The following is a 57671-nucleotide window of genomic DNA, read 5'->3' as shown; positions in this document are numbered from 1 at the left end:
CGACTATGCCTGCGTGCCGGCCAAAAATGCCTGGCGCATTCCGGAGGCTATCAGCGATCGTCAGGCGACAATGGTTGAGCCTTTTACTATTGCGGCAAATATTACCGCCCAGCTGCAGCCCACGCCGCAGGATATCGCCCTGGTTTACGGCGCTGGCCCGATGGGCCTGACGGTGATCCAGGCGCTGAAGGGGGTGTATGGCGTTAAGCAGGTGATCGTTGTGGACCGCATTGCCGAACGTCTACAGATGGCACGGGACAACGGCGCCGATCTGACGCTCGATAACACCCATCAGCCGCTGGCGGATCAGCTGGCGCAGCGGCAGATAGCCCCCACGCTGGTCATTGATGCCGCCTGCCACCCAGCCATTCTGCAGGAGGCAATCCTCCTCGCCTCCCCTGCCGCCCGCATCGGCATACTCGGTTTCTCCGGCGAGGCGTCCACGCTGACCCAGCAAAGCATCACCAGTAAAGAGATCTCCATTTTCTCCTCGCGGCTGAACAGCGGGCGCTTTCCGCTGGTCATCGACTGGATGGAAAAAGGCCTTATCCATCCTGAGGCGTTAATCACCCACTGTATGCCGCTGGAGCAGGTGAAAGAAGCCATGGAGATTTTCGCCAACGATCGGAAGACCTGTTGCAAAGTGCTGCTGCAATTAGGCTAAGCCGACATTATTTTTAAATAACGGCCGACGGATATCTGTAGATCCGCCGCGCCTGATATAAATCATATAATGAGCATGGTGTTATCATGGGAAAAAATATTCGCTGGATTATCGTCCTGTTATTATTTTTAGTGTATATGATAAATTATCTGGACCGGGTGGCGTTATCCATTACGGTGCCGATGATTGAAAAGGACCTTGCACTTAACGCTGAACAATTTGGTATGATTTTCGGCAGCTTTTTCTTCGGCTACGCGGTCTTTAATTTTATTGGCGGCCTCGCCGTCGATAAATTTGGTGCCACATTGGTGATGGGCCTGGCGGTTGGGTTATGGTCGCTGTTTTGCGGCTTAACCGCGGTTGCCACCGGCTTTTATTCCATGCTGGTGCTCCGCGTGCTCTTCGGGATGGCAGAGGGCCCGATTTGCGCCTCAGCGAACAAGATGATTAACGGCTGGTTTCCTAAAAAGCAAGCAGCAACCGCAGTGGGTTTCCTCAGCGCCGGCTCTCCGCTGGGCGGCGCGGTCGCCGGACCTATCGTCGGTTATCTGGCCCTGGCTTTCGGCTGGCGTCCCGCGTTTATGATTATTTTCGCCATCGGTATTGTGTGGATGGTCGTGTGGTTTTTTATTGCCGCCAACTCGCCTGACAAACATAAGCATGTCAGTCAGGAAGAGCTCATGCTCATTAATAAAATGAAGCAAGAGGAGGACGCCCTGGAAACCGTAGAAAATCAAACGGCCCACTCATTAGGTTATTATCTCAAGCAGCCTATTATTCTGGTGACGGCATTTGCCTTCTTCTGCTACAACTATATTCTGTTTTTCTTTCTCAGCTGGTTTCCGTCCTATCTGGTCCAGCAGCACCATCTGGATATTAAACAGATGAGTCTCACCACTATGATCCCGTGGATCGTCGGTTTTGTCGGTCTGGCGCTGGGGGGTTATATATCCGATAAAATATTTAACCTTACCGGACGGCTGCTGCTGTCGCGCAAAATCGTGCTGGTGGTATGCCTGCTAATGGCCGCGCTCTGCGTGGGGCTCGCCGGTACCGTTAGCAGCGTCGTTCCTGCCGTTCTGCTGATGTCGGTCTCCATCTTTTTCCTCTATGTGACCGGGGCGATCTACTGGGCGATTATTCAGGACGTGGTGCATAAATCCCGCGTCGGCGGCGCCAGCGGCTTTATCCATCTTATCGGCAGCGTCTCCGGCATCGTGGGGCCGATTGTCACGGGCTATATCGTGCAGTCCACCGGCAAATTCGACAGCGCCTTTATTCTCGCCGGCACTATCGCCGCGCTTGGCGCCGTGCTGGTGCTGCTGGTGATTAAAACCCCGCGGATGACGATGAAAGCCAGTCAGGCATAAATGGCTGAAGAGCGATGTCCGGCCTTGGCCCGGACATCGTCTGCTTCTACTTCTCCGCCAGGGGCACAGCCCAGCTGCGGCCTAGCGCCGAGCCCTGAGCGCCCTGCTCATTCAGATAGCGATCCAGTTCAACCATTCCGGTCCAGCGATTTTCGCACCACAGCGGCGCCAGTAGCGTGGGTCGACGGGCGCTGGCCGATATCCGGTGATAGATCACCTCCGGCGGCGTATGGCGAATCATCTCCCCGGCGGTCACGGTATACGCCTCCAGCTCAATGCCATTGAGACGCCCGGCCTGCCACGCTTTGGCCATAATACTGCCTTTGACAATGTGCAGCGGGTGCAGCTTGATGCCGTCCACGCCGGTCGCCACCACCCGCTCCAGCGTCTCCAGGCAATGGCCCTGGGTCTCTCCGGGCAGGCCGACGATCAGATGTGCGCAGACCTTCAGCCCTCGCGCTCGCGCCAGACGCGCAGTACGCTGGTAGCAAGCGAAATCATGCCCACGGTTAATCCGATGCAGGGTTTTATCGTGCGCGGTTTGCAGTCCCAGCTCCAGCCATACCTCATATCCTTGCTCATGATATTCACTCAGCAGATCGAGGACCGCCTCCGGCACGCAGTCCGGGCGGGTGCCGACGCAGAGGCCGACAATATTCGCCTGGCTGATGGCCTGACGATACATCGAGCGGAGCACCTGCACTTCAGCGAAGGTGCTGGTATAGGCCTGGAAATAGGCCAGATAGCGCTTTGCCCGGTTGACGAGCTGCGCCTGATGAGCGAGCTGTTCGGCGATGGAGCGATGCTGCTGCGCCTCATCGGCAAAGGAAGCCACATTACAGAAAGTGCAACCGCCGCGGCCCAGCGTGCCGTCGCGGTTCGGGCAGCTAAAACCGCCGTGGAGCGTCAGCTTATGGACCTTTTCGCCATAGCGGCGCATAAGATCCCCACCAAACATATTGACTAATTTCTGTAACTGCATAATCTGATAGACCGGCCTCAACAAAGGGGGCCAAGCCTGCCACTTTTTGTCACCGACGGCGATGACCTGGATCAATCGTCAGCGCGGCGGCCACCCTCATTGCATAAACAATCATGATTACTGCAATTTCATTCACCTCTGCGGTGATGAGTTTTCCTTATATTTAACCTGCGGATAGCCCTAATCTTCTTCACGGTAAAAAACAGTATTAATATCCATTGAGAAAATATATGGCAGTCAAATATGCTAATGATGACATGCATTTCAGCGCATAACGGTAATGCAAAGCCGCGTGCACAGTGAGACAGATCACACTAGCCTGACCTTCCTGAGGCGTACCCAGAGCACGAAAAATGGCACTATTTATTTTTAAAACAACAAGTTAACACCTGTATAGCACATTTTTGTATTAATAAGATTGCCATTTGACGTAAGTGTGGATTCCCGATAAGTTGGGAATCCGCTGGAAGCTTTCTGGATGAGCACTCTGCTCATCATATTTATGCAGTAATTGAGATTCCCTCTTAACAGCAAGTCCTCAAACTTGTGTACCGATGCGAAAAGGATTTAAAGAGGGCGAATGCGAGGTGCAAACCCCGTCGCCATGCTCTTTCTGTGCCTGTGCGCAATCGGTATCGGAGGGTGTCCGCAGAGCCTGGGGAGGTTCACTGATATGTTGTACGACAAATCCCTTGAGAGGGATAACTGTGGTTTCGGCCTGATCGCCCACATAGAAGGCGAACCTAGCCACAAGGTAGTGCGAACCGCGATACACGCACTGGCCCGCATGCAGCACCGTGGCGCAATCCTTGCCGATGGTAAAACCGGCGACGGTTGCGGTCTGCTGCTGCAAAAACCCGATCGTTTCTTCCGCATCGTTGCTGAAGAGCGCGGCTGGCGTTTAGCCAAAAACTACGCCGTTGGGATGCTGTTCCTGAATAAAGATCCTGAGCTGGCTAAAGCGGCGCGCCGCATCGTTGAAGAAGAACTTCAGCTTGAGACCCTGTCGATTGTCGGCTGGCGCGATGTGCCGACCAACGAAGGCGTCCTCGGTGAAATCGCCCTCTCCTCGCTGCCCCGTATTGAGCAAATCTTTGTGAACGCCCCGGCTGGCTGGCGCCCGCGCGATATGGAGCGCCGTCTGTTTATTGCGCGTCGTCGCATTGAAAAACGCCTGCAGGAAGACAAAGATTTCTACGTTTGTAGCCTGTCCAACCTGGTCAACATCTATAAAGGTCTGTGTATGCCGGCGGATTTGCCGCGCTTCTACCTGGACCTCGCGGACCTGCGCCTGGAGTCGGCTATCTGCCTGTTCCACCAGCGCTTCTCCACCAACACCGTGCCGCGCTGGCCGCTGGCGCAGCCGTTCCGTTACCTGGCGCACAACGGTGAAATCAACACCATCACCGGCAACCGCCAGTGGGCCCGCGCCCGTACCTATAAGTTCCAGACCCCGCTGATCCCGGATCTGCACGACGCCGCGCCGTTCGTTAACGAAACCGGCTCTGACTCCAGTTCAATGGACAACATGCTGGAGCTGCTGCTGGCCGGCGGGATGGATATCGTGCGCGCCATGCGCCTGCTGGTGCCGCCAGCCTGGCAGAACAACCCGGATATGGATCCGGAGCTGCGTTCGTTCTTCGACTTTAACTCCATGCATATGGAGCCGTGGGACGGCCCGGCGGGCATCGTCATGTCCGATGGCCGCTACGCTGCCTGTAACCTCGATCGTAATGGCCTGCGCCCGGCGCGCTACGTCATTACCAAAGATAAGCTCATCACCTGCGCCTCTGAAGTCGGTATCTGGGACTACCAGCCGGACGAAGTGGTCGAGAAAGGCCGCGTGGGCCCAGGCGAGCTGATGGTTATCGATACCCGCGCCGGACGCATTCTGCACTCGGCGGAAACCGATGACGATCTGAAGAGCCGCCACCCGTACAAAGAGTGGATGGAGAAAAACGTTCGTCGCCTGGTGCCGTTCGAAGATCTGCCGGAAGAAGAAGTCGGCAGCCGCCAACTGGATGACGACACGCTCGCCAGCTACCAGAAACAGTTTAACTACAGCGCGGAAGAGCTGGACTCCGTCCTGCGCGTGCTCGGCGAAAATGGCCAGGAAGCAGTCGGTTCGATGGGCGATGACACACCTTTCGCCGTGCTCTCCAGCCAGCCGCGCATTATCTACGATTACTTCCGTCAGCAGTTCGCCCAGGTGACTAACCCGCCTATCGATCCGCTGCGTGAAGCGCACGTCATGTCGCTGGCCACCAGCATCGGTCGCGAAATGAACGTCTTCTGCGAAGCGGAAGGCCAGGCCCATCGCCTGAGCTTCAAATCGCCGATCCTGCTGTACTCCGATTTCAAACAGCTGACGACGATGGAAGAAGAGCACTATCGTGCCGACGTCCTCGACATCACGTTTAACCCGGCAGAGGCCTCGCTCAGCGAGACGGTGAAAGCCCTGTGTGACAAAGCAGAGCAAATGGTGCGCGAGGGTACCGTGCTGCTGGTGCTGTCCGACCGCAACATCGCCAAAGACCGTCTGCCGGTACCGGCGCCGATGGCCGTTGGCGCGATCCAGACCCGTCTGGTCGATAAAAGTCTGCGCTGCGATGCCAACATCATCGTTGAAACCGCCAGCGCCCGCGATCCGCATCACTTTGCGGTCCTGCTCGGCTTCGGCGCGACCGCTATCTATCCGTACCTCGCCTATGAAACGCTGGCGAAGCTGGTCGACAGCAAAGCTATTGATAAAGCCTACCGTGCGGTGATGCTGAACTATCGCAACGGTATCAACAAAGGTCTGTACAAAATCATGTCGAAGATGGGGATCTCCACCATCGCGTCCTACCGCTGCTCGAAGCTGTTCGAAGCCGTCGGTCTGCATCGCGAGGTTTCCGATCTCTGCTTCCAGGGCGTGGTCAGCCGCATCGGCGGCGCCGGCTTCGACGATTTCCAGCAGGATCTGCTGAATCTGTCGAAACGCGCCTGGCTGGCACGTAAGCCACTGGCTCAGGGCGGCCTGCTGAAGTTCGTGCACGGCGGTGAATATCACGCCTACAACCCGGACGTGGTTCAGACCCTGCAGAAGGCCGTGCAGAGCGGCGAATACAGCGACTATCAACAATACGCGAAACTGGTTAACGAACGTCCGGCGGCCACGCTGCGCGATCTGCTGGCGCTCAATCCAGGCGAAGACGCTATCAGTATCGACGACGTAGAACCGGCGAAAGAGCTGTTCAAACGCTTCGATACCGCGGCGATGTCGATCGGCGCGCTGAGCCCTGAAGCACACGAATCGCTGGCGGAAGCGATGAACAGCATCGGCGGTTTCTCTAACTCCGGTGAAGGCGGTGAAGACCCGGCGCGCTACGGCACCAATAAAGTGTCGCGCATCAAGCAGGTCGCGTCCGGCCGCTTCGGCGTCACGCCAGCCTATCTGGTCAATGCCGACGTCATCCAGATCAAAGTCGCCCAGGGGGCGAAACCGGGTGAAGGCGGTCAGTTGCCGGGTGATAAAGTCACCCCGTATATCGCCAAACTGCGCTATTCCGTACCGGGCGTGACGCTGATTTCCCCGCCGCCGCACCACGATATCTACTCTATCGAGGATTTGGCGCAGCTGATTTTCGACCTCAAGCAGGTCAACCCGAAAGCGATGATTTCGGTCAAACTGGTTTCTGAACCGGGCGTTGGCACCATCGCCACCGGCGTGGCCAAAGCCTATGCCGATCTGATCACCATCGCCGGCTACGACGGCGGTACCGGGGCGAGCCCGCTCTCATCGGTGAAATATGCCGGCTGTCCGTGGGAGCTTGGCCTGGTGGAAACCCAGCAGGCGCTGGTCGCTAACGGTCTGCGTCATAAGATCCGTCTGCAGGTGGACGGCGGCCTGAAAACCGGCCTCGATATCATCAAAGCGGCGATCCTCGGCGCAGAGAGCTTCGGTTTCGGTACCGGCCCGATGGTCGCGCTGGGCTGTAAATACCTGCGTATTTGCCACCTGAACAACTGCGCGACCGGCGTGGCGACTCAGGATGACAAACTGCGTAAGAACCACTATCACGGTCTGCCGTTCAAAGTGACCAACTACTTTGAATTTATCGCCCGTGAGACCCGCGAGCTGATGGCCCAGCTGGGCGTCAAGCGTCTGGTGGATCTGATTGGCCGCACCGATCTGCTCAAAGAGCTGGATGGGTTTACTGCCAAACAGCAGAAACTGGATCTGGGTAAACTGCTGGAGACCGCAGAGCCGCATCCGGGCAAAGCGCTGTACTGCACCGAGAACAACCCACCGTTCGATAACGGTGTACTCAACGCGCAGCTGCTGCAGCAGGCGAAACCGTACGTGGATGAAAAGCAGAGCAAAACGTTCTGGTTCGATATCCGCAATACCGACCGCTCCGTGGGGGCCTCGCTGTCCGGTTATATTGCCCAGACCCATGGTGACCAGGGACTGGCCGGGGATCCGATCGTCGCCCACTTTAGCGGCACCGCAGGCCAGAGCTTCGGCGTGTGGAACGCCGGTGGCGTAGAGCTGCATCTGACCGGCGATGCCAACGACTATGTCGGGAAAGGCATGGCGGGCGGTCTGCTGGCCATTCGTCCTCCGGTCGGCTCTGCGTTCCGCAGCCATGAAGCCAGCATTATCGGCAACACCTGCCTGTACGGCGCGACCGGTGGTCGTCTGTACGCCGCAGGCCGCGCAGGCGAGCGTTTCGCCGTGCGTAACTCCGGCGCCATTACCGTGGTGGAAGGCATCGGTGACAACGGCTGTGAATATATGACCGGCGGCATCGTCTGCGTGCTCGGTAAAACCGGCGTCAACTTTGGCGCAGGGATGACCGGCGGCTTTGCTTATGTCCTGGATGAAGATGGCGACTTCCGTAAACGCGTGAACCCGGAACTGGTGGAAGTGCTGGACGTTGATTCTCTGGCTATCCATGAAGAGCACCTGCGCGGTTTAATCACCGAACATGTGCAGCTTACCGGTTCGCAACGTGGCGAAGAGATCCTCGCCAACTGGCCGGCCTTCTCCGCGAAGTTTGCGCTGGTTAAACCGAAGTCCAGCGATGTTAAAGCACTGTTGGGTCACCGTAGTCGTTCCGCAGCTGAGCTGCGGGTGCAGGCGCAGTAAGGGGTTAAGATGAGTCAGAACGTTTATCAATTTATCGACCTGCAGCGCGTTGATCCGCCAAAGAAACCGCTGAAGATCCGTAAAATTGAGTTTGTGGAAATTTACGAGCCGTTTTCAGAAGGCCAGGCCAAGGCGCAGGCAGATCGCTGCCTCTCCTGCGGCAACCCGTACTGTGAATGGAAATGCCCGGTGCATAACTACATCCCGAACTGGCTGAAGCTGGCCAACGAGGGGCGTATTTTTGAGGCGGCTGAGCTGTCGCATCAGACCAACACCCTGCCGGAAGTCTGCGGGCGCGTTTGCCCGCAGGACCGCCTGTGTGAAGGCTCCTGTACGCTGAACGATGAGTTCGGCGCGGTGACCATCGGCAACATCGAACGCTATATCAATGACAAAGCGTTCGAAATGGGCTGGCGTCCGGATCTCTCCGGCGTGAAGCCGACCGGTAAAACCGTCGCGATCATCGGTGCTGGCCCGGCGGGCCTCGCTTGTGCCGACGTGCTGACCCGCAACGGCGTCAAGGCGGTGGTGTTTGACCGCCATCCGGAAATCGGCGGCCTGCTGACCTTCGGTATCCCGGCGTTCAAGCTGGAAAAAGAGGTGATGACCCGCCGCCGTGAAATCTTCACCGGCATGGGCATTGAGTTCAAACTCAATACCGAAGTGGGCCGCGACGTACAGCTCGACGACCTGCTGAAAGAGTACGATGCCGTGTTCCTCGGCGTCGGGACCTATCAGTCGATGCGCGGTGGACTGGACAACGAAGACGCCCCGGGCGTCTACGACGCGCTGCCGTTCCTGATCGCTAACACCAAGCAGATCATGGGCTTTGGCGAAACAGCTGATGAGCCCTACGTCAGCATGGAAGGCAAACGCGTGGTCGTGCTCGGCGGTGGCGACACCGCGATGGACTGCGTGCGAACCTCCATTCGTCAGAATGCGGCGCACGTGATCTGTGCCTATCGTCGTGACGAAGAAAACATGCCCGGTTCAAAACGCGAAGTGAAAAACGCGCGTGAAGAAGGCGTTGAGTTCCAGTTCAACGTCCAGCCGCTGGGCGTGGAAGTGAATGCCAATGGCAAAGTGTGCGGCGTGAAGATGGCGCGCACCGAGATGGGCCAGCCGGACGCGAAAGGCCGCCGTCGCGCGGAGATCGTCGCTGGTTCTGAACACGTGGTGCCGGCTGATGCGGTGGTAATGGCCTTTGGCTTCCGTCCGCACAGCATGGAGTGGCTGGCGAAGCACAGCGTCGAGCTGGACTCTCAGGGCCGCATCATCGCGCCGGAAGGCAGCGATAATGCGTTCCAGACCAGCAACCCGAAAATCTTCGCCGGTGGTGATATCGTTCGCGGTTCCGACCTGGTGGTCACTGCGATTGCCGAAGGCCGTAAAGCGGCGGACGGGATCCTCAACTTCCTTGAAGTCTGATTAGACTCTGAGCCTCAGCGCATAAAAGCCCGATGGTTAACGCCATCGGGCTTTTTTATTGCTCATTCGCCGGACAAACCGCCGCTTTCAGCGCCGAATTATACCAGCCGCAGATATGCTCTAAGCGGGTGATCGCCGATCCGACGGTCACCGCCCACGCGCCGCAGCGCATCGCTTCAGCCGCCTGCGCAGGCGTATTGTAGCGCCCCTCTGCGACCACTCGGCAGCCCGCGGCGCTCAGGCTTTTCACCAGCGCCAGGTCCGGTTCGACCGGTGTCCCCTCTGCGGTATAGCCGGAGAGAGTAGTGCCAACCATATCGAAGCCCAACTGCCAGCATTCCAGGGCATCGTCGAGAGAGGAACAATCTGCCATCGCGTTTTTCCCCTGGCGGTGAATTGCCGCCAACAACGATGCGACAGAGGCCGGACGCTGGCGCCGCGTGCCGTCAACCGCAATGATATCGGCCCCCGCCTGCGCCAGGGCATTCACATCCTCAAGCCACGGCGTAATACGCACCGGGCTATCATGCAGATCGCGCTTAATCAGCGCGATAACAGGCACCGTCACTAACGGACGAACGGCCTGCAGGTTGGCCAGACCTTCTATGCGCAGCGCCACCGCCCCCGCCTGTTCCGCCGCCAGCGCCATCGCCGCGACGATGGCGGGGTTATCCAGCGGGCTGCCCGGCACCGGCTGACAGGAGACAATTAACCCACCGTAATGGCGAATACGCCGATCCAGTTGTGCAAGTAAAGACATGACTGCTCCCTGAAAGATAAGTGTGGCAATAACAGTACCAGCCGCAGGGGCGCGTCGTGTGTGGCGGGGTTAACAAAGCAGGCAGGAAAAAAACAGGCCCCGGAGGGCCTGTCAGGCGTTACTTCACAACGCGGAGCGCCGGGCGACCACCGCGCGGCGGCGGCGTGTCGTCAGGATCGTCGTCGTGATTATCCGGCTTATCGCCATCGATCACCGACATCACCGTTTCGCTTTCACTCTCAGGCGCGACGTCATCATCGTTGAGGCTGCTGACATCTTCGTCATAGGCCGCTTCCGGTTCAAACATCGTGCCGGCGCCGTTCTCACGGGCATAGATGGCGAGTACCGCAGCCAGCGGAACAGACACGTTACGCGGCACGCCGCCAAAGCGCGCGTTAAAACGCACCTCGTCATTCGCCAGCTCCAGATTGCCGACCGCACGCGGGGCAATATTGAGAACGATTTGTCCGTCGCGCGCGTACTCCATCGGTACGAGCACGCCCGGCAGAGTGACATCCACCACCAGGTGCGGCGTCAGCTGGTTATCCAGCAGCCACTCATAAAACGCCCGTAACAGATACGGGCGACGCGGCGTCAGCTGTGATACATCCATTATTTAGCCCCGACCGAGGCGCATTTCACGCTCGGCTTCAGTTAAAGAAGCGAGGAAGGAATCACGCTCAAATACGCGAGTCATGTAGCCTTTGAGCTCTTTCGCGCCTGCGCCAACCAGTTCCACACCGAGCACCGGCAAACGCCACAGCAGCGGCGCCAGGTAGCAATCCACCAGGCTGAACTCGTCGCTCAGGAAGTAAGGTTTCTGGGTGAAGACCGGCGCGATGGCCAGCAGTTCTTCACGCAGCTGCTTACGCGCAGCATCAGCTTGCGCTGCGGTACCGCTCTGGATGGTGTTCATCAGCGAATACCAGTCCTTCTCGATACGTTGCATATACAGGCGGCTTTCTCCACGCGCCACCGGATAAACCGGCATTAACGGCGGATGCGGGAAACGCTCATCCAGATACTCCATAATGATGCGAGATTCCCACAGAGTGAGCTCACGATCCACCAGCGTCGGTACGCTTTGATTCGGGTTGAGGTCAATCAGATCCTGAGGTGGGTTGTCCTTCTCCACGTGCTCTATCTCAAAACTGACACCCTTCTCAGCCAGCACAATGCGGACCTGATGGCTATAGATGTCAGTAGGACCAGAAAACAGCGTCATTACCGAACGTTTGTTGGCAGCGACAGCCATGAAAACCTCCAGGTATATTCAGAATTTTGTACTGCTGCCAGTCACTCATGACCGGCCAGATGTAAAAACCCCAGTAGCGCGATGTCACCTTCGTTCACGAATAAAACAAAAAATGAACAATCACCAGCATTTGGGCAGAAAATTGGATGATAGTTTACCAGATTTTGAAGACGTTGTGGTGAGGGGATTCTGGAAATGCTGAAAAAGTGGCGAAAACCGGCGGCATGATTGTGGATAACAGCCGTTTTATCCATAAAAAAACCCGCCGGAGCGGGTTTTTTCGCAAATTGTTCTGCGTGAGCAGAAGACAATTAACGTTTGGAGAACTGCGGACGACGACGTGCTTTACGCAGACCGACTTTCTTACGTTCAACCTGACGAGCGTCACGAGTAACGAAGCCTGCTTTACGCAGTTCGCCACGCAGGGACTCATCGTACTCCATCAGAGCGCGGGTGATACCGTGACGGATCGCACCAGCCTGACCAGAGATACCACCACCTTTAACAGTGATGTACAGATCCAGTTTCTCAACCATGTCGACCAGTTCCAGCGGCTGACGAACTACCATGCGGGCAGTTTCGCGACCGAAGTACTGTTCCAGAGAACGCTGGTTGATAACGATTTTACCGTTGCCCGGTTTGATGAATACGCGAGCTGCGGAACTTTTGCGGCGACCAGTGCCGTAGTATTGATTTTCAGCCATTGCCTATAATCCCGATTAGATGTCAAGAACTTGCGGTTGCTGTGCCGCGTGGTTGTGCTCGTTACCCGCGTAAACTTTCAGTTTACGGTACATAGCACGACCCAGCGGGCCTTTTGGCAGCATGCCTTTAACCGCGATTTCAATCACACGCTCAGGACGGCGGGCAATCATCTCTTCAAAGGTCGCTTCTTTGATACCACCGATGTGGCCGGTGTGGTGGTAGTACATTTTGTCTTCGCGCTTGTTGCCGGTTACAGCAACTTTTTCTGCGTTCAGAACGATGATGTAATCACCGGTATCAACGTGCGGAGTGTATTCCGCTTTATGCTTACCGCGCAGGCGACGAGCCAGTTCAGTAGCCAGACGGCCCAGAGTTTTACCGGTCGCGTCAACAACATACCAGTCGCGTTTTACGGTTTCTGGTTTAGCTGTAAAAGTTTTCATTAAAAGCTTACCCAAATAATAAGTTACACGTTGGTGAACACCCAAACGTTTAGTCAGTTGAGGTTCACACGACATTGTCCAGCAAACCTACCCCTTCGAATAGCCTATGCCGGCGCATAGAAAGTTTCGGGAAAAAAACCTTCTCGTAACGTGGGGTCGCAAGATTATAGAGAAGTCGGGGTCAAAGATCGACCCCTTTATGAGATTTTTCAGGCAGGCCCCGGGGTGGTCTTCCGGCTCTCAATCCGTCGGGAAAAAGCGCCCTGTCAGGGCATATGCGGACGCTTGAGATACTCTTCGCTCTGCATCTCCTGCAGACGCGACAGACAGCGCTGGAACTCAAACTTCAGCCGCTCTCCCTGATAAATGTCGTACAGCGGCACCGCGGCGCTGACCACCAGCTTCACGTGGCGCTCATAGAACTCATCCACCAGGGCGATAAAGCGCCGCGCTTCGCTCTCCAGCTGCGCGGTCATCACCGGCACGTCGAGCAGCATCACGGTGTGGAACAGACGGGAGAGGGCAATATAGTCATGCTGGCTACGGGCATCCACACACAGCGTGGCGAACGACGCCGCCAGCGTCTGGTTTTCGACGCCAAGCGTGGGCAGCTCGCGGTGATTGATCTCCAGCGTCGGCCCGGCAGCAGCGCGCGGCGCCCCGGCCAGCGCCAGCCACAGTTTATCCATCTGTTCGCGGGTTTCGCTGTTCAGTGGCGACAGCCACAGGTGCGCCTGCGTCAGCGTACGCAGACGATAATCGATGCCGGCATCGACGTTCATAATATCGCAATGCTGCTTGATGGCGTCGATCGCCGGCAGAAAACGGGCCCGTTGCAGGCCATTGCGATAGAGCTCATCCGGCGGAATATTGGAAGTGGCGACCAGGGTGATGCCGCGGGCAAACAGGGCTTTCATCAACCCGCCTAACAGCATGGCATCGGTAATATCAGAGACGAAAAACTCGTCAAAACAGAGCACATCCGTTTCCGCCTTGAAACGGTCGGCGACAATCTCCAGCGGGTCGCTATGTCCCTGCAGGGTGGTCAGCTCTTCGTGCACGCGCAGCATGAAGCGATGGAAATGCAGGCGCTGCTTACGCTCGCCCGGCAGGCTCTGGTAAAACAGGTCCATCAGCCAGGTTTTTCCCCGCCCCACGCCGCCCCACATATACAGGCCGCGGACAGGCGCCGCCTCGGCAGCCGGTTCGCGCTTACCCAGCAGTTTGCCGAATTTCGCGCGCAAACCGCCGCCTGACGCGACGGGCGCGGGCTGAGTCTGCAGTTCCTGGTAAATGGTATCAAGGCGGCTCACCGCTTCTTGCTGGACGTCGTCGGGTTGATGGCTGCCCTCTTTCAGGGCTAAAAGGTAACGCGATGTTGGAGACAGGCTTTGCATGATCTAATTGTTATTCCTTGAAAACCGTAATGCCGAAGCTCACGATTGACGAAAAAAAGGCCGTTCTACACTACGCGATGATACGCCAGGATTCCACTTCTGTGGAATTAGCGGTTATAGTGGCACTATCGGGCGCAGGCGGAGAGCCTAAGAGCCACCCTACGGAACCACAAAACAACGGGAGATGTTCATGACCTGGGAATACGCGCTAATTGGGTTAGTCGTCGGTATCATTATTGGTGCCGTCGCCATGCGTTTCGGCAACCGCAAACTGCGCCAGCAGCAGGCGCTGCAGTTCGAACTGGAAAAGAATAAAGCCGAGCTTGAAGAATACCGTGAAGAGCTGGTCAGCCACTTCGCGCGCAGCGCCGAGTTGCTGGATAACATGGCGCATGACTATCGTCAGCTGTATCAGCATATGGCGAAAAGCTCTAACAACCTGCTGCCGGACTCTATGGCAGACGCCAACCCGTTCCGCAACCGTCTGGAAGAGTCTGAAGCCAGCAACGATCAGGCGCCGGTCCAGATGCCGCGCGACTACTCTGAAGGCGCATCCGGTTTACTGCGCGGTGGCGCAAAACGCGATTAACTGATCGCGTCTGATAAAATATCTCCGGGCGCGCCCACCGCGCCCGCTCCTTCCCCCACTTCCCGGCTACAATTTAAACCAGTACCCACATTGTTACCTATGCAAAAATTCAATAACATCAGGTTATTCAGGACGTTTTTCCATACACCTCAGGTTACGAGAGCCAGCATCTAATGAAGAAACAGACTTTGCTGTTGAGTGCGTTAGCGTTAAGCATTGGGTTATCGTTGTCGGCCCTGCCTCCGGCAGCAGCATCCTTACCGACTCAGGTGCCCGGCCAGGGCGCGTTACCGAGCCTGGCGCCGATGCTGGAAAAGGTCCTGCCAGCGGTGGTCAGCGTGCAGGTGGAAGGCACCGCCTCGCCGACGCTCAATATGCCGGAAGAGCTGAAGAAATATTTTGGTGATAACGCCCCGCAGGAGCAGGCGCAGCCGTTTGAAGGGCTCGGCTCCGGCGTCATCATCGACGCAGCGAAAGGCTACGTGCTAACCAATAATCACGTCATCAATCAGGCGCAGAAGATCAGCGTCCAGCTGAACGATGGCCGTGAATTTGATGCCAAACTGGTCGGCAGCGATGAACAGAGCGATATCGCTCTGCTGCAGCTGATCAAGCCGGCGAACCTGACGCAAATCGCCATTGCTGACTCCGATAAACTCCGCGTCGGCGACTTCGCCGTCGCCGTCGGCAACCCGTTCGGCCTTGGCCAGACCGCCACCTCCGGCATTATCTCTGCCCTTGGCCGCAGCGGCCTGAACCTGGAAGGGCTGGAGAATTTCATCCAGACCGATGCCTCGATTAACCGCGGTAACTCCGGCGGCGCGCTGTTGAACCTCAACGGCGAGCTTATCGGGATCAACACCGCGATCCTGGCGCCGGGCGGCGGTAGCATCGGCATCGGCTTCGCCATTCCAAGCAACATGGCGAAAACCCTCGCCGACCAGCTCATTCAGTTTGGCGAAATCAAGCGCGGCCTGCTGGGCATTAAAGGCATGGAAATGAGCGCCGATATCGCTAAGGCGATGAATCTCGACGTTCAGCGCGGCGCCTTCGTCAGTGAAGTGTTACCAAACTCCGGTTCCGCCAAAGCAGGGATCAAATCCGGCGACGTCATTGTCAGTCTGAACGGCAAGCCGCTGAACAGTTTTGCCGAACTGCGCTCGCGCATCGCCACCACCGAACCGGGGACCAAGGTCAAACTTGGCCTGCTGCGCGACGGAAAACCGGTCGATGTCGAAGTGACGCTGGATAAGAGCACCTCCTCCACCGCCAGCGCCGAGCTGATTATCCCAGCCCTGCAGGGAGCCTCGTTCAGCGATGGTCAGATGAAGGACGGTACCAAAGGCGTGGTGATCGATAATGTCGATAAAGGCAGCGCCGCCGCCCAGGTCGGCCTGCATAAGGATGACATTATCATTGGCCTTAACCGGGAACGTATTCATTCGATTGCCGAACTGCGCAAAGTGCTTGAAGGCAAACCGCCGGTCATCGCCCTGAATGTGATCCGCGGCAACGAAAGCATCTATCTGCTGCTACGCTGATTGTCTTCCCGGACATCGCCGCCATGTGCGATGTCCGGACAACTCATGCTATGCTGCGTCTGACCATTCATTAACGATATTTGCATCATGCCTGGAAAGTTATTACGTTCGATACTCATCGGTTTGATTGTCGGGGGACTGCTGCTGGCCCTGATGCCATCGCTACGCCAGTGGCAGCTGACGCCGACCACCCAAAACGATACGGCAGACGACTCCCCTGTGAGCTATAACGCCGCCGTACGCCGCGCGGCGCCCGCCGTGGTGAACGTCTATAACCGCGCCCTGAACAGCACCAGCCATAATCAGCTGACGCTTGGCTCCGGGGTGATCATGGATCAGCGCGGCTATATCCTGACCAACAAGCATGTTATCAATGATGCCGATCAGATCATTGTCGCACTGCAGGACGGCCGCGTCTTCGAAGCGCTGCTGGTCGGATCCGACACCCTGACTGACCTCGCCGTGCTGAAGATCAACGCCACCGGCGGGCTGCCGGTGATCCCGATCAACCCGAAACGCACGCCGCATATTGGCGATGTCGTCCTGGCGATTGGCAATCCCTATAACCTGGGGCAGACCATCACTCAGGGGATCATCAGCGCCACAGGGCGCATTGGCCTCAACCCGACCGGCCGCCAGAACTTCCTGCAGACTGACGCCTCGATTAACCACGGTAACTCGGGTGGGGCGCTGGTGAACTCCCTCGGCGAGCTGATGGGGATTAACACCCTCTCCTTTGACAAGAGCAATGACGGCGAAACGCCGGAAGGCATTGGCTTTGCGATCCCGTTCCAGTTAGCGACCAAAATTATGGATAAGCTGATCCGGGATGGCCGGGTGATCCGCGGCTATATCGGCATTAGCGGCCGGGAGATCGCCCCGCTGCACGCGCAGGGCGGCGGGATCGATCAGATCCAGGGGATCGTGGTTAACGATGTGGCGCCTGATGGCCCCGCAGCACAAGCCGGGATCCGCGCCAACGACGTGATCATCTCCGTGAATGACAAACCTGCGGTTTCTGCACTGGAGACGATGGATCAGGTGGCCGAGATCCGCCCGGGATCGGAAATTCCGGTAGTCATCATGCGTGATGATAAGAAAATTACGCTCCATATCGCCGTTCAGGAATACCCGGCCACCAACTAAACGGCTCCCCGTTTGGGGAGCCTCGTTAATCGCTAAATACCGGACCGGCCGGGAATCTGACCAGAAACCCGGTCACCGCCAGCAGCGATCTCAGCCCGGGCCAGACTATCTGTCGCTCGCGAAGCTCATCATCCAGCGTCAGTAGCGCAAATTCCCCCTTCTCACCCAGCACGCCACCCTGCCAGAGCAGGCGCTGCGCCTGCTGCCGCGCCCAGGGCGACTCGCTCTTCCAGGCCAGCAAATGCAGCATCGCCTGTTGCAGACAGACGCTGTGCGAATGGTTATCCCGCCGCAGCCGCCGGTAGACGGGCAGGGACACGCTGCGCACGGTATAAAATCCACTGCCCGCCTCTTCATCGCCTTCAGGAATAGCGCGGGCGAACTGCCCCGCCACGTCGCACAGCCGGTTGTGCGTCAGCGGAAGTTGCCGGGCGCTGAGCGCCCCGGCCGCCATGCACAGCAGACCGCTGCGCTGCAGCGAGGGCGTCGCAGAGCGCACGACCGCCGCCGGTAAGGCGATCACCGCCCGTGTTGCCTCGTCAGCGTTATGGTCAGCGCCGGCCTCATAACAGCTGGCCAGCAGCGCTTCACCAGGCGTGGCGTTCAGCGGGGGCGAAAGCAGGTTCAGCGCCGGCTGCAGTTGTGCAAGTTCATCGCCTGACGCCAGCATGGCGTCAACCACCGCCTCCCGTGTTGATGTCCGGTTTTCCGGACAGCATGCTATGGCTTCATTCATCACCGTCTCCTTATGAGAAATCTCCGCGGCCGGTATGCCAGCCGCGGGAACAGGCTGGCCTACATCGCCAGCACGTACTTGAGCATCACCCCGGCGGCGATCGCCGAGCCGATCACCCCGGCCACGTTCGGGCCCATGGCGTGCATCAGCAGGAAGTTCTGCCCGTCCGCTTCCAGACCCACTTTGTTCGACACCCGCGCCGCCATCGGCACCGCCGACACCCCCGCCGAGCCGATCAGCGGGTTGATTTTGTGCCGGCTGAACACGTTCATCAGCTTCGCCATCAGCACCCCGGCCGCGGTGCCCACGCAGAAGGCGATCACCCCCAGCACCAGGATCCCCAGCGTCTGCGGCTGCAGGAACTTGTCCGCCACCAGCTTGGCCCCCACCGACAGTCCGAGGAAGATGGTCACGATGTTGATCAGCGCGTTCTGCACCGTATCGCTCAGCCGCTCCACCACGCCGCTCTCGCGCATCAGGTTGCCGAAGCAGAACATCCCCAGCAGCGGCGCGGCGTCCGGCAGCAGGAGCGCCACCAGCAGTAACAGCACCGCCGGGAAGAGGATCTTCTCCCGCTTACTCACCGTGCGCAGCTGCACCATGCGGATCTTCCGCTCCTTATCCGTGGTCAGCGCCTTCATGATCGGCGGCTGGATCAGCGGCACCAGCGCCATGTAGGAGTAGGCCGCCACCGCGATGGCCCCCAGCAGCTCCGGCGCCAGCTTGCCCGACAGGTAAATCGCCGTCGGGCCGTCGGCGCCGCCGATAATCCCGATGGCCGCCGCCTGCGGCAGGGTGAAGCTGATGATGCCGAAGTAGTTCAGCGTCAGCGCTCCGAGGACGGTGGCGAAGATACCGAACTGCGCCGCCGCCCCCAGCAGCAGGGTGCGCGGGTTGGCCAGCAGCGGGCCGAAATCGGTCATCGCCCCGACGCCCATAAAGATGACCAGCGGCGCGATGCCCGAGCCGATGGCCACCTTATAGAAGATGGCCAGCACCCCGGCGGAGTAGCCCATGTCCACCGCGAGGCTCTCCATCTGCCCCTGCACCGACGGCAGGGCCAGCGCCAGTGCCTCTTTGATGGCGTGGACGTCCGGCGCGCAGTGGAGCTTCGCGGCAATCACCGCCAGCTGCGCCGGGTCGTGGTGGGCCAGCAGGCTCTCCAGGGCGGTGAGCGCCAGCCCGGCCTCCGGGATGTTCGACAGCAGGCCGCCGAAGCCAATCGGCAGCAGCAGTAACGGCTCAAACTTCTTCGCAATCGCCAGCCACAGCAGCAGCAGGCTGACCAGCAGCATCACCGCCTGGCCAGCCCCCAGGTGCATCAGCCCCATGCCCTGAATCAGGGCGTTCAGACTTTCCATTTCCGCTCCTCGTCCTTACGCCAGCTGCAGCAGAGTGTCGCCGACCGCCACCGCGTCGCCGGCTTTCACCGCGATGCCGCGCACGGTCCCGGCCTGCGCGGCGCGGATTTCGGTCTCCATCTTCATGGCTTCCAGAATCAGCAGCACCTCGCCTTCGGACACCGTCTGGCCTTCCGCGGCCAGCACCTTCCAGATAGTGCCCGCCAGCGGGGCGGTCACCGGGGTGCCGGCGCCGGCCGGAGCCGGGGCGGCAGCAGGCGCAGCGGCCACCGGCGCGGCGCTGAGCTGGCTGACGTCGCCGCCGTCGCTGACTTTGACCACAAAGGCTTTGCCTTCCACCTCCACGGTGTAGATACCGGAGGCGGCTGGTTTTTCTGCTTTTGCCAGCGGCTGCGCGGCTTCCGCCTGCGGTACCGGCTCAAAGGCTGCCGGGTTGTGGCGGTTTTCGAGGAACTTCAGGCCGGGCTGCGGGAACAGGGCCACGGTGAGCACGTCGTCGATGGCGTTTTCGGCAAGGGTGATGCCTTTCTCCTGCGCCTGGCGTTTCACATCCGCTTCCAGCTGCGCCAGCTCCGGCTTCAGCAGGTCGGCCGGGCGGCAAGTCACCGGGTCGGCGCCCTCGAGCACCCGCGCCTGCAGGGCGGCGTTCACCGGCGCCGGGGTGCGGCCGTACTCGCCCTTCAGGATACCGGCGGTCTCCTTCGCGATGGTTTTGTAGCGCTCGCCGGTCAGGACGTTGAGCACCGCCTGGGTGCCGACAATCTGCGAGGTCGGGGTGACCAGCGGGATGAAACCGAGGTCCTCGCGCACGCGGGGGATTTCCGCCAGCACCTCATCCAGACGGTGGGCGGCGCTCTGCTGCTTCAGCTGGCTTTCGAGGTTGGTGAGCATCCCGCCCGGGACCTGGGCGACGAGGATATGGCTGTCGGTGCCCTTCAGCTGGCCTTCGAAGGCGTGGTACTTCTTACGCACCTCGCGGAAGTACGCGGCGATGCTCTCCAGCTTGTGGATATCCAGCCCGGTGTCATATTGCGTGCCGGCGAGGGTGGCGACCAGCGCCTCGGTGGCCGGGTGGCCGTAGGTGGCGCTCATCGAGGAGATGGCGGTGTCGACGCCGTCGACCCCGGCTTCAATGGCCTTCAGCAGGGCCATCTCCGCCATCCCGGTGGTGGCATGACAGTGCAGGTGCAGGGTGACGTCGTAGCGCTTCTTGATTTCGCTGACCAGCTCAAAGGCGGCCCCCGGCGTCAGAATGCCGGACATGTCCTTGATGGCGACGGAGTCGACGCCGGTCTCCAGCAGCTGTTCGGTGAGGTCGAGCCAGGTCTGCAGGGTGTGCGCCGGGCTGGTGGTGTACGAAAGCGTGCCCTGGGCGTGGGCGCCGTGGTGGCGGACCGCCTGCAGGGCGGCCTGCATGTTGCGCGGGTCGTTCATGGCGTCGAAGACGCGGAAGACGTCCATGCCGTTTTTGACGGTGCGCTCCACGAAGCGCTCCACCACGTCATCGGCGTAGTGGCGGTAGCCGAGCAGGTTCTGGCCGCGGAGCAGCATCTGCAGCGGGGTCTTCGGCATCGCCTTTTTCAGCTCGCGCAGGCGGACCCACGGGTCCTCGCCGAGGAAGCGGATGCAGGCGTCAAAGGTGGCGCCGCCCCAGCACTCAAGGGAGCGGTAGCCGACGTCATCCAGCTGAGCGGCGACGGGGAGCATATCGTCGAGACGCAGACGGGTGGCGAACAGGGACTGGTGGGCGTCGCGCAGGACGACATCGGTAATGGCAACGGTCATAAATTCCTCCGTGAATTAAGGGTGAAGACGGCGATGGTGGTGAATGGCGGCGACAATCGCCGGCTTTAAGCGGGCGAAGTCGTCGGCGGGCGCGACGGCGGCCGGTGCCGGTTTGGGGGCGGCAGGCGGCTCGGGAAACAGGCGGTTGACGGCGAGGGACATTCCCCGGATGGCAAAGATGAGCAGCAGCAGGAACACCAGCACAAAGCCCATGCCGAGAAACATCAGGGTGAAGCCTTCGCCTAACAGGACGGCATTGTCAGTCATAAAATAGCCTTTGGGAGGAGCGCAATAATGGCTAACAGCAGACCGCGTTAGCCGAGTGGATTTCCCCGGACCGCCTGGTCAGAAGCCTCTGTTTAGCAGTCAGCTGCCGCTGCCATTACTGCGCTATATATTCAATCGGGGTTATTTAATGAAGCTCACATGTTTGCAGATTTCATCGGCGACAATGTCTTTGCGCTGATTAAAGATCACTTTATTCTGCTCAAACAGGTTATTGCCGTGGGTATCGATTGAGACAATTAACGGCCCGAACTCTTTCACCCGACATACCCATAAGGTTTCCGGCATCCCTAAATCACGCCACTGCGCATCTTCGATTTCTTCCACGCAGACCGCGGCGACGACCGCGCAGCCGGCCGGGAACACGCAGTGCAAGGCTTTATGCTCGGCGCAACCCTCTTCAGTTCCCTTCCCCATACCGCCTTTACCAACGATTAATTTCACGCCAGTCCTGGCAATAAACTCTTTTTCAAATTTCTCCATGCGCATACTGGTGGTCGGCCCAACGGAGACCATTTCAAATTTATCTTCCGAACCTTTAATCGGTCGCACAATCGGCCCGGCATGCAATATCGCGCCACCGGCAACATTGACCGGTAATTCACGCCCGCCCTCAATTAAGCGACGATGAGCCACATCGCGACAGGTCACAATATGGCCGTTGAGATAAATGATATCGCCCGCTTTAATATCAGCTAAATCTTCATCTTTAATGGGCGTAGTGAGTATTTTTTTAGCCATCAGAATGCCACTCCTGTGTGAGACGTAATGGTGTAGTTCAGGTCTTTATCGAAAACGATATGTCCTTTGCGGTGCGACCAGCAGCCGACGTTGACCGCCACGCCAATGGTGGAAGGATGGCGTGCGGTATTTTCGATATTGACGCCCATCACGGAGGTATTGCCGGACATCCCCTGCGGGCCCAGACCGATTTTGTTGATGCCGTCTTCGAGCATTTTTTCCAGCGATGCCGCCCGTTCGTTATCATTGTGCGAGCCAATCGGGCGCATCAGCGCTTTCTTCGACAGCAGCGCCGCGGTTTCCACCGACGTTGCCACCCCAACGCCAACCAGCAATGGCGGACAGGCGTTCAGGCCATAGCTGGTCATCACATCCAGCACAAAGCGGGTCACCCCTTCATAGCCAGCGCCAGGCATTAACACCATCGCTTTACCCGGCAGCGAGCAGCCGCCGCCAGCCATATAGGTGTAGATGCTGCACTGATCGGAATTGGGAACGATCTCCCAGAAGACCGTCGGCGTACCTTTACCGACGTTTTTACCGGTGTTGTATTCATCAAAGGTCTCGACGCTGTTATGACGCAGCGGGGAGTCGACGGTGGCTTTGATCACCGATTCGCGCAGCAGCGCTTCCAGTTCGCCGATCAGCGGAAAGTTGGCGCCGCACTCCACCAGAAACTGGATCACGCCGGTATCCTGGCAGGAGGGACGATCCAGCTCTTTCGCCAGACGCTGGTTTTCAATCATGGTGGTAAAGATGACGTCCGCCAGCTGGCTGGTCTCTTTCTTATGCAACTCTTTTAGTTTTGCCGTGACGTCATCAGGCAATACTTTGCCGGTATATCCCACAAATCTGGCCATGATGTCGGTCATGCGGGATATCTGTTCGCTTTTGCTCATAAAGGCTCCTTAGTCAGAACAGCGTCCGTAAGTTACGGATGAAAAGGGAAAAGGATTGGCAGCAGGATCAGGCTGACAATGGTGGAAACGATAATCAGAGGGATGCCGGATTTGGCGTAATCGACGAACTTATAGCCCCCGGCCGACAGCACCATCATATTGGCGGGCATACCGATCGGCGTCGCATAGGCGCAGGAGCTGCCAATCACCGTCGCCATCAGCACCGCACGCGGATCGGCGCCCATACCGGCGGCAATCGACAGGCTCACCGGCACCAACAGCGCGACGGTGGCGGTATTGGACATAAAGTTGGTCATCACCACGGAGAGGGCAAAGACCACCACCAGCAGCATGAACGGCGAGGAGTTGTTGCCCAGCAGACCGATAACCTGGTCAGCCACCAGCTTGCCCGCCCCGGTCATTTCCAGCGCCTTTGCCAGCGCCAGAGTGCCGCCGAAGATAAAAATAGTCTGTGAATCAATGGCCTTGTAAGCTTGCTTTTCCGTCAGCACCCCGGTAACCACCAGCACCAGGGCACCGATACAGCCGGCCACCGCCAGGCTAATGCCGGTCTGTTTTTCGAAAATCATGCCGAGGATCGTGGCGATCAACACCACCAGGGACAGGATCTGCTTCCAGCGTGGAACGTGGCTGTAATCCCGCTGTTCGCCGACGCTGCCCACTTCCCCGCTGTTTGGATTATTGGGCAAAAACTTATAGCCGATGGTCAGGAAATAGAGGATGCCGCAGACCAGCATCGGTAGACCCACTTTCGCATACTCAAAGAAACCGAAGCCGCTGCCGATGTTCTGTAAGGCCGATTGCGCGATCAGGTTGCCCGGGGCGCCAATCAGCGACAGGTTGCCGCCCAATGCGGCAGCAAACACCAGCGGCATCAGCAGACGCGAGCGGGAAAACCCCGATTTGGCGGCCACGCCAATGACGACCGGGATCAGCACCGCCGCCGTACCGGTGTTGGAAAGAAAGCCCGACATCACGCCGACCACCACCATGATGGTGAAAATCAGCTGTTTTTCGGTTTTGGCGAAGTGAGTGATCACCCCGCCGACTTTATTGGCCATCCCGGTTTCAAATAACGCCCCGCCGACGACGAACATGGCGACAAAAAGAATGACATTGCTGTCGATAAAACCGGCAAAGGCCTGCTTCAGATCCAATACGCCAGTGACCACTAACGCCACACAAACCACCATGGAAGTCACTGCCAGCGGCACTTTCTCCCAGACGAACATGACGATAGCGAACACCAGCAAACATAGGGTGATGGTAATCGGTTCCATACTTATAATTCTTCCTATCAATGATATATGATATTGTATCCAATATTGACGAGGGAGAAATTATTCCCATGAAAAAAGTAAGTCAATGCGTTTTTGTGGAATGATCGCGCAATGAGATCTACATCAAGATCCTGCGCAGATCGTCACGTTGAGGAATTAATAACGTTGATAAATATAACAAACGCCAGCTATTCGCTGGCGATCGATCCGGTCAGGGAGCAGGATCGGGCAGGTAACGCGTGAGCATATTCTCCATCGAGCGGATGATATGCTCATGCATTCGCTGACGGGCCAGCGCTTCGTTATGCTGCTCAAGCGCTTGTAAGATCGCTTTATGTTCACGGAGGGAAATGACGGCGTACTCTTCTTCGGTCACCTTGTGCCCCATCGACAGTCCGTTCCACATGTTGCAGAGCAGCATCTTCATTTTTTCATTTCCCGCCGCGTTCCAGATCTCCATGTGGAAGGCCTGGTTCAGGTCGGAATATTCAGCAGAATTATTGTCTGCCAGCGCCTTCTCTGCGGCATAGTGAACCTGAGCGATGCGTGAAATATCGGTCCCTGGACGAGAAGCTTTCGCCACCGCTTCACTTTCCAGTACAGCGCGAATTTCGTAATGCTCACGGATAGTCTGCTCATTAATCCCCAGCACCACCGCACCTTTATTCGGCCGCACTTGAATCAGACCATCGGCGGCTAAAATCTGAAACGCTTCACGTACCGGCATGCTGGAAACGCCAACCATTTTGGCAATCCCTTCAAGGGTAATTTCCTGCCCTTCCACTAAATCCCGCGAAAGGATCGCTTTACGCAAAACCGCCGCCACCTGCTCCTTCGCGGAAAGAAGCTTAATTTTCCCTAATTTAGGCTTCTGCACTTTCCCAATCCTTCATATGTTGACGCATTATCTCCGCAAGCATAAGGAAATAACGCTGTGTTGCCTGAGCAATTTTTTCGCCTTCGCCATGGCCAATGGCGCTCGCCAGTTCGTTCAGGATCTGCGCCGACTCCTGGCCATCCTCTTTCAGGTACAGAATGACATAGGAAATATAACCGTCCAAAAATTGCTGATACGCCTTTGCCAGATAGCGGTTATCAAGATAGGAAATCAGCAACTGATGAAACGCCAGTTCACCGGCATTATCGCCAGCACGCGCCAGCTCCTGCGCGCGCGCGCGAAGTAATTCCCCCTGATTTGCCGGCACGAGGGCAAACAGTTCAGCAGCCATCACCGCGATAACGCGAAAAATATGGCTCACATCCTCGACGGCCAGCGTGGAGACCTGCATATGTCGGTTAGGCAAGCGCACCAGAAATCCTTCCTGTTCAAGGGACTGTAGCGCTTCCCTAACCGGCATACGTGAAAGTCCCAATTGTTCCGCGATGTTCTCCTGAGTCAGTTCCTCCCCGGGTTTCATGGCGCCGGAGAGGATCTGATAACGAATCATCTGCGCGATTTGGTCCCGGGTCTGTTTTCTTTCGATCTTTTTCACGCTGTCCTCATGGCTGGTGGCTTAAAACGCGGGGGATTTTAGCAGATTTGCCCGACCGCTGGCGCATGGAGGCGAAAAGTGAGGCAATAAAAAGCCGGAACAACGGTTCCGGCTTTTTTGCACGTGCGAGGTTACTTGTTGACGAAGTCTTCGCCGAGCGCGATATCTTTCTTCAGGGTGTCCAGCATGCCTTCCAGCGCCTGCTGCTCAAAGGCGCTGAGTTTGCCGATAGACTGTCGCTCTTCCACGCCGTTTTTTCCCAGCAGCAGCGGCTGGGAGAAGAAACGCGCATAGTGGCCGTCGCCTTCCACGTAGGCGCACTCCACCACACCTTTCTCTCCCTGCATCGCGCGAACCAGAGAGAGACCAAAGCGCGCAGCCGCCTGACCCATCGACAACGTCGCCGACCCACCGCCCGCTTTCGCTTCCACGACTTCGGTACCGGCATTTTGAATGCGTTTAGTCAGATCGGCCACTTCCTGATCGCTGAAGCTGACGCCCGGGATCTGCGACAATAATGGCAGAATGGTGACGCCGGAGTGACCACCAATGACCGGGACTTCCACCTCGGTTGCCGATTTACCTTTCAGCTCAGCGACAAAGGTATTGGAGCGGATAATGTCCAGCGTGGTGACGCCGAACAGCTTGTTTTTATCGTACACGCCGGCTTTTTTCAGCACTTCGGCGGCGATAGCCACGGTGGTATTCACCGGGTTGGTGATAACACCGATGCAGGCCTGTGGGCAGGTTTTGGCAATCTGCTGCACCAGGTTCTTAACGATGCCGGCATTCACATTAAACAGGTCGGAACGATCCATGCCGGGCTTACGCGCTACGCCCGCGGAGATCAGCACCACATCAGCGCCTTCCAGCGCCGGGGTAGCATCTTCACCGGAAAATCCTTTAATTTTTACATCTGTGGGGATATGACTTAGATCTACCGCCACGCCCGGCGTAACCGGAGCGATGTCGTACAACGAGAGCTCTGAACCTGAAGGCAGTTGGGTCTTAAGTAGTAGGGCAAGCGCCTGGCCGATACCACCGGCGGCGCCAAGGACTGCAACTTTCATCCTAAACTCCTTATTATGGTTAATTTAGTCTTTCGTTATTCCGTCGCCTGGACCTTAATTCACAAGATGAACAATTACAATGATTATGGCTGAAGAATGCATTATTGTGCGTAGCAATAGAACAGCGGCGCACTTTATGCTTCCTGACTGACCATCCAGCAAAGCGAAGTACCGGATCGACTGTTGGTTACAATACACCCAGCCAGTTGCGCAAAACAACACCAACTCAATAACATTTCATTTACTTTTACATGGCTTTAAGCGTTGTGATGTGAACATGTTCCTTATATGGTTTTTTTGCTAAAATATGCCCCCTTCATAACATTATTGACCTATCCCGTTGCGGATTATTTGCATAAAAATTCACGGTTATGCATAATGATGTTGTTTTTACCACCATAATCTGGGTGACTTATGCGAAGTTCGGCAAAACAAGAAGAACTGGTTAAAGCGTTTAAAGCGCTGCTTAAAGAAGAGAAATTCAGCTCGCAGGGAGAGATCGTCCAGGCGCTGCAGGAAGAAGGCTTCGAGAATATCAACCAATCGAAGGTCTCCCGCATGCTCACCAAATTTGGCGCGGTTCGTACCCGTAACGCCAAAATGGAAATGGTCTATTGCCTGCCTGCTGAGCTTGGCGTGCCGACCACCTCCAGCCCGCTGAAAAATCTGGTGCTGGATATCGACTATAACGATGCCGTCGTGGTGATTCACACCAGCCCCGGCGCGGCGCAGCTGATTGCCCGTCTTCTCGACTCGCTGGGCAAGGCGGAAGGTATTCTCGGCAGCATCGCCGGGGATGACACCATCTTCACCACCCCTGCGCGCGGCTTTACGGTGAAAGATCTGCACGACGCCATCCTGGTCCTGTTCGAACAGGAACTCTGAGTATTCCCCTCTGGCAATCGTCAGAGGGCGACTCCCCTTTCTTTCTCTCTCACGCCCCTCAATCCAACAATTATTTAACATTTTGTGTGATTTAACGCGTCTATACGTTCTTTTACTTAAGGGAAACGCCTAAAACGCACAAAAGATCAAATTCGCATACCTTTATGATTTTATTAGAAATAAATCTTATCGCTGCGGATAAGTTGTCATTTTTAATTCTTATAGGTTATAAAAAGCGCAATTCATTGTAACTATTAACGCGCAAAACAATTAGCATGGTATTAATATTTTTGGTGATTAGTGTATACTTGGTTTTGTGATGAGGGTCACGAAACAAAGACCCTCAACAAAAAGATTCGACGAGGTGAACATCATGAAAATCAAAACCACTGTAGCAGCACTCAGCATCCTGTCCGTCGTGTCGTTTGGCGCTTTTGCCGCTGACGTTATCAACAGCGAGCAAGCCCAGGGCCGCGAGGCCATCGGCACAGTTTCCGTCGGCGCGGTAGCCTCTTCCCCGATGGATATGCATGAAATGCTGAACAAGAAAGCGCAGGAAGAAGGGGCTTCTTCTTATCGCATTATCGAAGCCCGCACTGGCGACCACTGGCATGCCACCGCTGAGCTTTATAAATAAGTTGTAGTTCGTCAACGACTAACCCGACACAGATTCTCTACCGCGGCCTGGGCGCATACATCCCCCGCCGCGGCAAAACAAAGACTGGAGTAAAGATTATGAAACGCGCAATGATCATCGCATCCCTTGGCCTGGCTTCCGTTCTCTCTTTCGGCGCAAGCGCGGCCGTTCAGCAAGTTAACGCTGAACAAGCACAAAACCTGCAGTCCATGGGCACCATCTCCGTATCCCAGGTAGGTAGTGCGCCAATGGACATGCGTCAGGAGCTGGCCGCTAAAGCCGAGAAAGAAGGCGCCAGCAGCTACCGTATTATTGAAGCACGTACCGGCGATAGCTGGCACGCCACCGCTGAGCTGTACAAATAAACCCTCGTCGTCTTATTTCGACGACTTGCCCCCGCCTGCCGGGGGCTTTTTTTTGGTTCATCGCCAGACCCGTCCGAACAATGCGTTCCGCTTCCATAACGGAACAGCGATTTACAGATTGGCGTCCTTATCTTTCGTCCCGTTGGCAGTGTGAACCGGCGCGCCGAGCGTCGCTTTAAACCAGTTGACCACGCGATCGATAACCGGCTTCTGATACCAGCTATCGTCGCCATGTTCAGCGCCTTCGACCAGTACATAGTCTGCCTTATTACCTTCCGCTTTTAATGCCTTATATAACTGCGCGCTTTGGACAGGTGAAACCAGGGTGTCAGCGCTGCCATGCATAATCAACATTGGCGGTTCGTTACGAGAGATATGCCCCATCGGGCTGGCATTGAGCGCTTTTTGCCGGTCACTGCCGATAGCCGCGCCAGGCCAGTCGCGAAAAGCGCTGCCATGGACCAGGAGCGCCTCCGTCACGGCCGGCGAGGCGTGCACGTGCTGAACCTCTGGTGGGAAGCCTTCACCAATATTCAATAGATTAGAGATGCCATATAGCGTCGCTGCGGCCTGGACATCGGAAGACTGGTCGAGAAAATCGCCCTGCTCCCAGGCTTTCTCGCCGTGCGTCAGCGCCATCATCTGCGCCATATAGCCGCCAGCAGAATCGCCCAACACGCCGATACGTTTAGGATCAATGCCATATTCCGCCGCGTGGGCGCGCAAGTAGCGGATAGCCGCTTTACCATCGACAACCGGCGCCGGAAACGTGTCTGGTACCGTGCGGTATTCCGCCGCTGCGACGACAAATCCGGCTTCCGCCAGCGCCATGCGCATTTCGATAAATTTATCCCATGCCGCGCTGGTAAAGCCGCCACCAGGGAAGTAGACAATGGCGGGCTTTAGATCGTGATTGCGCGGCACCAGCAAAGACATATGCATCTGACGCACAGAGACCGCGTTTTTAACCTGGCCATAAACCACGCCATTGAATGTGTCGATACGGCCACGAGTCTGGTCCACGTGAATAACCTGCGCACCATCAGCATAACCAGGGAGTTCCGCAGCGTAGGCTGTCGCAGACATGGTGCCCAGCATCAGGCCGCTGGTGAATAACAAAGGAAGGGTTTTCATGGTATTCAGTCCTGGAGAATACCTGCCAATAGCAGGTCAAATACAAAATGCGATCGCGTTTCAGGCAGTGTATCCCCGAAAAATCACCATGAATAATGCGCTTTTTGTATTAAATTCATCTACTTTTTTGATGAAAACAGCCATTTATCGCTCAACACTGGTCACGAACGACAGCACAATGTTAGTGGCCGGCAGGATACAGATGACGTCATCCTGAAAATCAAAGCCGTGTTTCTCGGTTTAAAAGATGAACGTTAGCTATGCCGGGCGTTAAAGCGCAACTCCCCCTCCAGCTCCTCTTCTGCTTCATCAAATAATAAAATCAGCGCGCCGAAGCGCCGACGCTGCTTGTCGTTTAAATGAATAAACTCAATATCCAGCGGCAATGGCAGCAGCCCACCAGTCACCGCGTCCCACAGTGAATCGAGGTTGTTGACCTTATCCTGAGCCAGCTCAAAGGTTCGGGAAAACTCCCGATAGAAATCCTGTTGTTCGGCGATTTCGTCAAAATCAAACGTATAGGTGGTCATGGCAGCCCCTCCCGCTTTCTCTTCCTGTCGCCGTTAAGTATAGCGATAAAAAAACCGACGCCTGGGCGTCGGTTTAGGGGTTAACTGCTGGTCAGCACATGCTGGTACTTGTGCAACATCTCAACCAGCCGCCGCACGGGCTCGGTCACCTGCGGCGAAGCCTCCCAGACCCGCAACTTCTCCTGATAGACATCAAGCTCAGCCAGCAGCTGGGTAAAGTAGCGCCGACGCTTATCATCACTCCCGGCGGAGATCACATGATCTGCGGTACGTCGCAGCTGTCGATGGAAGGCCGACAGATCGTCGTTCACCGGCACGGGCGCATCACGCAGGCGCTGATGGGCAATAATCAACGTCAATGCCAGACGGAAGCGGGCGACATCGCCGGGGAACTTGTTGAGCAATAAAAACAACTGCTGATAGAGCGCGGGCAGATGATTCTCTTTGCGACGCGCCGAGTTCGTTGTCAGTGAGGAGACCGCCGCAGAGACAAACTGGTTCAACAGCACCCGACCGGTTCTGGCCCGTGAGTTATCTCTGACGAGCAGAATCACCATCAGAGCAAGGAAACAGCCGACGATCTGCCCCAGCGCACTGTCGAGGAACTGACTGAACTGAAACTGCATCGGGTTATCCAGCACCAGAATGTTAATGGTGCTCGCCAGCGCTCCCAGCGATCCGAGACGCCTTTTCTGCACTTCGATACCGATAAAGAACGCCATCGCCGCCAGGCTGATGCAAAGCAGCAGCATGCTCTGCTGCGTCGCCGGCATGATCACCAGGAAGTACAGGGTACCCAGCGGTAACGCCGCCAGGGTGCCATAAAGGAAGTCCATCGCCACCATTCGGGGGTTAGGCAGGCGCATCGCCAGCGCGGTAACGACGGCAATCATCACCATCGCGCCGCTGCCTGAGGTCCAGCCTGTCCACAACCAGAACAGCGTCCCGAGGATACAGGAGACGGAGGTACGCCAGAAGTTCACCATCGCATGGTGGCGCTCAGCAGATTCCACTTTGACCACCGCTTCGCCGCGCAGCACACTATCTTCAATGCGACTGATTTTGGTGTTACCCACCACGCCACGCTTAAGCAATAAGTAGCGCGTAGCGGCACCCACCCAGCTGTAGATGGTGACGGGCGTATTATGCTCGCCTTTCCAGGTCAGAAAACGGCGCATACGCTTCAGCTGCTGGTGGACGTCCTGCACTGTCTCCACCGGCTCGGCGAACAGCTCACGGTAGTCATCCGTCACCATTTCCGGGCGCGAGTTCTGAATCAGGTAAGTCTCGCAAGCCTGGGTGATAAGCGTTAATGAAAGGGTATTGATCGCCTTCAGGCGCTGATTCGCCTTCGCCCAGCGAGAGGATTCCATGATCAGATTACTGCGCATACCTTCCAGCGCCGTGGTGCGACGCACCAGCGCGCCCCACGCCTGATCCACTTCCTCTTTTTCACCGTGGGCGACGCATAACTGCATCAGCTTATATTGCGCAATCAGCAGGTTATCCAGCTCAAGGTCGATCTCTTTTTTAATCGAACGTGGAGAGAACAGCAGGTCGGCGACGATAGCGCTGACAATACCGATGACAATTTCACTGCAGCGTTCGACCGCAAACTGCGGCGCCAGCATCGGATTGGTATGGATGGTGATAATGATAATCAGCGCAGTGTACCCGGCCAGTCCCCAGGCATAGGAGTTCTCGACCTTAACCAGCGACGAAATCCAGGTACAAAACCCGGCCCACAGGCAGCAAACCAGCATCATCAGCAGAGGCGCACGGATCATCAGGATGATGATAATCAGCGCCGCAATACAGCCAATAAAGGTCCCGGCAATTCGCAACATCCCACGATAGCGGATCGCGCCCGAGTAAGGTTCGCCGCCGGCAGCAAAGGCCGGCCCGGCGGCGACGATCGCTGCCGTTAGTACTGCCCAGCGCGGTGTTTCGAGCTGAAAATGGAAACCGACGAACAGCGCCAGCACCACCGCGCATGCAAGCTTAATGGCAAAGCGGAGATGCCGGGGAGCAATGGTATATGTCCCCATAGCGATTAACCGAATTCGCGCAGGCGCATAGCCAGTTTCTGGAAGAAGTTGGCCCGGCTGGTATCGCGGTCTTCTTTACCGGTGATCACCACCGTCGCCGTGGTGCCCGATGGCCACAGATTGCCCTGCTGCTGGTCGAGGCGAATACGCACCGGCACACGCTGCGCCAGACGCACCCACTCAAGGTTGGAGTCGACCGAGGCCATCCCTTTCGAGTCGCTGCTGCTGCTGGCGTTGGTCACCCCTGCAGCGATACTGTCCACTGTCCCTTTAATGGTTTTGCTGCTGCCAAGCGGGGTAATCTCCGCACGGTAGCCAGGGCGGACGCCTTCCAGCTTGGTCTCTTCCAGATAGGCCATGACGTAAAACGTATTCTCTTTCACCAGCGCCACCGCCGTGGAGCCACGGGTAATAAACTCCCCGGTATAGACGTTAAGGTTGGTCACCCAGCCATCCGCGGGGGCGCGAATTTCTGTGCGCTCGAGGTCCAGCCTGGCCAGATCGCGGCTGGCTACCGCTTTCGCCAACTGATGCTCAACGGTTTGCAGCACGTTGTTCGCCTGGTCTATTTCTTCCCGCGACATCGCCTGTATGCCCAGCTTATTACGCCGACCCGCTTCAACGCGCTTCTCCTGCGCTAAGGTCTGGTAGTAGGCGACATCGGCTTCCGCCTCCGCCAGCGCTTTTTGGTAACGAGGTTGGTCAATAACGAACAATACCTGGTCTTTCTTAACCAGTTGGTTATCCTTGACGTTTACCTGGGAAATCAGCCCGGAGACGTCAGGGGCAATCGCCACAATGTCAGCACTAAAGCGCGCATCCCGCGTCCACGGCGAAGCGGTGTAATAGACCCAGGCGCGGAAAATCGCCACGAAAGCCAAAATGACCAGTATCACGGTAATAGCGGTACGGAGGATATTTCTTGTTAGTGTTTTCACATCAACCTCAAACGAACAAGCGCGATATCAAATAAAAAAGGCAGCAATATAGCGCCGTATTAAACAGTGCAGGGTGCCAGACAAAATCGTAAATGCCGGTCGGAACCAGCAGTCGATGCACCAGCCAAAAGATGGCCAGCGACAAAAGCAACTCGAAGAAGATCGGCGGAAACGATAAGCCGAAAATCACGATGACAGGAAACAGACTCATGATGACCTTGAATAAGAAGCGTACAGGTAGTGAGCAGATGCGTTTATTATGTAGCTAACAATATATTAACGTAACGATTGCCGCATTATCTACAATGTGTGATCTAAATCACTTTTAAGCCAGAGTGAATAATGGAACGATTAAAACGCATGTCCGTTTTCGCCAAAGTGGTCGAATTAGGTTCATTCACCGCGGCGGCCCGCCAGCTTCAGATGAGCGTTTCTTCGATCAGTCAGACCGTCGCCAAACTGGAAGATGAGCTGCAGGTAAAGCTGCTCAACCGCAGCACCCGCAGCCTTGGCTTAACTGAAGCAGGTAAAATCTATTACCAGGGCTGCCGTAGGATGCTGTTTGAAGCGCAGGATGTCCATGAGCAATTATACGCATTTAATAACACCCCCATCGGGACGCTGCGCATCGGTTGCTCTTCAACTATGGCACAAAATGTTCTGGCGCGCATAACGGCGGAAATGCTGAAAGAATACCCCGGACTCTCCGTCAATCTGGTCACCGGCATACCAGCCCCTGACCTGATCGCCGACGGCCTTGACGTGGTGATCCGCGTGGGGGCCCTGCAGGATTCCAGCCTTTTTTCCCGCCGCCTGGGCTCAATGCCGATGGTATTATGCGCCGCCAAAAGCTATCTGGCGCAGGCAGGCAATCCGGAGAAACCGGCCGACCTCGCCAGCCATTCATGGCTCGAATATAGCGTACGTCCGGATAACGAATTTGAAATTATCGCCCCGGAAGGGATCTCAACCCGCCTGATCCCGCAGGGGCGCTTTGTGACCAACGATCCCATGACGCTGATACGCTGGCTGACAGCCGGGGTGGGTATCGCTTATGTACCATTGATGTGGGCGATCGAAGAGATCAACCGCGGCGAGCTTGAGATCCTGCTGCCCAGCTATCAGTCCGATCCACGGCCGGTCTACGCGCTGTATACGGAAAAGGATAAACTGCCGCTGAAAGTGCAGGTCTGTATCAACTATCTGACAGAGTATTTTGTCGACGTGGCGAAGATCTATCAGGGCATGCACGGGCGCGGGATCGCCCGGTGAAGCGGTTCCCGGCAGCGCCGGGAACCTGGTCAGGATCAGGCGGTACCGCCGACGGTAAGATTATCGACCTTCAGGGTCGGCTGGCCGACGCCCACCGGCACGCTCTGGCCCTCTTTGCCACAAACGCCAACGCCGTTATCCAGCCGCAGGTCATTCCCTACCATCGAAATCTGCTGCATGGTTTCAATCCCGGAGCCGATCAGCGTGGCCCCTTTCACCGCCTTCGTGACCTTCCCTTTTTCGATCAGATAGGCTTCGGAGGTAGAGAAGACAAACTTACCGGAGGTGATATCCACCTGCCCGCCGCCAAAGTTAGGCGCGAAGATACCGTAATCGACCGACTCGATAATCTCCTGCGGCGTCGACTGGCCCGCCAGCATATAGGTATTGGTCATACGCGGCATCGGCAGATGAGCATACGACTCGCGACGGCCGTTACCGGTCGGCGCGACGCCCATCAGACGCGCATTGAGCTTATCCTGCATATAGCCTTTCAGGATGCCGTTTTCGATCAGCACGTTGTATTGCCCCGGCGTGCCTTCGTCATCGATGGCAACCGACCCGCGACGATCGACGATGGTGCCATCATCCACCACGGTGCACAGCTCAGAGGCAACTAATTCCCCCATATGGCCGCTAAAGACCGAGGTGCCGCGACGGTTGAAATCACCTTCCAGCCCATGGCCGACCGCTTCGTGCAGCAGGACGCCAGGCCAGCCGGCGCCGAGCACCACCGGCAGCATCCCCGCCGGGGCGGCGACTGCCGAAAGGTTCACCAGCGCCATGCGCACGGCTTCTTTCGCCCAGGCATCAGCCCGCACGTCGCCCTCCTGGGAGGCGAGGAAATAGTCATAGCCAAAGCGTCCACCGCCGCCGCTGCTGCCGCGCTCACGCTTGCCATCCTCTTCCACCAGCACGCTGACCGAAAGGCGCACCAGCGGGCGAACGTCCGCGGCGAGGGTGCCGTCGGTGGCGGCCACCAGAATCAGCTCATAAACGCCGCTCAGGCTGGCCGAAACTTCCTGCACGCGCTTGTCCGCCGCCCGGGCGACTTTGTCCACCCGGCGCAGAATATCCAGCTTCTCTTCCCGACTCATGCTCTGCAGCGGGTCGATGCTGGTGTACAAAGGGCTGTACTCAACGGCTCCCAGGGTCTGCACTTTGCCATTACCGGTATCACGCACAATCGTCCGCGCCGCCTGGGCGCTCTGCTCCAGCGCCAGCTTGCTAATCTGGTCCGCATAGGCAAAGCCCGTTTTTTCGCCGCTGACGGCGCGCACGCCTACGCCCTGGTCAATGTTGTACGACCCATCTTTAATGATGCTGTCTTCCAGAACCCAGGATTCGTGATAGCTCGACTGAAAATAGAGATCGCCGTAATCGAGGCGGCGCTCGGTCAGTTGACCAAGAATGGCAAACAGATCCTGATGATTCAGGCCATTTGCCGACAGTAATTGTTCACTTACCAGGTTCAGACTCATCGTTATGCTACTCGTTTGTTGCCGCCTGACAGGCGGAAATACAGAAGGCGATCTATTGAGATTGCGGCAATTCCCGGCAATCGTCAAATCATTGCTTTTTGTTGCTACGCGCCTGGCGCAGCACCTCATTGATCTGCGGCTGGTCAATCGGACCAGTAATGCGATAGCGCAGAATCGAGACTTTGTTCCACAGCGGGCCCAGCACCTTGCTGGCGGCAAACACCGCCGCGCCGACGATAGGGTTGACGGCAAAAGCCGCCGCCACGCCGACGGTCGCAGAGATCTCCGGCGCCACCACCGCCTGCAGATCCAGCCGGCGACGCACCAAATCGACCGAACCTTTCATGGCAATATCCGCTTCCAGGCCATCCACCAGCGTATCGTCGGTATGCAGCACGCCATCCTTGATCCATGCCGTACTGTTAATCGAGTCGAAGTAAAAGCCCTCGCTGAAGGTATCGCTAAAGTCGAAGCGCAGCTTACGCAGCAGGGCATCAACGCTCAGCAAACGCAGCAGCTGGCCAGCGTGTCCGGTACTCAGGTCGGTAAACTGTCCCTTGCCGAGGTGGCTTTTAATGATCCCATTGAGCGATGCGACATCGGGCGACCAGGGCGGCGCGCGCCAGTGCAGATCATAGTCGATGTCAAACGGCGAATCCTTCACCGGCGTGGAAACGCCGAAGAAACTGGCAAACTCATCCGTTTTATTGCCATGCAATTTGCCTTTCAGCGACGTGCGTACACCGGTCGGCGCGCTGACCCAGACGCCATCGGTCGTCAGTCGGCCAAACCCGGTATCCACCAGACCATTGGAGAGCGTTAAGGTATCGCCCTTAATCGCCACATCGCCGTCGATACGGCCATATTTTTGCCCCCACAGCCAGCATTCCGCACAGCGCAGCTGCAGATCGGGCCAGCCGTGGAAATCCAGCCGCGTCTCTGCCTGCGGGGCAGCGTTCTTCTCACCGGTCTGGCCATTGGCGCTGGTCGGGTTGAAATAGAGATAACGCACATTCGCCAGCCAGGGCGCATTGTCGCGCATCGTCAGGGTAGCGTTGATTTCACGCCCCTGCGCCTCGACCTGCGAGCCGCCGGCGACCGGCTGCGACATCAGACTGACGTTGTTCCACTGTTGACCGGCAAGCGCCAGCGACGGCGTACGCAGCACAATGCGCTGGGGAAAGAGTATGGTGCTGCTGACTTCATTCGCCGCCCCGTTTTGAAAGAGCGCCAGCCATTGAGCGCCATCCATCGGTGGCAAATTGAGTTCAACCCCAGGCTGGTCAGGCAGCGGAGAGAGCCCCTTGCTGTCCGAAGTAAGGATTGCCCGATCCAACGTCAGCTTATGGTTCAGCAACCAGCGGCTGTTGATATGATTCTTCGCGCCGACGGAGCCGGTCAGGTCGAAGCTGCTCAAACCGCCGGCGACGTTAATTTTGATCGGCATCGGCTCTCCAGCGGGCTTATTGACCGGCGAAGGTAAGTGACTGCTCACATTCTTGAGGTCGCCGTTGATATCAACCTTATAGCTGGCGTTACCATGGTACGGCAGTTCGATAGCGACCTTGCCCTCCCACGGCACGCTGCCGCTCAGCGACTCGTTGACGGCTTTTGGCAGCAACCCGGTATGCGATGGCTGCCAGTTGGCGTTCATCCCGACGTCCACCAGAAACGCTTTTTCGCCCTCCCGGGTGGAAAAATTGAGATTCAGCGGCTGATGAAACCAGGTCGCGCTCAACGTTTCGCTATTGAGATCGCCATTCACGAAGCTGAAATTCCCGCTCAGGTTTTGCAGAGTGGTGTCTAACGGCTTGATAAACAGACTGTTATTCTGCAGACGCACATCGCCTTTCGCGGTGGTCATTTCGCCATCTAAAGGGATGTTAAGATGTAAGCGAGCGCTCACATCCCCGTCCAGCTGCAGGGAATCCAGCGCCGCTCCCAGGGTCTCTTTCAGCGGCGTGGTGTTGAAATAAGGTCCCACCTCTTTGCCCGGGCCTTTGATATCGGCATCAATCAACAGCTTTTCAGCGGTATAGTCCGGGAGCGCGGCATCGAGATTGCTGGCGGTGACATTGCCGAGCATCGCTTTATCCGCCCGCATCCACAACCCGTTATTGATGAAGTTGAGGTCGATGTTCAGCCCGGTCAGCGCCGGCCAGTCCGGCTGGAAGGCAAAAGTGGCGTTCTTCAGCGGGACATAAACCTGGAACTGCCCTTCATTATGCGGGTAAGGGAAAAGATGCGGATTGCCGCCATACACCAGCGTCGCATCGCGAGCCTGTCCGGCTTTAATCGCGCCGCTGAGATAGTCCACCAGCGCCTTGCCCATCAGGTTTTCCGGGAAGTAACGCCATGCCTGGCCACCATCATTGGTGCTGATGCCCGCCAGAATGCCCAGCCAGGGATCATCTCCCTGCGGTTGCAGATAGCGGAAGCCGCCGCGGGCGCGGACACCCGTCGCCTGCACGTCAATATCGCGGCCATCAAGCATAAACCCTTTGTCGTTTTTCACCCAGCTGAGGGTGGCTTCGCCAGCGGCGATCTCCAGCGGGGCGCGGAAAACACCGGTATAAGGCATCAGCGCCTGCGTCATGCGGGCGCGCAGTTCCCCGTGCTCAACGCTGCCATTCAGACTGCCGGAAAAGTGTTCCGCTCCCGGCAGGAGTTTCCACTGCTTCCATGCCAGATCGCTCCACTGCGCCTGAAAGCGCGTTTTCTCCGTCGCCTGAAGGGGAATATCGAGCGCCAGCAGGTTGATTTTCCCGCTGGGCTGCGTGGTGCGCCAGAGCTCGCCCAGGGAAGGCGCCAGCTTATCGGCGAAGGGCTGTAATCCGCTGAGGCCGCTGAGGGTTAAGTTGCTGGCACGAATGCGTAATTCATCGCTACGCTGATGGTCGTCGCCACCGACGTCCTGCGCCGGGATCCAGGCCATCGCCAGCGCGCCGCTTGGCCAGGGTTTATCGTCGATAGCGATCCGCGTATCGGGAATGTAGAAGCCCCAGCTCTGCTTGTCGTGGGAGAGATGCGCCGTCAGGTTATCCACTGACAGGTGATGCACTTCGTCATCCCCCTGCCAGCTGGCGCCCCCTTTTTTCAGCCATACGTCACCGCTGGCCACATCGCCTTTTTCAATGGTCATCCAACCTTCAAGGCTGAAGCGGGCGCTCTTCAGAGCGATATTGTCCTGCATCCAGCGGCCGAGCCACGGTTTGACGTCAATATCGTCAGCCTGTAGCCAGACTCGCCCTTTATTCAGCAGGCCATCCTCATCGCGGAGATCCATCCGCACCTGCATCACGCCATGCTGGCCGGTGAGACTGGAGAGACTAAGCTGCCCCTCGGCGCGGTGACGGTTCCTGCCGTTAAGCCAGGTCAGCTGCGGGACTGCCAGCTCCGCCCGCTGACCGGAAATGGTCAGGAAGCTCAGATGGCTGTCGCGCAGGGTAAAGTGGTCGAACTGACGTAAAAAGAGATCGCTGATGCGGTCGGTTTTCAGGCTTTCGCCGCCGTCATTGGTCTGAATAGGGGTGTTGGTATGAACCTGCAGCTGCCAGAAGGTGAGATCGCGGAACTGCCAGCGCATATGCAGCAAACTCTGCCAGACGTCCAGCGCCAGGGTCACGCGCTTCACCGCCATTTTGCCGCCGTCTTTCAGCCCGACCTGAATATCACGAACATCTAACGTCGGACCAAAATTTTGCCAGCTGGCGGTGATCTGCGAGGCATCCACCGGCGTGCCAGTAAGCGTGGAGATCTTCTCCAGCAGCTGCGGACGCCAGGCGTCGAGCTGCGGCAACACGAGACGCAAGCCACTCACCAGCAGCGCGACGATAACAATCAATGTTGCCACGGTGAGCAATAAAATCCCGGGCAGTCGCCTCACGCCTCTCTCCTTGTCAGCCGCACAATGACGCGGTGTCTTACATCATAACCACATCGAACTGCTCTTGATTATAGAGCGGCTCAATTTGTACCTTGACCTGCTTACCGACAAAGATTTCCACTTCCGCCAGCGCGTGCGACTCTTCCCCTTTCAGGGTTTCCGCCACCGCAGGGGAAGCATAGACCAGGAAGCGATCGGAATCATAAGCATGATGCACGCGGACGATCTCACGCATAATCTCATAGCATACCGTTTCAACCGACTTTACCGTTCCGCGTCCATGGCAGGTCGGGCACTCGTTGCACAGCACATGCTCCACGCTTTCACGCGTGCGCTTGCGGGTCATCTCCACCAGTCCCAGCTGCGAGAAGCCATTGATGCTGGTTTTCACCCGATCTTTACTCAGCGCCTGCTCTAAGGAGTGCAGTACCCGTCGACGATGGTCTTCATTGTTCATGTCAATGAAATCAATGATGATAATACCGCCGAGGTTACGCAAACGTAGCTGGCGGGCTATCGCCTGGGTGGCTTCGATATTGGTATTGAAGATAGTATCGTCAAGATTCCGGTGCCCGACAAACGCCCCGGTATTGATATCAATGGTAGTCATCGCCTCGGTCTGGTCGATGATCAGGTAGCCCCCGGACTTCAGCTCAACCTTACGCTCCAGCGCGCGCTGAATTTCGTTCTCCACATCAAAGAGATCGAAAATCGGCTGGCGGCCGCTGTAGTGTTCCAGCTTGCTGGTCATTTCCGGGATATATTCAGCGGTGAACTCAAGCAACGCCTCGTAGGTCAGGCGAGAGTCGACGCGAATACGGTCGAGATGCGCATCGGCAAAATCACGCAGCACGCGCTGAGCCAGGGCCAGCTCGCCGTACAGCTGATAACGGGTCTGATTGCGCTTTTTGCGCTCCATCACCTTGGTCCAGACGCGCTTCAGATAGGCGGCATCGGCGGCCATTTCCTGCTCGTGAACCCCTTCCGCAGCGGTGCGAATGATAAATCCGCCCTGCTCGTCGCAGTAATCTGCGACAACCTTCTTCAACCGCTCACGCTCGGCTTCGCTTTCAATGCGTTGGGATACTCCCACATGGGAGGCGCCTGGCATAAACACCAGATAACGGGAAGGCAGGGTGATATCCGTGGTCAGACGCGCGCCTTTGGTGCCCAGCGGATCTTTGACCACCTGGACCATCAGGTCCTGGCCCTGGCGCACCAGCTCCGAAATATCGCGTACGGTAAACTGCTTTTGCTCCTCACCAGCGACACATTCGGTATGCGGCATGATATCGGAGGCGTGGAGGAACGCCGCCTTATCGAGACCAATATCTACAAAAGCCGCCTGCATTCCCGGCAGCACTCGGCTAACACGACCTTTGTAGATATTGCCTACTATTCCGCGTCGCGCTTCACGCTCAATATGGATTTCCTGCAGAATACCGCCATCGATATACGCGACGCGCGTTTCGGATGGCGTTACGTTAACTAATAATTCAGCCGTCATCTTTATCCCTTTTCTTTACGCAGTGAGTTAAAGTTACTGAGCAACTCATACGTTTCCACCAGCGGTAAGCCGACTACGGCGTGATAGCTGCCATTAATCTTCCTGACGAAGCAACCACCCAACCCTTGAATACCGTATGCACCTGCTTTATCTAAAGGCTCGCCGCTGGCCACATATTCGGCGATATCCTGCTCGCTAAGCAGCCGGAAGGTCACGTCCGTGACCACCAGACAGTCCAGCGTCTGCTGCGTATCTGCCAGCGCCACCGCAGTCATGACCTGATGCGTTTGGCCGGAAAGCAGACGCAGCATTGCTGCAGCGTGTTCAGCGTCGCGCGGTTTCTCCAGCACTTCGCCGTTAAGAATGACAATCGTATCCGCCCCCAGCACCGGCAAATCGCGCGATGCCATCGCCACCCCGGCCTGCGCTTTTTCGCGCGCCAGGCGGACAACATAGTGCTCGGCGCTCTCCTGCGGCTGGCGCTGTTCCTCAATACCGGGAACCAGACGCTCGAAAGTGAGACCAAGCTGAGTCAGCAGTTCCTGCCGACGCGGGGAACCTGAAGCAAGATACAGAGTTGTCATATCAACCTTATTGCACTGCAAATTGCTGACGCACTTTGCGCATCAGCAGGAAGAGCCATGGCCAGAGGACACCGTTTACTACACTACTCCAGAATACTTCCGGACGGAAAGAGACGTTGATCACTAAAAACTCTGCCCAGAAAACAATGATATCCACGGCCAGGGATAACAGCATGACCACCAGCGCTTGTTGCCACAGCGCCAGGTTACGGAACAGCTGATATTTCAGCGCGACCAGATAGGCGATAATGCTTAAGGACAGGGCGCGAACGCCCAGCGTCGAGCCGCTAATGAGATCAAGAATAGCCCCCATCACGAAGCCCGTCCCCACGTTCACCCGGTGCGGCAGGGCGAGGATCCAGTACAGCAGGATCAATAATACCCAGTTGGGCCGGAAAACGCTGATGTCCGCCGGCCAGGGCATAATTTGCAGCAATAGCGCGATAAGAAACGAGAGCCAGATAACCCAGCGTCCCTGGCTACGATAACTTGCCACTATTGCCCCCCTGCAGGCAGAGACGGCTGCGATGGCGTCAGCCCGGTGGCTGGCGCCGGCATCTGCGGCCCCATGGCATCCGGCGCAGGCAGCACCTGCGGCATCATCTGCATCAGGCGCTCGTTAGCCACGCGATGGACCTCTTCCGGGGTCATCGGGTTGGCGCCATTGCGATCGGCGCCCCACAGCAGCAGCAGATAGCGCAAGCGCTGCAGCCCGGCCGTCGGACGCGCCTGAATCACGGTGTAGGCGCGCTGAGTGTCCAGCTTCACCGAGGAGACCACCCCGACCGGATACCCTTCCGGGAAGCGGCCACCGAGACCAGAGGTCACCAGCACATCGCCGACGCGAATATCGGTATTCGCCGGCAGATGCTCAAGCTGGAGATCGTCAGTACAGCCGTTACCGGCGGCAATCACGCGAATGTCGTTACGCAGGACCTGGATCGGCAGCGCATGGGTGGCATCGCAGATCAGCAGCACCCGGCTGGTCATTTTCGCCACGGCCACGACCTGCCCCACTACGCCTTTATCGCTGATAACCGGCTGGCCTTCGTAAACACCGTTCACGCTGCCCTTATCAATAACCACCTGATCGCTGTAGGGGTCGTTGACCGTTGAGATGACCTGCGTCACCATTTTTTGTTCGTCCTGGCGCAGCGGCGAGCCAAGCAGTTCACGCAGACGCGCGTTCTCTTGCTTGTACTGGCCCAGCATCAGCAGATCGCTGTTTTTCAGCAACAGTTCCTGACGCAGCGCGCGGTTTTCCAGTTCGAGCTGATCGCGGGTCGCCAGCGTTTGCGATACGCTGTCGAGGAGTTCCCGGGGACCATTAGAGACAAAGTAGAAAGGGCTGACGGCTGTATCCATGTACGTTCTGATTTGACTGAACGTACCCAGGCGGCTGTCGGCGATAATGACGCCAAGCGCCACCAGCACCGCCAGAATAAGGCGAATCTGTAGCGAGGGGCCACGGCTAAAAATTGGCTTCATAGGCTATGCGTATTCTCGTGTCAGTAAAGACCAGGGGCAGCCGCTAAGCCACCCCAGACCTTCAGGCTGACTACTCTTCGCTAAACAGGTCGCCGCCGTGCATGTCGATCATTTCCAGCGCCTTGCCGCCGCCACGCGCTACGCAGGTCAGCGGATCTTCAGCAACCACGACTGGAATACCGGTTTCTTCCATTAACAGACGGTCCAGGTTGCGCAGCAGCGCACCACCGCCGGTAAGAACCATCCCGCGCTCGGAGATATCAGAAGCCAGTTCCGGCGGGCACTGCTCCAGAGCAACCATGACCGCACTCACGATGCCGGTCAGCGGCTCCTGCAGCGCTTCAAGAATTTCGTTGGAATTCAGGGTAAAGCCGCGTGGTACGCCTTCCGCCAGGTTACGGCCGCGAACTTCGATTTCACGCACTTCATCGCCCGGGTAAGCCGAACCGATTTCGTGTTTGATACGCTCAGCGGTCGCTTCACCGATCAGGGAGCCGTAGTTACGACGCACGTAATTAATCACGGCTTCGTCGAAACGGTCGCCGCCGATACGCACGGAAGAAGAGTAGACCACGCCGTTCAGGGAAATAACCGCGACTTCGGTAGTACCGCCGCCGATATCGACAACCATAGAACCGGTCGCTTCAGAAACCGGTAAGCCTGCGCCAATCGCTGCCGCCATCGGCTCTTCGATCAGGAAGACTTCACGAGCGCCAGCGCCCTGCGCGGATTCACGGATCGCACGACGCTCAACCTGGGTGGCGCCAACCGGTACGCACACCAGCACGCGCGGGCTCGGGCGCATAAAGCTGTTGCTGTGCACTTGTTTGATAAAGTGCTGCAGCATCTTTTCCGTCACGAAGAAGTCAGCGATGACGCCGTCCTTCATCGGGCGAATCGCCGCGATATTACCCGGGGTACGGCCGAGCATCTGCTTCGCTTCATGACCTACGGCGGCGACGCTTTTCGGCGATCCGGCACGATCCTGACGAATGGCCACCACGGAAGGCTCATTCAATACGATGCCTTGTCCTTTTACGTAAATAAGGGTATTCGCGGTACCCAGGTCAATGGACAGGTCATTGGAAAACATGCCACGAAATTTTTTTAACATACTAAGGGATAATCCTGAAAGCTGGGGCGGAAAACAAAATCCGCTTACTTTACCAACCACACGCAGCAGCGACAAGGCGCAAAAATCACCTGCTGCGGTGAAAATTAGTGCAGTTCATTTCCTTTGTTACAAATTTTTCCGACTCCGTTCATTGCTGAAATCTTCAGCAGCGCTCCACGCCTGAATTTGTAACCTGTCAAAGGAGGGTCACTGGCATTTACATTGCGATGATCCGGCGAGTAGACAAGCACACCCCCTTCACGATGGCGCGCGTTATTCTACGTGAAATCACGCTAAACGGCAGATCAAACCGAGTATCTTTGCGAATATTTTTTCACATTTGTGTCAAGTGGCTGTGAGGCCGCAAAAAATTCCCCCTGACCGCCTGTGACACCGCATTGGGACAGCACTAACCACTCGCTGCGGCTGCGTACGCCCGTCGCAAAAACTTGCATAGGCATGCCTTTGCAGGCTTCCACCAGACTTTGCACCAGCAGCTGGTTCTCACTGCGCTTTTCAATGTTGCGCGCCAGCCCAGGATGCAGTTTGATCAACTCCGCATCCAGCTGCTTGATCCAGCTGGTTCCCACCAGGGTTAGTCCCGCCTGAACGACCGCCACCCGAACGCCCAGGGCGTTAACCAACCGCATAACCGGCTGCAGACGGCCGATATATTGACAAACATCTGCCTCCGCAAGTTCAAAAATAATCCGCTGACGCTGCGATTTTTCACACTGCATTAAGGCATCGCGCAGCCAGCGCTGAAAACGGGGACGGATCAGCGACTCCACCGACAGCTGTAACGCCAGGTTTTCTTCAGGCCAGAAGCCTAAAAATGGCAGCAGGCGCGTCACCTGCAGGCGGTCATACTCCTCCGCCAGACCAAACTGCAGCACCATCGGCATGTACTCGGCGGCGATCACCTCTTCTTTACCGTCGTACATCCGCGACATCAGTTCACGGTGATGCACCCGGCCATCGCGGGTAACGGCAGGTTTTTGGTACAACCGCGGTCCCCCGCGGCTCAGCATCTGTTCGATCAGCGTCCGCCAGCGAACGTTGCCGCGACCTTTCTCAGGAAGGGTGTCATCGTAAACCGACCAACTATTGCTACCCTGCAGCACCGCGTTGCGCGTTGCCGCTTCCGCGTGCTCCATCACCTGCGCTGTCGATTGCCCGCTGCGGAAAGCACAGATCCCGATATGCATCATATCGTCGCGATCGAGAATGCGCGTCGGCGGCAGTGCGTCCATGGCCTTCAGCAACAGCCCGGCGATACTATCTGCCTCTTTTAACGTGCGGTGCGGCAGCAGCACGGCGAAGTCGCTACGGTGATAGCGCGCCAGTAGCGCGCCGGGATAACGCATAATAAAGGTAGAGAGCAGGTTGATAAGCGTGAAGTAATGCTCTTCGGCGGCCGCCCGTCCCCAGTTGTCCCGTAGCAGATCGAACTCCGGCAGACGGATCATCATGACGATGCCGTAGGCGCCCACTTTCTCCTGGTCTTCCAGCAGCGTGGCCAGCTGATTATCAAAGAACAGGCGGTTATTCAGGCCCGTTTTAGAATCCTGTGCCGCATAGGAGCGAATCAGCGTATCCATACGGCTGCGCTGATCGCTGGCGAATTGCAGCTCCGACAGCAGCATATCCAGCGCGCTGCTGGTGCTGGCTGGCCATTCATAGACCGATCCGCGCACCTGCGGCCCGCGCTCGCCGCTCAGGATGCGCGTGGAACGCAGCTCAAGCAGCTCCTGACCAGCCAGCTGGCGGCGGATCCAGCGGACGGCGAAGAAAATAATCACCACCATAAAGCCGATGGAGATCGACAACGGGGCCGTGATCGACAGCGAGCGGAAATAGTTCACCATTGGGTCAACGTAGACCAGATGCAGAGTGATACCGGGGTGTTTAAGCGACGGGACCGTGATCTCACGGAATTGCTCATGGCTGCCAAGCGGGCGGTAGCTGTCGGTTCGGGAGTGGCTGTAGAGTGGTTTGCCGTTAAGCATGAAATCGATATGCACGATCTCGATCGGCGTCATCAGCTCATCCAGCTGCGGCTCAAGCTGATCAAAAGAGGTGGTGATGAGCCGGTTATCCAGCATGGTCGCCACCGCCTGAACCCGGTTTTCGACCTTGTTCTCAATGCCGTTATAAAAACTCAGCGAAGCGCCAATCAGCGTGACAAAGATGGTCAGGCTAGTTAGCAGCGTGATAAAGGCTGAGAACTTCGTCGTTAATCGCATCCCTGTGTTAACTCCGCGAGTGAATGACTGCCCGATGAACCATCAGGCTCCCGTGCTGGCGCGCGCCTTGCCGCTAGCATTAACCTTTTAAAGCGCGACGCATACTATCAAAGATGGCGAGTCTGGCAATGGAATGCGTATTATCGGCGAAAGTATGCCGATAGCGAGTATAGTCGGCAGAAAAAATTTGCCAATCATTGCCCGCCTGCGGCCTGCGCCAGAAGCGCTTTAATTTTAGACGCAGGATGGCAAACCCGCGCCAGCGACGCAAATTATTACCGGTTTACCGTCTGGCCAGCTTACCGCCCTCTTTTCCCTGCTAAAGATGCCGGGTCATGCGCGGTAAAGGAAACGTCTTGCGCCACTTTCCGATGATTCCTGGACGACCGCGCCTCTGCTTCGGCGGCGGCTCCTCATCCTAATCTGCAATTTTTCGTGACATATTCGCGATAAATCGTCGTCTCCGTCATGCTTAGGGAAACGCATGACGGAGGACACCATGAAAAGAAAAAAACTGACGGAAGCCGACGTCACGGCCGAATCCGTTTTTATGCTCAAGCGGCGCCAGGTGCTGAAAATGTTGGGTATCAGCGCGACGGCGCTTTCGCTTCCCGCCGCCGCGCAGGCCGATCTGCTGGACTGGTTTAAAGGAAATGACCGCCCGCCGGCCCCGGCGGGCAAGGCCCTGGACTTTGCTAAACCCGCCGAGTGGCAGGCTAATCTGACGCTCACCCCGGAAGATAAGGTCGCCGGTTACAATAACTTTTATGAATTCGGCCTCGATAAAGCCGACCCGGCGGCGAACGCAGGTAGCCTGCGCACCGATCCCTGGACACTGACCATCGGCGGTGAAGTGGCGAAGCCGCTGACCCTTGACCATGACGATCTGACCAAACGCTTTCCGCTGGAGGAGCGCATTTACCGTATGCGCTGCGTGGAGGCCTGGTCGATGGTCGTTCCCTGGATCGGTTTCCCGCTGCATAAACTGTTGGCGCTGGTGGAACCCACCAGCAACGCACGCTATGTCGCCTTCAAAACCCTTTACGCCCCGGATCAAATGCCCGGGCAGAAAGATCGTTTTATCGGCGGGGGACTTGCTTATCCTTACGTGGAAGGGTTGCGACTTGACGAAGCCATGCACCCCTTGACGCTGCTTACCGTCGGCGTGTATGGCAAAGCGCTGCCGCCGCAGAACGGCGCGCCGATCCGCCTGACCGTGCCGTGGAAGTACGGTTTTAAAGGCATTAAATCCATCGTCAGCATTGAGCTGACGCGCGAGCAGCCGCCGACCACCTGGAATCTGGCGGCGCCGGACGAATACGGCTTCTTTGCCAACGTTAATCCCCATGTCGATCATCCCCGCTGGTCGCAGGCCAGCGAGCGGTTCATCGGATCAGGCGGTGTGCTCGATGTGAAACGTCAGCCGACGCTGCTGTTTAACGGCTATGCCGACGAGGTGGCCTCACTGTATCGCGGTATGAACTTGCGGGAGAACTTCTAGTGCGTTTCACCGTCAAACAGATCGCGTGGTTGAAAGTCTTCCTCCACCTGGCGGGGTTTTTACCGCTGGTCTGGTTGTTCTGGGCCGGGCATCAGGGCTACTTTAGCGCCGATCCGGCCAAGGATATCCAGCACTTTACCGGCAGGATGGCGCTTAAATTTCTGCTGGCGACTCTGCTGGTCGCCCCGCTGGCGCGCTATGCGAAGCAGCCATTATTGATTCGCATTCGCCGCCTGTTAGGTTTATGGTGTTTTGCCTGGGCGACGCTGCACCTGACCAGCTACACCTTGCTGGAGCTGGGCATTAACAATCTGGCGCTGCTGGGCTCGGAGATTATCAATCGCCCCTATCTGACGTTAGGCATGATCTGCTGGGTGATCCTGCTGGCGCTGGCGGCGACTTCGACGCAGGCGATGCAGCGAAAACTGGACCGTCGTTGGCAACTTTTGCACAATTTCGTCTATCTGGTGGCGATCCTCGCGCCGATTCACTACCTGTGGTCAGTGAAGATCGTCTCGCCGCAGCCCATCATTTATGCCCTGCTGGCGGTGGTGCTTTTGGCATGCCGTTATAAGAAGTTCCGCCAGTGGTGGCGCTGAATCCGGTAATGTGCAGTTTCCCGCAGATCTTTTATCAACCGCGACTCTTTTTACGATAGCGGTTGATAATCTTCCCTGATAAGACCAGTATTTAGCTGCCAATTGCTACGAAATCGTTATAATGTGCGACTTTGGTTTTCCTGACGGGGTTTTCTGACCCTGAAAAGGTGACAAGGGCGCATTGAAGGTATATGTTGTTTTTTACCCGAAGATGGCAGGAGATCGCCACACGATGGCTGACAAGTTTCACATTTTGCTTTTGAATGGTCCAAACATTAACATGCTCGGTACCCGCGAGCCTGATAAGTATGGCACCCTCTCGCTGGCTGAAATTGTTAACCGTTTGACATCTGAGGCGGCGGCGCTGAATGTGAGCCTGGATCACCTGCAGTCCAACGCGGAGTATGCGTTAATCGACCGAATTCATCAGGCTAAAGACAACGTGGACTATATCCTGATTAATCCGGCCGCGTTCGCGCATACCAGCGTAGCAATCCGTGACGCGTTGCTTGCCGTGAACATCCCGTTTATCGAGATTCACTTGAGCAACGTGCATGCACGCGAACCCTTCCGCCAGCACTCATACCTGTCAGATGTCGCCGCTGGCGTCATTTGCGGACTGGGGGCGGACGGCTATTCATACGCTTTACAGACGGCGGTAAAACGCCTGTCACAATCACACTAAACAAAGAGTACGGAACCCACTCATGGATATTCGTAAGATTAAAAAACTGATCGAGCTGGTTGAAGAATCAGGTATCTCCGAACTGGAAATTTCTGAAGGCGAAGAGTCTGTTCGCATCAGCCGCTCTGCACCGGTCGCAAGCTATCCGGTTATGCAGCAGGCTTATGCTGCGCCGATGATGCAGCCTCAGGCGCCTGCCGCCGCGGCTGCCGCACCAGCTGCTGCAGCTGAAGCGCCGGCAAAAGCGGAAATCAGTGGTCACATCGTACGTTCCCCGATGGTTGGTACTTTCTATCGTACGCCAAGCCCGGACGCGAAAGCGTTTGTGGAAGTTGGCCAGAAAGTTAACGTGGGCGACACCCTGTGCATCGTCGAAGCGATGAAAATGATGAACCAGATCGAAGCCGACAAAGCCGGCGTGGTGAAAGCCATTCTGATCGAAAGCGGCCAACCGGTAGAATTCGACGAGCCGCTGGTAGTTATCGAGTAACGAGGCGAACATGCTGGATAAAATTGTCATCGCTAACCGTGGCGAGATCGCATTGCGCATCCTGCGTGCCTGTAAAGAACTGGGCATCAAGACCGTCGCTGTGCACTCCACCGCGGATCGCGATCTAAAACACGTATTGTTAGCGGATGAGACGGTCTGTATTGGCCCGGCTCCGTCCGTAAAAAGCTATCTCAACATCCCGGCTATCATCAGTGCGGCGGAAATCACCGGCGCGATAGCGATTCACCCGGGTTATGGTTTCCTCTCCGAGAACGCCAACTTTGCCGAGCAGGTTGAGCGCTCCGGCTTTATCTTCATCGGTCCGAAAGCCGACACTATCCGCCTGATGGGCGACAAAGTGTCCGCAATCACCGCGATGAAGAAAGCCGGCGTCCCGACCGTTCCAGGTTCTGACGGCCCGCTGACCGACGATATGGACGCTAACCGCGCCCATGCCAAACGCATTGGCTATCCGGTGATCATCAAGGCCTCCGGCGGCGGCGGCGGTCGCGGTATGCGCGTTGTGCGTAGCGACGCCGAACTGGCGCAGTCTATCTCCATGACCAAAGCGGAAGCGAAAGCGGCTTTCAATAACGACATGGTCTACATGGAGAAATACCTGGAAAATCCTCGCCACATCGAGATCCAGGTACTGGCGGACGGTCAGGGTAACGCTATCTATCTGGCAGAGCGTGACTGCTCCATGCAGCGTCGCCACCAGAAAGTGGTCGAGGAAGCGCCGGCGCCGGGCATCACCCCGGAACTGCGTCGCTACATCGGCGAACGTTGCGCGAAAGCCTGTGTGGATATCGGCTACCGCGGAGCGGGCACCTTCGAGTTCCTGTTCGAAAACGGCGAGTTCTACTTCATTGAAATGAACACCCGTATTCAGGTAGAACACCCGGTTACCGAAATGATCACCGGCGTTGACCTGATCAAAGAGCAGCTGCGTATTGCAGCTGGCCAGCCGCTGTCCATCAAGCAGGATGAAGTGGTCGTCAGAGGCCATGCGGTGGAATGCCGTATCAACGCCGAAGACCCGAACACCTTCCTGCCGAGCCCGGGTAAAATTACCCGCTTCCACGCGCCGGGCGGTTTTGGCGTGCGCTGGGAGTCTCATATCTACGCCGGTTACACCGTACCGCCGTACTATGACTCCATGATCGGTAAACTGATCTGCTACGGCGAAAGCCGTGACGTGGCGATTGCCCGCATGAAGAATGCGCTGCAGGAGCTGATCATCGATGGCATCAAAACCAACGTCGATCTGCAGATGCGCATTATGAGCGACGAGAACTTCCAGCATGGTGGCACTAACATCCACTATCTGGAGAAAAAGCTCGGACTGCAGGAAAAATAATCCTGTATTTGCTGCAAAAGGCCGGTTAATCCGGCCTTTTTTCTTTTTCTCTCCCCTCGACTTTTCCATGCGGTACAATCCCCGCTTTCTTCATCCTCAAGGGACAAAAAATGGACAAACGCTTTGTTCAGGCCCATAAAGAAGCGCGCTGGGCGCTGTGGCTGACCCTTCTCTATCTTGCCGCCTGGCTGGCGGCGGCCTATCTGCCGGGCGTCAGTATCGGTTTTACCGGCCTGCCCCACTGGTTTGAAATGGCCTGCCTGCTGGTGCCGCTGCTGTTTATACTGCTGTGCTGGGCGATGGTGCGCTTTATCTTCCGTGATATCTCTCTGGAGGATAACGATGCAGCTTGAGATTATCGTGGTGCTGATCGCTTATCTGTTTGTGGTCTTCGGGCTGTCGATTTACGCGATGCGTAAACGCAGCACCGGGAACTTCCTTAGCGAGTATTTCCTCGGCAGTCGATCGATGGGGGGGTTTGTATTAGCCATGACCCTCACCGCCACCTATATTAGCGCCAGCTCGTTTATCGGCGGCCCCGGCGCCGCCTATAAATATGGGCTGGGTTGGGTACTGCTGGCGATGATCCAGGTACCGACGATCTGGCTCTCTCTCGGGATCCTCGGCAAGAAGTTCGCGATCCTGGCGCGACGCTACAATGCTATTACCCTTAACGATATGCTGCAGGCGCGCTACCAAAGCCGCGCGGTGGTATGGATTGCCAGCGTCAGCCTGCTGGTGGCCTTTGTCGGGGCCATCGCGGTGCAGTTTATTGGCGGCGCGCGCCTGCTGGAAACCGCTGCCGGGATCAAGTACGAAACCGGTCTGCTGATCTTTGGGATCACCATCGCGCTGTATACCGCTTTCGGCGGCTTCCGCGCCAGCGTACTCAACGATACGATGCAGGGAATGGTGATGTTGATCGGGACGATCGTCCTGCTGGTTGGTGTCGTCCATGCTGCCGGCGGCCTGCATCAGGCGGTGGACACACTGCAGCGGATCGACCCACAGCTGGTGTCGCCGCACGGTGCGGATGATATCCTGTCCCCCACCTTTATGACCTCGTTCTGGGTGCTGGTTTGCTTCGGCGTTATCGGCCTGCCGCATACCGCCGTACGCTGTATCTCCTATAAAGACAGCAAAGCCGTGCACCGCGGGATTGTCATTGGCACGATCGTCGTGGCGATTCTGATGTTCGGCATGCATCTCGCCGGCGCTCTTGGCCGCGCCGTCCTGCCGGGCCTCACCGTGCCCGATCTGGTGATCCCCACGTTGATGGTCCAGGTGCTGCCGCCGTGGGCTGCAGGACTGTTCTTAGCCGCGCCGATGGCCGCGATTATGTCGAACGTGAACGCCCATTTACTGCAGGCATCGGCTACGATCATTAAAGATCTGTGGCTCAGCGCGCAGCCAACAAAAAAACGCAATGAGCAGAAGCTCAAGCGGATCTCAACGATCGCCACCTTAGTGCTGGGTATATTAATGATGCTGGCCGCCTGGCGGCCGCCGGAAATGATTATCTGGCTCAATCTGCTGGCCTTCGGCGGCCTTGAAGCGGTGTTTTTATGGCCGTTGGTGCTGGGCCTCTACTGGGAGCGGGCAAACGCTGCCGGGGCGCTCAGCGCGATGTTGGTGGGCGGCGTGCTGTATGCCGTGCTCGCGACGTTTCATATTCAGTTCCTGGGCTTCCATCCTATCGTGCCCTCGCTACTGCTAAGTTTGTTGGCTTTTGTCGTCGGGAACCGTTTCGGCCAACCCGTCCCGCCAGCCCCTGTGATGACTACTGATAAATAAAGAGTTTTGCTATGCCATGGATCCAACTGAAACTAAATACTACCGGCGCGAACGCAGAAGATCTTAGCGATGCGCTGATGGAGGCCGGATCGGTCTCCATCACCTTCCAGGATACGCACGATACGCCGGTATTTGAGCCGTTGCCCGGGGAAACCCGGCTGTGGGGCGATACCGACGTGATCGGCCTGTTCGATGCCGAAACCGATATGAAAGCGGTCGTTGCCCAACTGGAGCAGCATCCGCTGCTCGGCGCCGGCTTTGCGCATAAAATTGAACAGCTGGAAGATAAAGACTGGGAGCGCGAGTGGATGGATAACTTCCACCCGATGCGTTTCGGTGAGCGCCTGTGGATTTGTCCGAGCTGGCGCGATGTCCCCGATGAGAACGCGGTCAACGTGATGCTTGATCCGGGACTGGCTTTTGGTACCGGCACTCATCCCACTACCGCCATGTGTCTGCAGTGGCTCGACGGCCTCGACCTGCAGGGCAAAACCGTTATCGATTTTGGCTGCGGTTCCGGCATCCTGGCGATCGCCGCCCTGAAACTGGGTGCCGCTAAAGCTATCGGGATTGATATCGACCCACAGGCCATCCAGGCCAGCCGTGATAACGCCCAGCGTAACGGCGTCTCCGAGCGTCTTGAATTGTATCTGCCGCAGGATCAGCCAGAAGCCATGAAAGCCGATGTCGTGGTCGCAAACATCCTCGCGGGCCCGTTACGTGAGCTGGCCCCATTAATCAGCGTCCTGCCGGTTACAGGCGGCCTGCTGGGCCTTTCCGGCATTCTGGCAAGCCAGGCGGAAAGCGTCTGCGAAGCCTACGCCCCGCTCTTCACCCTCGACCCGGTGGTGGAGAAAGAGGAGTGGTGCCGGATCACCGGCCGGAAAAACTAAGCACAATGCGGCCTGCGGGCCGCATTTTTGTTTCCAGTAGCCACCAAATAATGCCTGGAAATGAGAGGCAGATCGCACTACAGAGTACTTTTTTGGCTACAAAAACAGCGTTTTATGCCGTCAGGCAGCGAGTTTATCTAAGAAAAATCGAGAAGTTTTACGATTTTATAAATGGACACAAATTACCCATCATCAATTAAAGTAATGATTAATATAAGTATTTATTCATCGCTTTTACGCTAGTCCCGGATTCATTGATCTGCAACAGAGGATTGCTCAAAGTTTGGCCTTTCATCTCGTGCAAAAAATGCGTAATATACGCCGCCTTGCAGTCACAGTATGGTCATTTCTTAACTCATGCGCATCGGACACCACCAGCTCAGAAATCGCCTGATCGCAGCGCCCATGGCTGGCATTACTGACAGACCATTCCGGACGCTGTGCTATGAGATGGGAGCGGGTTTAACCGTTTCCGAGATGATGTCCTCTAATCCACAGGTGTGGGAGAGCGACAAGTCCCGTTTACGGATGGTGCATATTGATGAGCCCGGTATTCGTACCGTGCAAATCGCCGGTAGCGTACCGGAAGAGATGGCTGCAGCCGCGCGGATTAACGTGGAAAGTGGCGCCCAGATTATAGATATCAATATGGGATGCCCGGCGAAAAAGGTGAATCGCAAGCTTGCAGGTTCAGCCCTCTTGCAGTACCCCGAGCAGGTGAAGTCAATCCTGACGGCGGTCGTCAACGCGGTGGACGTTCCTGTGACTCTCAAGATTCGCACCGGTTGGGAACCGGAACACCGTAACTGCGTAGAGATTGCCCAACTGGCCGAAGAGTGTGGCATTCAGGCTCTGACTATTCACGGACGCACCCGCGCCTGCTTGTTTAACGGAGACGCTGAGTACGACAGTATTCGGGCAGTTAAGCAGAAAGTTTCCATTCCGATTATCGCGAATGGTGACATTACTGACCCGCTTAAAGCCAGAGCTGTGCTCGACTATACAGGGGCTGATGCCCTGATGATAGGCCGTGCAGCTCAGGGAAGACCCTGGATCTTTCGGGAAATCCAGCATTATCTGGACACTGGAGAGCTGCTGCCCCCGCTGCCACTGGCAGAGGTTAAGCGCTTGCTTTGTGCGCACGTTCGGGAATTGCATGACTTTTACGGTCAGGCAAAAGGGTACCGAATCGCGCGTAAACACGTCTCCTGGTATCTTCAGGAACATGCTCCAGATGACCAGTTTCGGCGCACATTCAACGCCATTGAGGATGCCAGCGAACAGCTGGAGGCGTTGGAGGCATACTTCGAAAATTTTGCGTAATAGAAATAAAGAGCTGACAGAACTATGTTCGAACAACGCGTAAATTCTGACGTACTGACCGTTTCTACCGTTAACTCTCAGGATCAGGTAACTCAAAAACCCCTGCGTGACTCGGTTAAACAGGCACTGAAGAACTATTTTGCTCAACTGAACGGTCAGGATGTGAATGACCTGTATGAGCTGGTACTGGCTGAAGTTGAACAGCCCCTGTTGGACATGGTGATGCAATACACCCGTGGTAACCAGACCCGCGCAGCCCTGATGATGGGCATCAACCGCGGTACACTGCGTAAAAAACTGAAAAAATACGGCATGAACTGATACTAGTCAGTTGCTTGCTTGATATAAAAGGCGCTCTTCGGCATGGGGAAGCGCCTTTTTTATTATCTGCGCCGACAGAACACATTACTGATTCACTACCCGCAGTACAGGCTCCTGCGATAAACGAGCAACACAGACCACCGCCATAATATTATCCACCAGCGCAGGTGCCTGCTGATACAGATCGAAGCGTTGCGGTTCAAGCAGCCAGTTTTTAATCAAGCCGGAAAAGGCGCTATGTAAAACAATTAATATCACGTCGATATTTGTTTCGGCTGGCAATATATTGTTACGCACACAGCGCTGCAGAATGCCGCCAATAACGGAATAGTTAAATCCAATGCGTTGGCGAATTTCGCTCTCCGATAACATATCGCTGGCAAACTCACAGCGTTGATAAAGGATTTGCATCAGGGCACGCTGGCGAGGATTCTCAGCAATATAGCGCAGGCCGGCAATAAATCGCTGGCGCAAATCTTTTAAGGGCTCCTGCTCATTCCTTGTCGCCAGGTTTTGCTGAATCAAATCCCTGAGCGGTGGCTGCTGCTGCCACATCTCATTAAACAACTCGGTCTTACTGGCAAAATGCCAGTATACGGCGCCGCGAGTCACCCCCGCCGCATCAGCGATATCCGTCAGGGTCGTATTGGTCACCCCCCGCAGGGCGAACTGCTGGATCGCGGACTCAATCAGGAGCTGCCGCGTGCGCAGCGCCTCCTCTTTGGTTTTTCTCGCCATATAAGATCTCAGTTCCCGATTAACAGGCAATATAGATTTTTCTGAAGTTCCCTTAATCTAACATTCGGTGCACAATATTATTTAGCAAAAATGCAGACAAGCTAATTCTGATGTAGAAAACCAACGAATCACCTTAATGAATATTAATAGCCAACTCATTCATTAAAACAATGTCTGTTTATTATGTTTTACAATTAAGATAAATAGTAAAAACAGATCGGCCATTTTTTTGTTTTTGCGTGCCTTGCTGATTGCTTAAAAATAAGTATCTCTTACATCCAATGGCGTTTATTTGTAGGATGGCAAACTGCTTTTTGATTCCCTCTTTCTTTCACAGATTCGCCGCCGAATTTGGCACGTAATCTATAAGGAACCGCAATGACAACTCACGCCAGAGTGACACTTTTATCCGGTTTAATTATCTCTGCCTTGTTGCTTACCGGCTGCGATAATTCGGGCAACCCGCAACCCCATGCACAGGCGCCGCAGGTGACGGTCCATGTCGTGAACAGTGCGCCGTTGTCGGTCACCACCGAACTGCCAGGCCGCACCTCTGCTTTTCGCGTGGCGGAAGTCCGCCCCCAGGTGAGCGGTATCATCCTGAAGCGTAACTTTGTTGAAGGAAGTGATGTCGAAGCAGGTCAGTCGCTCTATCAGATCGATCCGGCAACCTATCAGGCCGCCTGGAACAGCGCGAAAGGCGATGAGGCCAAAGCCGAAGCCGCAGCCGCCATCGCCCATTTGACGGTGAAACGCTACGTTCCACT

Annotated in this window: 55 protein-coding genes (2 of these 55 cut by a window edge); 22 read left to right on the top strand and 33 right to left on the bottom strand. The window is 56.7% G+C overall.

Annotated elements, in window-relative coordinates; all coding sequences use genetic code 11:
- Together DTA24_RS02810 and DTA24_RS02805 are read left to right on the top strand one after the other, a co-directional pair.
- On the top strand, positions 1-664 hold the 3' portion of the coding sequence (locus tag DTA24_RS02810) for a Zn-dependent oxidoreductase (RefSeq protein ID WP_012967168.1). Its footprint begins 353 nt before the window's first position; only the last 664 of its 1017 coding nucleotides appear in the window; the start codon falls outside the window, past its left edge; it ends in the stop codon at positions 662-664.
- A gap of 86 nt (positions 665-750) precedes the next feature.
- The gene (locus DTA24_RS02805; RefSeq protein WP_008806658.1) at positions 751-2034 is read left to right on the top strand and encodes an MFS transporter; all 1284 of its coding nucleotides are present in this window, start codon (positions 751-753) and stop codon (positions 2032-2034) included.
- A gap of 46 nt (positions 2035-2080) precedes the next feature.
- Here DTA24_RS02805 and DTA24_RS02800 read toward each other — a convergent pair whose 3' ends face one another.
- Positions 2081-3016, bottom strand: a complete 936-nt coding sequence (locus tag DTA24_RS02800; protein ID WP_008806659.1) for a TIGR01212 family radical SAM protein — start codon at positions 3014-3016, stop codon at positions 2081-2083.
- A gap of 673 nt (positions 3017-3689) precedes the next feature.
- Between DTA24_RS02800 and gltB the strand changes: the two genes are divergently transcribed.
- Positions 3690-8150, top strand: a complete 4461-nt coding sequence (gene gltB / locus DTA24_RS02795; RefSeq protein WP_008806660.1) for a glutamate synthase large subunit — start codon at positions 3690-3692, stop codon at positions 8148-8150.
- Between the two features lie 9 nt (positions 8151-8159).
- Positions 8160-9578, top strand: coding sequence for a glutamate synthase subunit GltD (gene gltD, locus DTA24_RS02790; protein ID WP_016161882.1), 1419 nt, complete (start codon positions 8160-8162; stop codon positions 9576-9578).
- A gap of 55 nt (positions 9579-9633) precedes the next feature.
- Here gltD and DTA24_RS02785 read toward each other — a convergent pair whose 3' ends face one another.
- The 7 genes from DTA24_RS02785 to zapE all read right to left on the bottom strand — a co-directional run bounded on the left by DTA24_RS02785 (position 9634) and on the right by zapE (position 14138).
- A complete protein-coding gene (locus DTA24_RS02785) occupies positions 9634-10338 on the bottom strand; it encodes an N-acetylmannosamine-6-phosphate 2-epimerase (RefSeq protein ID WP_064166711.1) in 705 nt (234 codons plus the stop codon).
- Positions 10339-10456: 118 nt separating this feature from the next.
- Positions 10457-10951, bottom strand: a complete 495-nt coding sequence (gene sspB, locus DTA24_RS02780; protein WP_008806663.1) for a ClpXP protease specificity-enhancing factor — start codon at positions 10949-10951, stop codon at positions 10457-10459.
- Positions 10952-10954: 3 nt separating this feature from the next.
- A complete protein-coding gene (gene sspA / locus DTA24_RS02775) occupies positions 10955-11593 on the bottom strand; it encodes a stringent starvation protein SspA (protein ID WP_002918467.1) in 639 nt (212 codons plus the stop codon).
- A 41-nt stretch (positions 11594-11634) separates the two neighbouring features.
- Positions 11635-11847 (bottom strand): hypothetical protein, encoded by a 213-nt coding sequence (locus DTA24_RS27885; RefSeq protein WP_136047529.1) that lies wholly within the window; start codon positions 11845-11847, stop codon positions 11635-11637.
- Positions 11848-11904: 57 nt separating this feature from the next.
- On the bottom strand, positions 11905-12297 hold the full coding sequence (gene rpsI / locus DTA24_RS02765; RefSeq protein WP_000829815.1) for a 30S ribosomal protein S9: 393 nt from the start codon (positions 12295-12297) through the stop codon (positions 11905-11907).
- Positions 12298-12312: 15 nt separating this feature from the next.
- Positions 12313-12741 (bottom strand): 50S ribosomal protein L13, encoded by a 429-nt coding sequence (gene rplM / locus DTA24_RS02760; protein ID WP_002918559.1) that lies wholly within the window; start codon positions 12739-12741, stop codon positions 12313-12315.
- 266 nt (positions 12742-13007) lie between these two features.
- A complete protein-coding gene (zapE, locus tag DTA24_RS02750) occupies positions 13008-14138 on the bottom strand; it encodes a cell division protein ZapE (RefSeq protein ID WP_012540462.1) in 1131 nt (376 codons plus the stop codon).
- A gap of 190 nt (positions 14139-14328) precedes the next feature.
- On the opposite strand from zapE, the gene zapG reads away from it, so the two are divergent.
- From zapG to degS, 3 genes are all read left to right on the top strand, one after another.
- Positions 14329-14727, top strand: a complete 399-nt coding sequence (gene zapG, locus DTA24_RS02745) for a Z-ring associated protein ZapG (protein WP_012540461.1) — start codon at positions 14329-14331, stop codon at positions 14725-14727.
- Between the two features lie 173 nt (positions 14728-14900).
- Positions 14901-16268: a serine endoprotease DegQ gene (gene degQ / locus DTA24_RS02740; RefSeq protein ID WP_008806666.1), complete on the top strand. Its 1368-nt coding sequence runs from the start codon at positions 14901-14903 to the stop codon at positions 16266-16268.
- An 87-nt stretch (positions 16269-16355) separates the two neighbouring features.
- Complete coding sequence (gene degS / locus DTA24_RS02735) at positions 16356-17414, top strand: outer membrane-stress sensor serine endopeptidase DegS (RefSeq protein ID WP_008806667.1); 1059 nt, start codon at positions 16356-16358, stop codon at positions 17412-17414.
- Between the two features lie 25 nt (positions 17415-17439).
- Here degS and DTA24_RS02730 read toward each other — a convergent pair whose 3' ends face one another.
- The 10 genes from DTA24_RS02730 to mdh form a co-directional block, all read right to left on the bottom strand.
- The gene (locus DTA24_RS02730) at positions 17440-18150 is read right to left on the bottom strand and encodes a hypothetical protein (protein ID WP_022065668.1); all 711 of its coding nucleotides are present in this window, start codon (positions 18148-18150) and stop codon (positions 17440-17442) included.
- Between the two features lie 59 nt (positions 18151-18209).
- Positions 18210-19511 carry an oxalacetate decarboxylase subunit beta gene (locus DTA24_RS02725; RefSeq protein ID WP_004147009.1) on the bottom strand — a complete coding sequence of 434 codons (1302 nt, stop codon included), beginning with the start codon at positions 19509-19511 and terminating at the stop codon, positions 18210-18212.
- A 15-nt stretch (positions 19512-19526) separates the two neighbouring features.
- Positions 19527-21296, bottom strand: a complete 1770-nt coding sequence (gene oadA / locus DTA24_RS02720; protein ID WP_123836544.1) for a sodium-extruding oxaloacetate decarboxylase subunit alpha — start codon at positions 21294-21296, stop codon at positions 19527-19529.
- A gap of 15 nt (positions 21297-21311) precedes the next feature.
- Positions 21312-21563 (bottom strand): oxaloacetate decarboxylase subunit gamma, encoded by a 252-nt coding sequence (locus tag DTA24_RS02715; protein WP_012540458.1) that lies wholly within the window; start codon positions 21561-21563, stop codon positions 21312-21314.
- A 141-nt stretch (positions 21564-21704) separates the two neighbouring features.
- Positions 21705-22322, bottom strand: coding sequence for a L(+)-tartrate dehydratase subunit beta (gene ttdB / locus DTA24_RS02710; protein ID WP_008806673.1), 618 nt, complete (start codon positions 22320-22322; stop codon positions 21705-21707).
- Positions 22322-23221 carry a L(+)-tartrate dehydratase subunit alpha gene (ttdA, locus tag DTA24_RS02705; RefSeq protein WP_008806674.1) on the bottom strand — a complete coding sequence of 300 codons (900 nt, stop codon included), beginning with the start codon at positions 23219-23221 and terminating at the stop codon, positions 22322-22324. The genes ttdB and ttdA overlap by 1 nt, the downstream gene beginning before the upstream one ends.
- Positions 23222-23253: 32 nt before the next feature.
- Positions 23254-24522 (bottom strand): SLC13 family permease, encoded by a 1269-nt coding sequence (locus DTA24_RS02700; RefSeq protein ID WP_008806675.1) that lies wholly within the window; start codon positions 24520-24522, stop codon positions 23254-23256.
- Positions 24523-24733: 211 nt separating this feature from the next.
- Positions 24734-25399 carry a GntR family transcriptional regulator gene (locus DTA24_RS02695; RefSeq protein ID WP_008806676.1) on the bottom strand — a complete coding sequence of 222 codons (666 nt, stop codon included), beginning with the start codon at positions 25397-25399 and terminating at the stop codon, positions 24734-24736.
- Positions 25386-26015, bottom strand: coding sequence for a GntR family transcriptional regulator (locus tag DTA24_RS02690; RefSeq protein WP_008806677.1), 630 nt, complete (start codon positions 26013-26015; stop codon positions 25386-25388). Before DTA24_RS02690 ends, DTA24_RS02695 begins: the two co-directional genes overlap by 14 nt.
- 131 nt (positions 26016-26146) lie before the next feature.
- Positions 26147-27085: a malate dehydrogenase gene (gene mdh / locus DTA24_RS02685; RefSeq protein ID WP_008806678.1), complete on the bottom strand. Its 939-nt coding sequence runs from the start codon at positions 27083-27085 to the stop codon at positions 26147-26149.
- A gap of 414 nt (positions 27086-27499) precedes the next feature.
- Between mdh and argR the strand changes: the two genes are divergently transcribed.
- The 3 genes from argR to yhcN-B all read left to right on the top strand — a co-directional run bounded on the left by argR (position 27500) and on the right by yhcN-B (position 28972).
- Positions 27500-27970, top strand: coding sequence for a transcriptional regulator ArgR (gene argR / locus DTA24_RS02680; protein ID WP_002918625.1), 471 nt, complete (start codon positions 27500-27502; stop codon positions 27968-27970).
- 373 nt (positions 27971-28343) lie between these two features.
- Positions 28344-28607: a peroxide/acid stress response protein YhcN gene (yhcN, locus tag DTA24_RS02675; RefSeq protein WP_008806679.1), complete on the top strand. Its 264-nt coding sequence runs from the start codon at positions 28344-28346 to the stop codon at positions 28605-28607.
- A gap of 98 nt (positions 28608-28705) precedes the next feature.
- Positions 28706-28972 (top strand): DUF1471 family stress response protein YhcN-B, encoded by a 267-nt coding sequence (gene yhcN-B, locus DTA24_RS02670; RefSeq protein WP_008806680.1) that lies wholly within the window; start codon positions 28706-28708, stop codon positions 28970-28972.
- Between the two features lie 111 nt (positions 28973-29083).
- Here yhcN-B and DTA24_RS02665 read toward each other — a convergent pair whose 3' ends face one another.
- From DTA24_RS02665 to aaeX, 5 genes are all read right to left on the bottom strand, one after another.
- Positions 29084-30106 (bottom strand): alpha/beta hydrolase, encoded by a 1023-nt coding sequence (locus DTA24_RS02665; RefSeq protein WP_012540454.1) that lies wholly within the window; start codon positions 30104-30106, stop codon positions 29084-29086.
- A gap of 254 nt (positions 30107-30360) precedes the next feature.
- The gene (locus tag DTA24_RS02660) at positions 30361-30636 is read right to left on the bottom strand and encodes a barstar family protein (protein WP_012540452.1); all 276 of its coding nucleotides are present in this window, start codon (positions 30634-30636) and stop codon (positions 30361-30363) included.
- Positions 30637-30716: 80 nt separating this feature from the next.
- The gene (aaeB, locus tag DTA24_RS02655; RefSeq protein WP_012540451.1) at positions 30717-32684 is read right to left on the bottom strand and encodes a p-hydroxybenzoic acid efflux pump subunit AaeB; all 1968 of its coding nucleotides are present in this window, start codon (positions 32682-32684) and stop codon (positions 30717-30719) included.
- 5 nt (positions 32685-32689) lie between these two features.
- A complete protein-coding gene (gene aaeA / locus DTA24_RS02650; RefSeq protein ID WP_008806683.1) occupies positions 32690-33622 on the bottom strand; it encodes a p-hydroxybenzoic acid efflux pump subunit AaeA in 933 nt (310 codons plus the stop codon).
- Between the two features lie 7 nt (positions 33623-33629).
- A complete protein-coding gene (gene aaeX, locus DTA24_RS02645) occupies positions 33630-33833 on the bottom strand; it encodes a p-hydroxybenzoic acid efflux pump operon protein AaeX (protein ID WP_002918640.1) in 204 nt (67 codons plus the stop codon).
- Positions 33834-33964: 131 nt separating this feature from the next.
- Here aaeX and aaeR point away from each other — a divergent pair, with 131 nt between their 5' ends.
- Positions 33965-34894, top strand: a complete 930-nt coding sequence (gene aaeR / locus DTA24_RS02640; protein ID WP_008806684.1) for an HTH-type transcriptional activator AaeR — start codon at positions 33965-33967, stop codon at positions 34892-34894.
- Between the two features lie 35 nt (positions 34895-34929).
- On the opposite strand, the gene tldD is transcribed toward aaeR, so the two are convergent.
- The 9 genes from tldD to DTA24_RS02595 all read right to left on the bottom strand — a co-directional run bounded on the left by tldD (position 34930) and on the right by DTA24_RS02595 (position 47471).
- Positions 34930-36375: a metalloprotease TldD gene (gene tldD, locus DTA24_RS02635; RefSeq protein ID WP_008806685.1), complete on the bottom strand. Its 1446-nt coding sequence runs from the start codon at positions 36373-36375 to the stop codon at positions 34930-34932.
- 88 nt (positions 36376-36463) lie between these two features.
- On the bottom strand, positions 36464-40261 hold the full coding sequence (yhdP, locus tag DTA24_RS02630) for an AsmA2 domain-containing protein YhdP (protein ID WP_123836543.1): 3798 nt from the start codon (positions 40259-40261) through the stop codon (positions 36464-36466).
- A 37-nt stretch (positions 40262-40298) separates the two neighbouring features.
- Positions 40299-41768, bottom strand: a complete 1470-nt coding sequence (gene rng / locus DTA24_RS02625; protein WP_008806687.1) for a ribonuclease G — start codon at positions 41766-41768, stop codon at positions 40299-40301.
- A gap of 2 nt (positions 41769-41770) precedes the next feature.
- Positions 41771-42352, bottom strand: a complete 582-nt coding sequence (locus DTA24_RS02620) for a Maf family protein (protein ID WP_008806688.1) — start codon at positions 42350-42352, stop codon at positions 41771-41773.
- 7 nt (positions 42353-42359) lie between these two features.
- Positions 42360-42848, bottom strand: a complete 489-nt coding sequence (gene mreD, locus DTA24_RS02615) for a rod shape-determining protein MreD (protein WP_008806689.1) — start codon at positions 42846-42848, stop codon at positions 42360-42362.
- Positions 42848-43840 carry a rod shape-determining protein MreC gene (gene mreC / locus DTA24_RS02610; RefSeq protein WP_008806690.1) on the bottom strand — a complete coding sequence of 331 codons (993 nt, stop codon included), beginning with the start codon at positions 43838-43840 and terminating at the stop codon, positions 42848-42850. Before mreC ends, mreD begins: the two co-directional genes overlap by 1 nt.
- Before the next feature lie 70 nt (positions 43841-43910).
- A complete protein-coding gene (gene mreB / locus DTA24_RS02605) occupies positions 43911-44954 on the bottom strand; it encodes a rod shape-determining protein MreB (protein WP_002918653.1) in 1044 nt (347 codons plus the stop codon).
- A 305-nt stretch (positions 44955-45259) separates the two neighbouring features.
- Entirely contained in the window at positions 45260-47200 is a 1941-nt protein-coding gene (csrD, locus tag DTA24_RS02600) for an RNase E specificity factor CsrD (protein WP_008806692.1), read from the bottom strand.
- A gap of 79 nt (positions 47201-47279) precedes the next feature.
- Positions 47280-47471 (bottom strand): hypothetical protein, encoded by a 192-nt coding sequence (locus DTA24_RS02595; protein ID WP_032691257.1) that lies wholly within the window; start codon positions 47469-47471, stop codon positions 47280-47282.
- 228 nt (positions 47472-47699) lie between these two features.
- On the opposite strand from DTA24_RS02595, the gene msrP reads away from it, so the two are divergent.
- The 10 genes from msrP to fis all read left to right on the top strand — a co-directional run bounded on the left by msrP (position 47700) and on the right by fis (position 56166).
- Positions 47700-48701: a protein-methionine-sulfoxide reductase catalytic subunit MsrP gene (gene msrP, locus DTA24_RS02590; protein WP_123836542.1), complete on the top strand. Its 1002-nt coding sequence runs from the start codon at positions 47700-47702 to the stop codon at positions 48699-48701.
- Positions 48701-49300 (top strand): protein-methionine-sulfoxide reductase heme-binding subunit MsrQ, encoded by a 600-nt coding sequence (gene msrQ / locus DTA24_RS02585; protein ID WP_123836541.1) that lies wholly within the window; start codon positions 48701-48703, stop codon positions 49298-49300. Before msrP ends, msrQ begins: the two co-directional genes overlap by 1 nt.
- A gap of 232 nt (positions 49301-49532) precedes the next feature.
- Entirely contained in the window at positions 49533-49985 is a 453-nt protein-coding gene (aroQ, locus tag DTA24_RS02580; protein ID WP_012540446.1) for a type II 3-dehydroquinate dehydratase, read from the top strand.
- 22 nt (positions 49986-50007) lie between these two features.
- Positions 50008-50475 (top strand): acetyl-CoA carboxylase biotin carboxyl carrier protein, encoded by a 468-nt coding sequence (gene accB / locus DTA24_RS02575; RefSeq protein WP_008806696.1) that lies wholly within the window; start codon positions 50008-50010, stop codon positions 50473-50475.
- Between the two features lie 10 nt (positions 50476-50485).
- Positions 50486-51835, top strand: a complete 1350-nt coding sequence (gene accC / locus DTA24_RS02570; RefSeq protein WP_008806697.1) for an acetyl-CoA carboxylase biotin carboxylase subunit — start codon at positions 50486-50488, stop codon at positions 51833-51835.
- A 110-nt stretch (positions 51836-51945) separates the two neighbouring features.
- On the top strand, positions 51946-52188 hold the full coding sequence (locus DTA24_RS02565) for a YhdT family protein (RefSeq protein ID WP_012540445.1): 243 nt from the start codon (positions 51946-51948) through the stop codon (positions 52186-52188).
- Positions 52178-53629, top strand: a complete 1452-nt coding sequence (gene panF, locus DTA24_RS02560) for a sodium/pantothenate symporter (protein WP_012540444.1) — start codon at positions 52178-52180, stop codon at positions 53627-53629. The genes DTA24_RS02565 and panF overlap by 11 nt, the downstream gene beginning before the upstream one ends.
- 11 nt (positions 53630-53640) lie before the next feature.
- The gene (gene prmA, locus DTA24_RS02555; protein ID WP_008806699.1) at positions 53641-54522 is read left to right on the top strand and encodes a 50S ribosomal protein L11 methyltransferase; all 882 of its coding nucleotides are present in this window, start codon (positions 53641-53643) and stop codon (positions 54520-54522) included.
- Between the two features lie 357 nt (positions 54523-54879).
- Positions 54880-55845 (top strand): tRNA dihydrouridine synthase DusB, encoded by a 966-nt coding sequence (gene dusB / locus DTA24_RS02545; RefSeq protein ID WP_008806700.1) that lies wholly within the window; start codon positions 54880-54882, stop codon positions 55843-55845.
- Between the two features lie 24 nt (positions 55846-55869).
- Positions 55870-56166, top strand: a complete 297-nt coding sequence (gene fis, locus DTA24_RS02540; protein ID WP_000462905.1) for a DNA-binding transcriptional regulator Fis — start codon at positions 55870-55872, stop codon at positions 56164-56166.
- An 84-nt stretch (positions 56167-56250) separates the two neighbouring features.
- On the opposite strand, the gene envR is transcribed toward fis, so the two are convergent.
- Positions 56251-56904 (bottom strand): acrEF/envCD operon transcriptional regulator, encoded by a 654-nt coding sequence (gene envR, locus DTA24_RS02535; RefSeq protein ID WP_023298283.1) that lies wholly within the window; start codon positions 56902-56904, stop codon positions 56251-56253.
- A 378-nt stretch (positions 56905-57282) separates the two neighbouring features.
- On the opposite strand from envR, the gene DTA24_RS02530 reads away from it, so the two are divergent.
- Positions 57283-57671: the 5' end (the start) of an efflux RND transporter periplasmic adaptor subunit gene (locus tag DTA24_RS02530; RefSeq protein WP_008806702.1), read on the top strand. It continues 751 nt past the right edge of the window; 389 of the gene's 1140 nt are visible here — the first part of the coding sequence; the start codon lies at positions 57283-57285; its stop codon lies off the right edge, out of view.

The sequence above is a fragment of the Klebsiella sp. P1CD1 genome, assembly GCF_003790505.1.
In the GTDB taxonomy this organism is placed as follows: Bacteria; Pseudomonadota; Gammaproteobacteria; order Enterobacterales; family Enterobacteriaceae; genus Klebsiella; species Klebsiella variicola.
Note: the sequence above shows the minus strand (reverse complement) of the source record. Positions and strands in the feature narration are given on the sequence as shown.

Excerpts from the sequence above, each read along its gene's own strand:
- DTA24_RS02800 (WP_008806659.1), bottom strand. The coding sequence starts at position 3,016 with ATGCAGTTACAGAAATTAGTCAATATGTTTGGTGGGGATCTTATGCGC.
- DTA24_RS02805 (WP_008806658.1), top strand. The coding sequence starts at position 751 with ATGGGAAAAAATATTCGCTGGATTATCGTCCTGTTATTATTTTTAGTG.
- zapE (WP_012540462.1), bottom strand. The coding sequence starts at position 14,138 with ATGCAAAGCCTGTCTCCAACATCGCGTTACCTTTTAGCCCTGAAAGAG.
- tldD (WP_008806685.1), bottom strand. The coding sequence starts at position 36,375 with ATGAGTCTGAACCTGGTAAGTGAACAATTACTGTCGGCAAATGGCCTG.
- DTA24_RS02700 (WP_008806675.1), bottom strand. The coding sequence starts at position 24,522 with ATGGAACCGATTACCATCACCCTATGTTTGCTGGTGTTCGCTATCGTC.
- panF (WP_012540444.1), top strand. The coding sequence starts at position 52,178 with ATGCAGCTTGAGATTATCGTGGTGCTGATCGCTTATCTGTTTGTGGTC.
- sspA (WP_002918467.1), bottom strand. The coding sequence starts at position 11,593 with ATGGCTGTCGCTGCCAACAAACGTTCGGTAATGACGCTGTTTTCTGGT.
- degS (WP_008806667.1), top strand. The coding sequence starts at position 16,356 with ATGCCTGGAAAGTTATTACGTTCGATACTCATCGGTTTGATTGTCGGG.
- DTA24_RS02730 (WP_022065668.1), bottom strand. The coding sequence starts at position 18,150 with ATGAATGAAGCCATAGCATGCTGTCCGGAAAACCGGACATCAACACGG.
- DTA24_RS27885 (WP_136047529.1), bottom strand. The coding sequence starts at position 11,847 with ATGGATAAAACGGCTGTTATCCACAATCATGCCGCCGGTTTTCGCCAC.
- rpsI (WP_000829815.1), bottom strand. The coding sequence starts at position 12,297 with ATGGCTGAAAATCAATACTACGGCACTGGTCGCCGCAAAAGTTCCGCA.
- fis (WP_000462905.1), top strand. The coding sequence starts at position 55,870 with ATGTTCGAACAACGCGTAAATTCTGACGTACTGACCGTTTCTACCGTT.
- accC (WP_008806697.1), top strand. The coding sequence starts at position 50,486 with ATGCTGGATAAAATTGTCATCGCTAACCGTGGCGAGATCGCATTGCGC.
- gltB (WP_008806660.1), top strand. The coding sequence starts at position 3,690 with ATGTTGTACGACAAATCCCTTGAGAGGGATAACTGTGGTTTCGGCCTG.
- zapG (WP_012540461.1), top strand. The coding sequence starts at position 14,329 with ATGACCTGGGAATACGCGCTAATTGGGTTAGTCGTCGGTATCATTATT.
- DTA24_RS02785 (WP_064166711.1), bottom strand. The coding sequence starts at position 10,338 with ATGTCTTTACTTGCACAACTGGATCGGCGTATTCGCCATTACGGTGGG.
- prmA (WP_008806699.1), top strand. The coding sequence starts at position 53,641 with ATGCCATGGATCCAACTGAAACTAAATACTACCGGCGCGAACGCAGAA.
- DTA24_RS02715 (WP_012540458.1), bottom strand. The coding sequence starts at position 21,563 with ATGACTGACAATGCCGTCCTGTTAGGCGAAGGCTTCACCCTGATGTTT.
- yhcN (WP_008806679.1), top strand. The coding sequence starts at position 28,344 with ATGAAAATCAAAACCACTGTAGCAGCACTCAGCATCCTGTCCGTCGTG.
- DTA24_RS02725 (WP_004147009.1), bottom strand. The coding sequence starts at position 19,511 with ATGGAAAGTCTGAACGCCCTGATTCAGGGCATGGGGCTGATGCACCTG.
- aaeB (WP_012540451.1), bottom strand. The coding sequence starts at position 32,684 with ATGGGGACATATACCATTGCTCCCCGGCATCTCCGCTTTGCCATTAAG.
- rng (WP_008806687.1), bottom strand. The coding sequence starts at position 41,768 with ATGACGGCTGAATTATTAGTTAACGTAACGCCATCCGAAACGCGCGTC.
- accB (WP_008806696.1), top strand. The coding sequence starts at position 50,008 with ATGGATATTCGTAAGATTAAAAAACTGATCGAGCTGGTTGAAGAATCA.
- envR (WP_023298283.1), bottom strand. The coding sequence starts at position 56,904 with ATGGCGAGAAAAACCAAAGAGGAGGCGCTGCGCACGCGGCAGCTCCTG.
- sspB (WP_008806663.1), bottom strand. The coding sequence starts at position 10,951 with ATGGATGTATCACAGCTGACGCCGCGTCGCCCGTATCTGTTACGGGCG.
- mreB (WP_002918653.1), bottom strand. The coding sequence starts at position 44,954 with ATGTTAAAAAAATTTCGTGGCATGTTTTCCAATGACCTGTCCATTGAC.
- mdh (WP_008806678.1), bottom strand. The coding sequence starts at position 27,085 with ATGAAAGTTGCAGTCCTTGGCGCCGCCGGTGGTATCGGCCAGGCGCTT.
- aroQ (WP_012540446.1), top strand. The coding sequence starts at position 49,533 with ATGGCTGACAAGTTTCACATTTTGCTTTTGAATGGTCCAAACATTAAC.
- ttdB (WP_008806673.1), bottom strand. The coding sequence starts at position 22,322 with ATGGCTAAAAAAATACTCACTACGCCCATTAAAGATGAAGATTTAGCT.
- csrD (WP_008806692.1), bottom strand. The coding sequence starts at position 47,200 with ATGCGATTAACGACGAAGTTCTCAGCCTTTATCACGCTGCTAACTAGC.
- aaeX (WP_002918640.1), bottom strand. The coding sequence starts at position 33,833 with ATGAGTCTGTTTCCTGTCATCGTGATTTTCGGCTTATCGTTTCCGCCG.
- yhcN-B (WP_008806680.1), top strand. The coding sequence starts at position 28,706 with ATGAAACGCGCAATGATCATCGCATCCCTTGGCCTGGCTTCCGTTCTC.
- DTA24_RS02620 (WP_008806688.1), bottom strand. The coding sequence starts at position 42,352 with ATGACAACTCTGTATCTTGCTTCAGGTTCCCCGCGTCGGCAGGAACTG.
- msrP (WP_123836542.1), top strand. The coding sequence starts at position 47,700 with ATGAAAAGAAAAAAACTGACGGAAGCCGACGTCACGGCCGAATCCGTT.
- mreC (WP_008806690.1), bottom strand. The coding sequence starts at position 43,840 with ATGAAGCCAATTTTTAGCCGTGGCCCCTCGCTACAGATTCGCCTTATT.
- oadA (WP_123836544.1), bottom strand. The coding sequence starts at position 21,296 with ATGACCGTTGCCATTACCGATGTCGTCCTGCGCGACGCCCACCAGTCC.
- DTA24_RS02660 (WP_012540452.1), bottom strand. The coding sequence starts at position 30,636 with ATGACCACCTATACGTTTGATTTTGACGAAATCGCCGAACAACAGGAT.
- aaeR (WP_008806684.1), top strand. The coding sequence starts at position 33,965 with ATGGAACGATTAAAACGCATGTCCGTTTTCGCCAAAGTGGTCGAATTA.
- rplM (WP_002918559.1), bottom strand. The coding sequence starts at position 12,741 with ATGAAAACTTTTACAGCTAAACCAGAAACCGTAAAACGCGACTGGTAT.
- gltD (WP_016161882.1), top strand. The coding sequence starts at position 8,160 with ATGAGTCAGAACGTTTATCAATTTATCGACCTGCAGCGCGTTGATCCG.
- DTA24_RS02565 (WP_012540445.1), top strand. The coding sequence starts at position 51,946 with ATGGACAAACGCTTTGTTCAGGCCCATAAAGAAGCGCGCTGGGCGCTG.
- degQ (WP_008806666.1), top strand. The coding sequence starts at position 14,901 with ATGAAGAAACAGACTTTGCTGTTGAGTGCGTTAGCGTTAAGCATTGGG.
- DTA24_RS02665 (WP_012540454.1), bottom strand. The coding sequence starts at position 30,106 with ATGAAAACCCTTCCTTTGTTATTCACCAGCGGCCTGATGCTGGGCACC.
- ttdA (WP_008806674.1), bottom strand. The coding sequence starts at position 23,221 with ATGAGCAAAAGCGAACAGATATCCCGCATGACCGACATCATGGCCAGA.
- dusB (WP_008806700.1), top strand. The coding sequence starts at position 54,880 with ATGCGCATCGGACACCACCAGCTCAGAAATCGCCTGATCGCAGCGCCC.
- argR (WP_002918625.1), top strand. The coding sequence starts at position 27,500 with ATGCGAAGTTCGGCAAAACAAGAAGAACTGGTTAAAGCGTTTAAAGCG.